This is a genomic window from Chloroflexus sp., from assembly GCF_034434295.1.
Taxonomy (GTDB): Bacteria; Chloroflexota; Chloroflexia; order Chloroflexales; family Chloroflexaceae; genus Chloroflexus.
This window is the reverse complement of sequence record NZ_DAOTZQ010000041.1, coordinates 1-53,037: the sequence shown is the minus strand read 5'-3', so window position 1 is coordinate 53,037 and position 53,037 is coordinate 1. Positions and strand designations below refer to the sequence as shown.

Annotated in this window: 42 protein-coding genes and 1 tRNA gene; 22 read left to right on the top strand and 21 right to left on the bottom strand. The window is 55.3% G+C overall.

Translation table 11 applies throughout. The features are described 5' to 3' along the window. Window positions 1–463 precede the first annotated feature (463 nt). Entirely contained in the window at window positions 464–1,039 is a 576-nt protein-coding gene (locus VAE57_RS06330; protein ID WP_322821044.1) for a DinB family protein, read from the bottom strand. Between the two features lie 187 nt (window positions 1,040–1,226). Beyond that, a complete protein-coding gene (locus tag VAE57_RS06325; protein WP_322821043.1) occupies window positions 1,227–2,594 on the bottom strand; it encodes a dipeptidase in 1,368 nt (455 codons plus the stop codon). Window positions 2,595–2,674: 80 nt separating this feature from the next. Here VAE57_RS06325 and VAE57_RS06320 point away from each other — a divergent pair, with 80 nt between their 5' ends. Then, window positions 2,675–3,445, top strand: coding sequence for a TspO/MBR family protein (locus VAE57_RS06320; protein ID WP_322821042.1), 771 nt, complete (start codon window positions 2,675–2,677; stop codon window positions 3,443–3,445). A 367-nt stretch (window positions 3,446–3,812) separates the two neighbouring features. Here the strand turns inward: VAE57_RS06320 and VAE57_RS06315 are convergent, their stop codons facing one another. Continuing rightward, window positions 3,813–4,376: a helix-turn-helix domain-containing protein gene (locus tag VAE57_RS06315; RefSeq protein WP_322821041.1), complete on the bottom strand. Its 564-nt coding sequence runs from the start codon at window positions 4,374–4,376 to the stop codon at window positions 3,813–3,815. Window positions 4,377–4,628: 252 nt separating this feature from the next. On the opposite strand from VAE57_RS06315, the gene VAE57_RS06310 reads away from it, so the two are divergent. From VAE57_RS06310 to VAE57_RS06300, 3 genes are all read left to right on the top strand, one after another. Continuing rightward, window positions 4,629–4,769, top strand: coding sequence for a hypothetical protein (locus VAE57_RS06310; protein WP_322821040.1), 141 nt, complete (start codon window positions 4,629–4,631; stop codon window positions 4,767–4,769). 149 nt (window positions 4,770–4,918) lie between these two features. Next, window positions 4,919–5,905, top strand: coding sequence for a hypothetical protein (locus VAE57_RS06305; RefSeq protein ID WP_322821039.1), 987 nt, complete (start codon window positions 4,919–4,921; stop codon window positions 5,903–5,905). 147 nt (window positions 5,906–6,052) lie between these two features. Beyond that, complete coding sequence (locus VAE57_RS06300; protein ID WP_322821038.1) at window positions 6,053–6,760, top strand: PHP-associated domain-containing protein; 708 nt, start codon at window positions 6,053–6,055, stop codon at window positions 6,758–6,760. A 498-nt stretch (window positions 6,761–7,258) separates the two neighbouring features. Here VAE57_RS06300 and VAE57_RS06295 read toward each other — a convergent pair whose 3' ends face one another. The 8 genes from VAE57_RS06295 to VAE57_RS06260 all read right to left on the bottom strand — a co-directional run bounded on the left by VAE57_RS06295 (window position 7,259) and on the right by VAE57_RS06260 (window position 17,055). Beyond that, entirely contained in the window at window positions 7,259–9,139 is a 1,881-nt protein-coding gene (locus tag VAE57_RS06295) for a hypothetical protein (RefSeq protein WP_322821037.1), read from the bottom strand. A gap of 492 nt (window positions 9,140–9,631) precedes the next feature. Continuing rightward, the gene (locus VAE57_RS06290; RefSeq protein ID WP_322821036.1) at window positions 9,632–10,456 is read right to left on the bottom strand and encodes an SDH family Clp fold serine proteinase; all 825 of its coding nucleotides are present in this window, start codon (window positions 10,454–10,456) and stop codon (window positions 9,632–9,634) included. Window positions 10,457–10,477: 21 nt separating this feature from the next. Further along, a complete protein-coding gene (locus VAE57_RS06285; RefSeq protein ID WP_322821035.1) occupies window positions 10,478–11,176 on the bottom strand; it encodes a rhomboid family intramembrane serine protease in 699 nt (232 codons plus the stop codon). A gap of 586 nt (window positions 11,177–11,762) precedes the next feature. Beyond that, window positions 11,763–13,391, bottom strand: coding sequence for a H(+)/Cl(-) exchange transporter ClcA (gene clcA / locus VAE57_RS06280; RefSeq protein ID WP_322821034.1), 1,629 nt, complete (start codon window positions 13,389–13,391; stop codon window positions 11,763–11,765). A gap of 62 nt (window positions 13,392–13,453) precedes the next feature. Beyond that, the gene (locus VAE57_RS06275) at window positions 13,454–13,930 is read right to left on the bottom strand and encodes an SRPBCC family protein (RefSeq protein WP_322821033.1); all 477 of its coding nucleotides are present in this window, start codon (window positions 13,928–13,930) and stop codon (window positions 13,454–13,456) included. Between the two features lie 11 nt (window positions 13,931–13,941). Then, on the bottom strand, window positions 13,942–14,832 hold the full coding sequence (locus VAE57_RS06270; RefSeq protein WP_322821032.1) for a hypothetical protein: 891 nt from the start codon (window positions 14,830–14,832) through the stop codon (window positions 13,942–13,944). 162 nt (window positions 14,833–14,994) lie between these two features. After that, window positions 14,995–16,293, bottom strand: a complete 1,299-nt coding sequence (locus VAE57_RS06265) for a hypothetical protein (protein ID WP_322821031.1) — start codon at window positions 16,291–16,293, stop codon at window positions 14,995–14,997. A 12-nt stretch (window positions 16,294–16,305) separates the two neighbouring features. After that, window positions 16,306–17,055 (bottom strand): VOC family protein, encoded by a 750-nt coding sequence (locus tag VAE57_RS06260; protein WP_322821030.1) that lies wholly within the window; start codon window positions 17,053–17,055, stop codon window positions 16,306–16,308. Between the two features lie 138 nt (window positions 17,056–17,193). Here VAE57_RS06260 and VAE57_RS06255 point away from each other — a divergent pair, with 138 nt between their 5' ends. From VAE57_RS06255 to VAE57_RS06215, 9 genes are all read left to right on the top strand, one after another. Then, a complete protein-coding gene (locus VAE57_RS06255) occupies window positions 17,194–18,186 on the top strand; it encodes an MDR family oxidoreductase (protein ID WP_322821029.1) in 993 nt (330 codons plus the stop codon). A 342-nt stretch (window positions 18,187–18,528) separates the two neighbouring features. Next, complete coding sequence (locus VAE57_RS06250; protein ID WP_322821028.1) at window positions 18,529–18,810, top strand: GxxExxY protein; 282 nt, start codon at window positions 18,529–18,531, stop codon at window positions 18,808–18,810. Between the two features lie 400 nt (window positions 18,811–19,210). Continuing rightward, the gene (locus VAE57_RS06245) at window positions 19,211–20,098 is read left to right on the top strand and encodes a hypothetical protein (protein ID WP_322821027.1); all 888 of its coding nucleotides are present in this window, start codon (window positions 19,211–19,213) and stop codon (window positions 20,096–20,098) included. 47 nt (window positions 20,099–20,145) lie between these two features. Next, complete coding sequence (locus VAE57_RS06240; RefSeq protein ID WP_322821026.1) at window positions 20,146–20,931, top strand: hypothetical protein; 786 nt, start codon at window positions 20,146–20,148, stop codon at window positions 20,929–20,931. Between the two features lie 48 nt (window positions 20,932–20,979). Next, on the top strand, window positions 20,980–21,999 hold the full coding sequence (locus VAE57_RS06235; protein WP_322821025.1) for an AAA family ATPase: 1,020 nt from the start codon (window positions 20,980–20,982) through the stop codon (window positions 21,997–21,999). Window positions 22,000–22,001: 2 nt separating this feature from the next. Further along, complete coding sequence (locus tag VAE57_RS06230; protein WP_322821024.1) at window positions 22,002–23,174, top strand: RNA-binding domain-containing protein; 1,173 nt, start codon at window positions 22,002–22,004, stop codon at window positions 23,172–23,174. A 180-nt stretch (window positions 23,175–23,354) separates the two neighbouring features. After that, window positions 23,355–24,605, top strand: a complete 1,251-nt coding sequence (mads3, locus tag VAE57_RS06225; protein WP_322821023.1) for a methylation-associated defense system AAA family ATPase MAD3 — start codon at window positions 23,355–23,357, stop codon at window positions 24,603–24,605. 197 nt (window positions 24,606–24,802) lie between these two features. Further along, the gene (locus tag VAE57_RS06220) at window positions 24,803–25,225 is read left to right on the top strand and encodes a hypothetical protein (RefSeq protein ID WP_322821022.1); all 423 of its coding nucleotides are present in this window, start codon (window positions 24,803–24,805) and stop codon (window positions 25,223–25,225) included. Window positions 25,226–25,686: 461 nt separating this feature from the next. After that, the gene (locus VAE57_RS06215) at window positions 25,687–26,187 is read left to right on the top strand and encodes an arsinothricin resistance N-acetyltransferase ArsN1 family A (protein WP_322821021.1); all 501 of its coding nucleotides are present in this window, start codon (window positions 25,687–25,689) and stop codon (window positions 26,185–26,187) included. Between the two features lie 242 nt (window positions 26,188–26,429). Here the strand turns inward: VAE57_RS06215 and VAE57_RS06210 are convergent, their stop codons facing one another. After that, complete coding sequence (locus VAE57_RS06210) at window positions 26,430–26,942, bottom strand: hypothetical protein (RefSeq protein WP_322821020.1); 513 nt, start codon at window positions 26,940–26,942, stop codon at window positions 26,430–26,432. 261 nt (window positions 26,943–27,203) lie between these two features. Between VAE57_RS06210 and VAE57_RS06205 the strand changes: the two genes are divergently transcribed. Continuing rightward, window positions 27,204–27,623, top strand: a complete 420-nt coding sequence (locus tag VAE57_RS06205; protein WP_322821019.1) for a hypothetical protein — start codon at window positions 27,204–27,206, stop codon at window positions 27,621–27,623. 165 nt (window positions 27,624–27,788) lie between these two features. Continuing rightward, a complete protein-coding gene (locus VAE57_RS06200; protein WP_322821018.1) occupies window positions 27,789–31,088 on the top strand; it encodes an EAL and GGDEF domain-containing protein in 3,300 nt (1,099 codons plus the stop codon). Window positions 31,089–31,503: 415 nt separating this feature from the next. Here the strand turns inward: VAE57_RS06200 and VAE57_RS06195 are convergent, their stop codons facing one another. After that, the gene (locus VAE57_RS06195; protein WP_322821017.1) at window positions 31,504–32,484 is read right to left on the bottom strand and encodes a MoxR family ATPase; all 981 of its coding nucleotides are present in this window, start codon (window positions 32,482–32,484) and stop codon (window positions 31,504–31,506) included. A 92-nt stretch (window positions 32,485–32,576) separates the two neighbouring features. Continuing rightward, window positions 32,577–33,956 (bottom strand): hypothetical protein, encoded by a 1,380-nt coding sequence (locus tag VAE57_RS06190; protein WP_322821016.1) that lies wholly within the window; start codon window positions 33,954–33,956, stop codon window positions 32,577–32,579. A 439-nt stretch (window positions 33,957–34,395) separates the two neighbouring features. On the opposite strand from VAE57_RS06190, the gene dps reads away from it, so the two are divergent. From dps to VAE57_RS06175, 3 genes are all read left to right on the top strand, one after another. Continuing rightward, window positions 34,396–34,887: a DNA starvation/stationary phase protection protein Dps gene (gene dps, locus VAE57_RS06185; RefSeq protein WP_322821015.1), complete on the top strand. Its 492-nt coding sequence runs from the start codon at window positions 34,396–34,398 to the stop codon at window positions 34,885–34,887. Window positions 34,888–34,915: 28 nt separating this feature from the next. Further along, window positions 34,916–36,208 carry a sugar ABC transporter substrate-binding protein gene (locus VAE57_RS06180; protein WP_322821014.1) on the top strand — a complete coding sequence of 431 codons (1,293 nt, stop codon included), beginning with the start codon at window positions 34,916–34,918 and terminating at the stop codon, window positions 36,206–36,208. A 148-nt stretch (window positions 36,209–36,356) separates the two neighbouring features. Next, a complete protein-coding gene (locus VAE57_RS06175; RefSeq protein WP_322821013.1) occupies window positions 36,357–36,923 on the top strand; it encodes a zinc ribbon domain-containing protein in 567 nt (188 codons plus the stop codon). Between the two features lie 590 nt (window positions 36,924–37,513). Here the strand turns inward: VAE57_RS06175 and VAE57_RS06170 are convergent. The 4 genes from VAE57_RS06170 to VAE57_RS06155 all read right to left on the bottom strand — a co-directional run bounded on the left by VAE57_RS06170 (window position 37,514) and on the right by VAE57_RS06155 (window position 41,188). Beyond that, a tRNA-Leu gene (locus VAE57_RS06170) sits at window positions 37,514–37,599 on the bottom strand. 41 nt (window positions 37,600–37,640) lie between these two features. Then, on the bottom strand, window positions 37,641–38,696 hold the full coding sequence (locus VAE57_RS06165) for an SH3 domain-containing protein (RefSeq protein ID WP_322821012.1): 1,056 nt from the start codon (window positions 38,694–38,696) through the stop codon (window positions 37,641–37,643). Further along, window positions 38,693–40,147 (bottom strand): Asp-tRNA(Asn)/Glu-tRNA(Gln) amidotransferase subunit GatB, encoded by a 1,455-nt coding sequence (gatB, locus tag VAE57_RS06160; protein ID WP_322821011.1) that lies wholly within the window; start codon window positions 40,145–40,147, stop codon window positions 38,693–38,695. Before gatB ends, VAE57_RS06165 begins: the two co-directional genes overlap by 4 nt. A 372-nt stretch (window positions 40,148–40,519) precedes the next feature. Beyond that, window positions 40,520–41,188 carry a Uma2 family endonuclease gene (locus VAE57_RS06155; RefSeq protein WP_416208435.1) on the bottom strand — a complete coding sequence of 223 codons (669 nt, stop codon included), beginning with the start codon at window positions 41,186–41,188 and terminating at the stop codon, window positions 40,520–40,522. Window positions 41,189–41,965: 777 nt separating this feature from the next. On the opposite strand from VAE57_RS06155, the gene aceB reads away from it, so the two are divergent. Next, a complete protein-coding gene (aceB, locus tag VAE57_RS06150) occupies window positions 41,966–43,564 on the top strand; it encodes a malate synthase A (RefSeq protein WP_322821009.1) in 1,599 nt (532 codons plus the stop codon). Between the two features lie 788 nt (window positions 43,565–44,352). After that, entirely contained in the window at window positions 44,353–45,276 is a 924-nt protein-coding gene (locus tag VAE57_RS06145) for an NAD-dependent epimerase/dehydratase family protein (protein ID WP_322821008.1), read from the top strand. A 138-nt stretch (window positions 45,277–45,414) separates the two neighbouring features. Here the strand turns inward: VAE57_RS06145 and VAE57_RS06140 are convergent, their stop codons facing one another. After that, window positions 45,415–45,840, bottom strand: a complete 426-nt coding sequence (locus tag VAE57_RS06140) for a DUF3054 domain-containing protein (protein WP_322821007.1) — start codon at window positions 45,838–45,840, stop codon at window positions 45,415–45,417. Between the two features lie 24 nt (window positions 45,841–45,864). Then, window positions 45,865–47,226: an alpha/beta fold hydrolase gene (locus VAE57_RS06135; RefSeq protein ID WP_322821006.1), complete on the bottom strand. Its 1,362-nt coding sequence runs from the start codon at window positions 47,224–47,226 to the stop codon at window positions 45,865–45,867. 118 nt (window positions 47,227–47,344) lie between these two features. Here VAE57_RS06135 and VAE57_RS06130 point away from each other — a divergent pair, with 118 nt between their 5' ends. Beyond that, on the top strand, window positions 47,345–48,184 hold the full coding sequence (locus VAE57_RS06130; protein ID WP_322821005.1) for a pyruvate, water dikinase regulatory protein: 840 nt from the start codon (window positions 47,345–47,347) through the stop codon (window positions 48,182–48,184). A 93-nt stretch (window positions 48,185–48,277) separates the two neighbouring features. Here VAE57_RS06130 and VAE57_RS06125 read toward each other — a convergent pair whose 3' ends face one another. Then, on the bottom strand, window positions 48,278–49,336 hold the full coding sequence (locus tag VAE57_RS06125) for a proline racemase family protein (RefSeq protein ID WP_322821004.1): 1,059 nt from the start codon (window positions 49,334–49,336) through the stop codon (window positions 48,278–48,280). Between the two features lie 769 nt (window positions 49,337–50,105). On the opposite strand from VAE57_RS06125, the gene ppdK reads away from it, so the two are divergent. Beyond that, window positions 50,106–52,736, top strand: coding sequence for a pyruvate, phosphate dikinase (gene ppdK, locus VAE57_RS06120; protein ID WP_322821003.1), 2,631 nt, complete (start codon window positions 50,106–50,108; stop codon window positions 52,734–52,736). The last annotated feature ends 301 nt before the right edge of the window (window positions 52,737–53,037 follow it).

The following is a 53,037-nucleotide window of genomic DNA, read 5'->3' as shown; positions in this document are numbered from 1 at the left end:
ATCACCGCCGGGGCAGCAGCGCTCGCCAATGCGATTCGCGATGCTACCGGTGCCCGTATCTACGAACTGCCTATGCGCGATGAAGTGGTGTGGCGGGTAATACAGAGCAAAAGGGAGTCAACAAGCAATAGTTACTGAATCTACAAGTAACAAATGATCGGGTATGGTTGTTCACCATATCCCGATCATCATTCACGACTCGTGGTAATACCCCTATAGAATCGCCTGGCCTACACAAGATATACCACCGTATGCATTGACACAGTCCACACCTGTGAGTATACAGCTCACACGAGTGCCCATGCGTTGTACGCTGTAGATCGCTCTGCTACTGAACGCGCATGGTATTGCGCCCCAGGCCGTGCCCAGGCGGATGAATTGTCGGCGCTGTTGGAACTATTCTTATCCCAACACATTAGAAGCGTTCTCAAGGCAGCAGGCGTGTGCTATGGCGAAAAACCGATCAGGAATGGGCGGCTGCCTTTGCCTGACGCACAATCTCGGCAATCTGGCCGAGATGATCGTAGGCGTGGGCCAGCCCCAAGGCAAATCGTCCACGCGCATCAACCGGCGGCGCACCCCGCCAAGGTTCGACAATGTAGTCGAGATGCGGATGGTCGGGCCACATATTCAACGACGCATGGAGCATGCGGCGACTCTCGGCGAGACGCTGACGTACCTGGGACATTGTCGTGACGGTCTCCCAGGGCACTTCATAGCGCGAACGGCCATGAAATGGCACGCCACGTGCCATTTCGGCGGCTAGAAACGCCGACTCCTCGCACGAAGCAGTGAGATGAACGATCACATGGCCGAGTGTCCATGCCTGGTTAACTGCATTCGGATCACTGGCAAATGGATCGTGCGCGTTGGGATCAACCGGCTGAAATGTCACATCCGCATCGGTACAGTCGGTAATCAGCCGTTCGACCGTGTCGTACATCTCGTCGGTCTCGGCATGTAAATCGGCTACGGTTAAACCATCTACCAGTTGCTGAATGGTACGCTCACGACGATACACAGCAGCGTAGTCGAGCATATCCTCTCTCCTTTTGGACTCACCTCGGGTTACGTATCAGACATCAACTTGATCACCTGACAATCTCGATCCGCAGATTATGAGTGCGGACGTGCAGGTTCCGCACTCATGCGATACAGTCCACATACGACTGATAAGACCAACAGAATCGCAAGTTACTGGACAAGTGCTGATAGCCGGTCTATCCTCACTGTCCCAACCGCTCAAGCAGCATACAATAGGCGGTTTGTCCCTTGCGGAAACTGCTCAAGCGGAAGAATTCATCGGGCGCATGGAAGCGTTCATCGTCCAGGCCAAAGGCAAAGTTGCTGGTATACGCACCGAGCTGGCGCTGGAAGAGGGTACATACCGGGATCGAACCACCACTCCGCACGTAATACGGCTCACGGCCGTACAGCTCAATCAGGACTTCACGCACGGCGACATTGCCCGGATCGTCTTCGGGAATGAGGTAGGGGAAGGCCTGAAAGGCAAGTGGTGTCACGGTCACGGTTACGCCGGGTGGGGTATGTCGCTTGATGTGCGCCTGCAATAGATCGAGGATGACCTGGGGTTCCTGATCGGGCACCAGCCGACAGGTTATTTTGGCGTGGGCTTCAGACGGCAAGACAGTCTTGATACCTTCCTGTTGGAAGCCGCCCCAGATACCGTTAACTTCAAGTGTTGGCCGCACCCACTCACGCTCACGCGGGGTAAAACCGGCTTCACCGAAGAGGGCCGGCACGCCGAGGGATGATTTCAGCTTCTCTTCATCGAAGGGAATGGCCGCAATCCGCTCGCGGTCGGCAGGGGTCAGTGGTCGCACCTGATCGTAGAAGCCGGGAACGGTGATCATACCATCGTCCGAGCGCATCGAGGCGAGGATGTGCACCAGCGCATGTATCGGGTTCTGCACGACACCACCGTACATGCCCGAATGCAAGTCCATATTTGCGGCACGCACGTCGATCTGTAATCCACAGCCGCCGCGCAGACCAACCAGAATCTGAGGCTGATCCTCGCTCCACTGTCCACCATCGGCGCTTAAGACGAGATCGCACGCAAACCGTTCACGCTCGTGCTGCAGGAACGCCGGAATCTGCGGACTACCAATCTCTTCCTGGCCCTCGAAGAAGAACTTGATATTGACCGGTAGCGATCCGCTGCTGCGCAGCAGCGCCTCCACTGCCAGGATTGGAATGAGCATGTTGCCTTTATCATCGCTCGCACCACGAGCATAGATGCGGTCATGTTCGATATGCGGCTCGAAGGGCGGGTGTGTCCATAGATCGAGAGGATCAACCGGCTGCACATCAAAATGGCCGTAGATCAACACTGTTGGCTTTCCCGGCGCGTGCAGCCAATCGGCATAGACGACCGGATGACCACCGGTAGGCAGGATCGCGACATGTTCCATGCCGGCCTGAGTCAGGCGATTTGCTACCCATTCGGCAGCACGTAGCACATCCCCGGCGTGGGCTGAGATGGCCGAGATGCTGGGAATGCGCAGAAAATCAACTAACTCGGCAAGAAAATGTTCCTGATGTTCGGCAAGATAGCTCTTCCAGTCTGGCATGGCGACCATTCTCCTCTTACAATACAGGCAGGCGAGTCTACGCACTTCGCCTCGGTATCATCATTATAACGGAGATTACGATGAACACATCACTTGCTCGTCCAATATTTCATTTGCAACAGATGGGGGTAGTGATTGGGTTGCTGGCAACTATTGTGACCAACATTCTGGCGAATACGTTGCCACTCAACGGGCAGACCACCGGCGAGATTTCAGACCGCTACCCTCTTTTTATCACACCGCCCGGCTATGTGTTTTCGATTTGGGGCTTGATTTATATCGGTCTTATCGGTTATGCAACCTATCAGCTTCTTCCGACGCAGGCAACCAATCCCCGCCTGCGAGCCGCCGCGCTCTGGTTCGGACTGAGCTGTGTCGGCAATATAGCGTGGCTCATCTTCTGGCACTACAATCTGCCCCTGCTCTCACTACCGGCAATGCTGATTGTGCTGGTGGGGCTGATTGGCGTCTATCTGGCACTGCGTGGCCCCGGCCCAGCGGAGGTTGGTGAGCAGTGGCTGGTACGGCCAACGTTCAGCCTGTACCTGGGCTGGATTTGTGTCGCCACCCTGGTCAATGGTGGTGTCCTGCTGTACGAGCTGGGCTGGCGCGATACCGGCAGTGGTGGGATTGTGAGTGCAATGGTTCTGCTGGGACTGGCTGCCGGTTTGAGCTGGTGGTTTGTCTACCGCTGGCAAGACGGGGTATTGCCACTGGTGGTCGTCTGGGCGTCCAGTGGAATCGCGCTCAAACAAGCGGCTGTCGTGCCGCTCGCCACGATGGCGTGGGTGGTAGCGCTACTTACTGCGGGGATGGCGGTCATGGTGGGAGTGAAGGCGATCAGGAAATGAGGATTGGCATGGCAGGCGGTAGCTGCTTGCCGGCCAGCAGCGATTGCCCTTCACCGATTTGCACCCTCTCTGACCACCAAAGCACGCAGGCGACCGACACGTGCCCTATTACCGGCAGAGTATGCAAACCCTTGACTCAACTCGTCACAGACCAGCAGAAAAAAAAACAGGCATCGCTAATCTGCATATTTGGACGGCGGGGAACACCAGGTAAGGAAAGACAGAACATATGAGTGCAGGCAAGAGATAGGTACCGACAATAGCGTAGAAGTCTGCATCGGGGACTCCTGATGCGGTAGACGTTGTGTCAGCTCATTAATACCGGCCACCGGGAGAGGTATGCTATGGCAACCTCCTGACGTAAGGCTTACTCTGCATCCGACGAATTTGCCTGGTCTACCAGCAGTGCTGTCCGCAATGGATGGCCCATCATAAAAATGCGACGTTTGATGCGTCCTTCAGCCGGGAGGTTCTTTTGCAGAGCCTCTAACAGATCGTAGATCGCCCGACGTACTTCCACGAACTCCTGCTCTGTAGCATAGAACGTGTATTCGCGGGCAATGATGTTATTCAGATCAGGTTCGCCACGCTCCAGTACATAATGCGCCAGGTCTTGTGCTACCGACGAGCCGTATAACTGAACATGGTCGGCGAACTGCTCTAACCCGCCAGGCTGAAAAACATCTATTGGGCCAATCAACCCTTCCTCGGCGATGAAGAAGCGCTCTTCGATCCCGTGAATATGACGTACACGGGCAACACGCACCACGCCTGCTTCCAGCATTTTGTGTACGTGTCGGTACAGCGACGGTTTAGGAATGTCGGGCAGGACACGTGACAATTGATTGATGGAGAGTTCAACCCCGGTGAGCGCCTGAAAGATGCGCATGCGCGCCGGGTGATTCACAACGGCAAAGTTTTTGAGTGGCATAAGCAGAACCTTTCAGGTATATCAACTTCAAAATCGTTATCAAAAACGATAACATAAAGAATGCCAACATGCAATACCCTTTATCTGGCTGATAGACGCCAGACGATATGACGCAGGTTACGAACCGGAACGAGAGTCCGCTGGGAGCTGCGTCTGATCGTAAGCACGGTGGATGCGGCAGCATGGCGGCCGCACGCCAAACTTCGCGATATGGGCAATGCTGGCTGGTAAGCGCATAATGGAGGCGGCAGTTTGGCTGCCGCAGGCCACGCGACACCGATCACGACCGGCACGGGAGTCCGCTGGGAGCTGCGTCTGATCGTGAGCACGGTGGATGCGGCAGCATGGCTGCCGCACGCCAAACTGCGCGATATAGGCAATGCTGGCTGGTAATGGTATCCTCGCCAAAACGTAAGACTACTGCTTGTGGTGATGCGTCTAATAGTTGTTCAACTCCCTGTAATCTTTCGGTGGTGAGAACGCTAACCGTCATCGTTCGTAGGGATGAAACCGTTTTGTCGGTGACCCGTAAGGAGACTCCTATGACGATGATTAACCGTTCACGCCTTACCATCTTCGCGCTGTTGCTTACCGGTATCCTGGGGAGCATTGTCGCTATTTGGAGCTGGTCGGCCAATGCCCAAACCGCCAGCCTCACTGTTTCACCAACTGTTGCCCGACAAAACACGACGGTGACGCTGTACGGCAGTGGTTTTGTGCCCGGCGAGAAGGTGAGTATTTGGATTACCTATCCCGACTATACAGTCTACGGGGTGACGGTGCTCACCATCGATGAGCGTGGTCAATTCAGTCACCCGTACCTTCCCGATTTTCTCGGCGCAACGTTTACCCCAACCGGGCGCTACACTTACACCGCTCGCGGCTGGCAGAGTGGTCGTGAAGCCTACGCCAGTATCGAGGTTGACATTGCGCCCGCACCCGGCACTACGGCCGGTGTTCAATTGACGGTTGATCGGGCCGTACAAACGCAGGGGAATACCTTCAGCTTCAGCGGTAGTGGGTATAAACCCGGCGAGCGCGTTGCCCTCTGGCTACGGTATCCGAACAATGCAGTTGCCGATCTCGGTGTCCAGATTGCCGATGGTCAGGGACGGATTGGGCTGGCTATAGACAGTAACGGTGTGCCGGTCGGTCGATATGCGCTGACAGCACGTGGCTTGCAGAGTGGCGGTAATGGTATCGTTGAGTTTGAGGTGCAGGTTGGTGATGCTCTCCGTCCACGCGGTACTGCCGGGTTAGAGGTCGGACTGGGCAGCAGTCAGCAACGCAGTGCAGTGTCATTACGCGGCACCGGTTTTCTCCCCGGCGAGGTGATTACGATTTGGACTACCCGACCTGACTACTCGACCGAGTGGCTCGCTGATGTGACGGCGGCAGCCGATGGCTCGTTTACAACTGAACTGTACCTGAGTGAGCAGAATCCGGCCGGGCGCTACGCTTTCAGTGCGTATGGTAATCGCAGCGAGCGACGGGCAGTGGCTGAGTATACGTTGCTTCCCGGTCGCTAATTGTTTACCTGTTGTTTATCTGCGCTTGATCCATTCATCACAAGTTCTTGAACAAAGCGGGCTACACTAAGTACGGCAAAGATATCCTGATCATATGATCAGGATTGAAATGTGTGCCGTATTACAGAACAAAAGGGAGTGTAGCCCGTGGACTCACTACTCACCGCTGCCGATCTCCACATTCATACTACAGCCAGTGATGGTACCGCCTCACCAGAGGCGGTTTTATCGTATGTAGCAACCGAAACCGATTTGCGCGTGATTGCGATTACCGACCACGATACGCTGCGCGGAGCACTCCACGCCCGTGAACAAGCATCGCATTATGGTATTGACGTGATCGTTGGCTGTGAAATCTCGACGCGCAGCGGTCATCTGCTAGCACTGTTCATTGAGCAGCCAGTTCCGGCGGGTCTGAGTGTTGCAGAAACCGTCGCTCGGATCCATGATCAGGGTGGCATGGCTTTCGCGGCCCATCCCTTCGGCATGCTGGTGCCTTCTATCGGACGACGGCACCTGCTTGGCCCAGAGCGGACTGATGTTGATTGGATGCAGCTTGACGGCATCGAGGTCTTCAACGCCAGTCTATGGAATCCGATGAACAATGAGCGAGCGGCTCGATGTGCTCAGCGATGGGGGTTGATACATATCGGCGGCAGTGATGCCCACAATCTTACAATGATCGGTGCCGGGCGCACGCTCTTTGCTGGCACCAGCGCAGCCGATCTGCGGCGGGCGTTACAGCGACGCGCTACACTGGTGCACGGAAAGTATTGGGGATGGCGCGGGGTTGCCGGTGTGGTGCGCGAGCGTGTATGGCGACAGTTCGGGCGACCGGTCGAGTCTGTATCATAAATCCAGGTTGCAATCTTATATCACCACAGAGACACGGAGGACACAGAGGATGGACACTATCCAGGTTGCCACCTCAGAGCATGACGGAGCGCATCTACGGGAACTGGCTGCCACCTACATAGTTTACACAGGTACGTTCGACGATGTTGTGCGCAGCGTCGTGCTGTTCACATAGCAGTCAGTCTTACGTGGCCGGCTCACAGCGTAGGCGGCAACTTGGGTTATCATAATCCAAGTTGCTACCTTTATCACCACAGAGACACAGAGGGCACAGCGAATAGGTACAAGCCGGGTTGCTACCGTAAGGCGTGGCCTAACCCATCCATAGGAATTGGCTACTACCCACATCATTCACGCGGTTGCGCCACACGGTGTTGCGTGTAACGTCACGTTATTCATCCTGACAGTCAGCCTCTATAGCCTGCTCATAGCATAGGTGGCAATTTGAGTTATCATAACTGTGTAACCATGGCTCGGCCTGGACGCAGACGCCGTTCTTTAGTGCGCCCATTCGCCAATCGCTGGCCCGGTCTCAAAAAAGATTGCAGGTAGCAGGTTCAGCCGTCGGCTCAGCCAGGGTAAGGTAGTTTGCAGCAAGTGACGACGCACCTGCGGCGGGAGCAACGCGCCGGTCATTGGGCCAATGCGCACTACCCCAGCGCTTCGACGGCGAAGCAACGTGACAATCCAGGCTGCTAGCTTTGCCCGGTGCCAGATCAGGGCGGGTGAATGTTGCCAGGTGGCAAGGAAATCGGTCAGTTCATCAAGTTCGAGCGGTGGAAAGTCGGTGCGCTTACCCCAGTGTTCCCTGTGGTGCTGGATGGTCGCGGCCAGTGCCTGCGCCGCAGCATCGAGTACAGGACGCCGGCGTGATTTCACTGCTGCCGCCAACGGCAACAGGAACGCCCGTGTGCGCCAAGCGATTGTCAGCACATCATGCAAATATTCGAGACTAGTCACAATCTGTTGGGCCAGAGGGTCTGACGAGGGAGCTGTAGCAGTGACGTGATCGCGAAGACGCTGCGCCTGCTGCACTGCCTGTTCAGCCCGGTTTATCACCGGCTCGATGGCAGTCAGTGATTCGGCAAGGTATATCCAGACCGGCAGCGCGGCGGTGGGATGCATCCACCAGACCCAAAGCAACGAAGGGGTTACCATCCCTTTGACGTTTGTCAATGCCGGCAAACGTCCGAAATACCACCCCTCTTCGATCAACTGCTCAGAAATAAGGTAAGCAGTCGCAACAGCTTCGGCAAATGGTGGACTGTAGTTCGCCAGTCGCTGCGCAAACCAGGTGCGCACGAAAGCTTCAGCATCAATATCGGGCTGACGGGCAAGCGCTGCAGTCACCGCACTGCTGGCTTCAGTCCAGAGGTTCCAGCCGTTTGGTCCGAGCGTCGCGCCCCCGCCACCCCAACCACCGGTGCTGTTCCATGCCCAGATACCCACGCACTGCGGACTGGTTGCTGCCCGGCGAATCGCAGCGCTGTGCAAATGAACCACGCCGGCAGGAACCAATCCAAATAACTCATATTCGCGGCGATTCTGCACTTCGACCAGTTGACGAGGGCCAGGCAAGCCCAGGGTTGGATTGGGCGGCAAGAAACGAAAGAAATCAGCCGGTGTATGTTTGATCAAAACCAGGAGGTGTGGATCATGCTGATCGGCAAATACTGCCGCATAGCGGGCCGGTGATGAGATGAGATCACCCGCCTCACCGATTCCCAATGTCCAGGTGCGGATGACCAGATGGCGATCAAAGGTTACGCACACCGGAAGCAGGGTCGCAATCAGGTGACGGATCGTCGCTACATCGTGATACAGCAGGTGTCCGGTATAACCGGGGATGTCATGCGCACCACCGGTCTCACCGATCCGGATTATTACCCCCTGCACCATTGGCAGGGCCGAAAAGAGATCGATGAATGCAGCCTGATTGATCGCTGTCAGACGAGGATTATCGGCGGTGAGCGCACCGGCAACCTTGCGCAACTCAGACGTCATCCACTGCATATCAGTGGTAACGTAGACCTGCATCCCACGCTTCGCCGCCTCAGTGAGAAGTGGCCACAAAGCCTGTTGGTAGGCCAGTGCCCGTAGACGAAAAGGGCTATCGGGTGCATAGTATTGCCGGGGTGCCTGATCGAAGGTCACCAGGTGCGCCAGGTTGTCAATCACTATACCGGTGTAGCCCTGAGCCTGTACCGCATCCAGATACGCCAGGGCGTGCTCAACACCACGTTGCAGGCGAGCCTGATCAACGTAAGGCGGAGAGGGAATATCTATCTGATTGAACGGAAATGACGACCAGTTCCGCACCGGCGCAGACTGATCGACGAATGGACCACTAATGTCTACCAGACGAAGAGAGAGCGGCATTGTCAATCACCGTTAGGTCGTAGTTAAGATGTTGTTAACGGAGTATTATATCGGGTCGAGACCAGATTTCAAGGGGAGATTGCTTATTGAACATTCACAGTTTGTTAGCGGTGTGTTAATGAAGGCAGATGCGACTGTTCACGGCTGAGGTGGTGCCATTCCACAGCGACGAGCAGTACAGGAACGGACGGCAACGCCGGTGCAACGATGCGAGTCGTTCAGGGGGTGTTTGCGTGTATGCTACCGGGTGAGCGTAATACGCTGGTGCCAGGTCCGGTAGTGATCGGCGACACGCCCCCTCCCCCTCCCGCTGGGGGCGGGTGTCGCCGGGGTGAGGTGCTGTGGCCAGCAGGGTTCGCCGACACGCCCCCTCCCCCTCCCGCCCCCGCTGGGGGCGGGTGTCGCCGGGGCGAGGTGCTGTGGCCAGCGGTGAAGAGCGATTAGCGTCTCGCCCTTCACCCAATACGCAGATGAAACCATCACTGATGTACGTCAAACGCTAGACTGGCGTGAGCGTGGTGCTGGAATATACTCAACCGATGGTCGGCGCTGAGCCGTTTGTGGGTAGAGCGCCATGATCTGATAAATCTCTTCTGGCATCTCAGTGCTGATCGGCAAACCCAATTCGCGGGCTTCGCTGACCGTAATCGGATAGTCGTGAGTCCATACCCCACTGGCCAGGGTATGGGCTACCTCTTCGGCCCGTTCAACCGGCATCTTATCACGCAGTAACTCACAAACGGTGCGCTTAACCTGGCGAATAGCCTTTTCGGCAATATCGGCCATCATCAACGTCTCGTCATCAATCTCGCTCAGGGGTTTGCGCTCAAGAACACTCAAGATCGAAGCGGCTGGGTGCTGGCCCAACTGTGGATCAACCGGCCCCAACACGGCATTCTCGTCCATCACAATCTCATCGGCAGCCAGCGCAATCAAGGTTCCGCCAGACATTGCATAATGCGGAACGAAGACAGTTACCTTCGCAGCGTGTTTGGTGAGGGCACGGGCAATCTGTTCGGCAGCCAGTACCAACCCGCCCGGCGTATGCAGGATTAGATCAATCGGAATATCGCGATCCGTCATCTTAATCGCCCGCAACACCGCTTCAGAATCTTCGATGTTGATATAGCGCACCAGCGGAAAACCGAGCAGACTCATAGTCTCCTGACGGTGAATCAGGACGATCGCCCGACTCTTACGCTTTCGTTCCAACTGTTCGAGCAGACGTTGACGCGCAGCATCGAGCATACGCTGCCTGATCACCGGCTGCAACGATGAGATGATGAAGAACAACCACAGCAGTGAAAAGAAATCCATACAACGCTCCTCACATCACACTCACCAGGGATAATACTCATCGAGATAGTAGCGTCGTACATAACGCCGCTGCCGAAATAACGGAGCCAGCACCAGGCCGGCCACAAACCCACCAATATGCGCCCACCACGCTACACCACCCATCTCCTGAACATCGATGATAATGGAGAAGAGACCATTTGCCAGTTGCGAAATAAACCAGAGACCCAGGTAGATAATAGCCGGTATCTCGACCAGCCATGGCAAGAAAAAGATCGGTATCAGCGTAACTACCCGTGCTGTTGGAAAGAACAGCAGATACGCTGCCAGTACACCACTCAACGCACCACTGGCACCAACGGTAGGAATCGGTGAGGTCGGATTGAAGAGGATGTGCGCAAATGCGGCAGCCACGCCACACAGCAGGTAGAAGATCAGATAACGCTGACTCCCCATCCGATCTTCAACATTGTCGCCGAAGATGTACAGTGCCAGCATATTGCTGAAGAGGTGAAACCAGCCGCCGTGCATAAACATCGAGGTGAAAATGGTGAGCAGTTGGGTAGGATCAAGCGGATTGGCAAGCAAGCGTGCCGGTACGAGGGCCAGGGTCGCGACCCAGGCTTCGGTAAGCCGGTCATTCCCAACCATCAACAGGAAGACGATAACATTCGCTACCAGCAATGCCCAGTTTACCACCGGAAATGTACGGGAAGGGATGGTGTCTGTAAGGGGAAGCATACGATTCCTTTCTGCCAGTCTTGCCCTGGATTGGAGGTTCACATATGACGGTTCAGAACCTATTTCAAAAACGTCTGCTAGCTGTTATCTCATTCATTACTAGCCGACTTTATGATTGTGACAAGCACACCCAGCATCGTGTGACGGGCAGGGTCAATGGTGTGACGCACACTGGATCGTGAGCACGACTGCTGTGGCAGCCATGCTACCGCACGCCAAACGGTGCGACACACGGGTATGACAGGCGGGCAAGGCAACCAATCCAGCTTATGCCAGCATGACCGGAGCTGTGCTCTGCCAACGGGCCAGGAGCAGGGTGAATGTCGTTGGTGATTGGCAAGCGTTCATAAGTCTGCATAATGCTCGGAGAGCACAACAGTACACCTTCTATGAGATACGTTCTTGTAAGGTAACTACCTTTGCGATAGTATTGGCATCGCGACTACATTCACATCGTCTAACTACGAGGATTGTCGGCTGTGTATCTTGATATCAATATCCGGTAGAGTTCACTTCTCTATCTTCAATATCCCGGTAATGATGATCAGGGCACCAGACGACAATGTGTGCGCTACGCTTGCTGTGCTTACATCTTCTCGGATACCAATACTTCCGATGGCGAACATCCTTTCTCCAGGATAGAGAGAGCATTGACAGCCGTTGGTGCAATTAATACCGTTAGATGCATATGTGGTTCCAGACGGGTGTAAGCAGTAGCAATCCATTCCCGGCTGCCATCACGACAGCGAACAATAATGCAGCCTGGTGGTAGTCCCAACTCCCGAATCGTCTTGCCCGCAAAGGGTGCACCGGGTGCCACAGTAAATTCGCGCACGACCGGTTCGTCAAGCTGGTGTTCAGTTTTGGTGCGCTGCAAGTCACGGCGGAGCAATGCCTCGTAGATCGGGCGATCCCGAAACACCTCAGTTACAACATATGCCAGAAAGCAGGCGATCAACAATGGCAGTAACTGATTGTAATTACCAGTCATTTCAGCAATCAGCACAATGCCGGTGAGGGGGGCACGTACAATAGCAGTAAACAGAGCCGCCATGCCAACGACACCAAACACTGTTGGATCAGGAACGAATGCCGGCGTCATTTGGTGTGCCGTAGCACCAACACCATAACCGATCATACTCCCTAATACCAGCAACGGCGCAAAGATTCCTCCAGGCGCCCCTGTTGCGTAACTGCTCATCGTCAGGGTAAAGCGGGTCAAAAGCAGAACTGGTATGACAGCAAGACTGATCTGACCAAGCAATACCTGCTCGGTAAGGTAATGGCCACCACCGATCACATCGGGCATCCACCACCCGACGAGGGCAACCACAGCACCCACTATAGCAGCATAAAGAAGTTTATGACGATAGTGTAACCTATCGGTATATGCCAATGTTCGCATCAAGACGTTATTAAATACTATTCCTGCCAAACCACACACGATACCGAGTAGCGCAAAGACCGGTAAGGTAGACAGCGGCTGGATCGGATGATCAGGAATGGTAAACACCGGTAATTGTCCGGTGAAAAATCTGGTAAAGACATTTGCAACCACCGCGGCAACAAATGCCGCACCAAAGACGGTTGGTCGAAAATCGCGCTGCAACTCTTCGAGCACGAAAATCAGACCGGACAGCGGTGCATTGAAGGCCGCGGCTAGCCCGGCACCAGAGCCAGCAGCGATCAGCGTAAGGCGTTCACGCGGTCCGCTGTGTAACAGATCGGCCACCCCACCACCAACTGCACCACCAATCTGGACACTTGGACCTTCCCGCCCTAACGTCAGCCCGCCACCAATTGCCAGCGTCCCACCGATCAGCTTTACCGGAATGATTCGCTGCCAGCGCAGATCGCGCAAACGATGCAACACTGCTTCAATATGAGGGATGCCGCTCCCACCGGCTTCTGGCGCATAACGCTGCGTTAACCAAACCGCCAGGGTCGCTCCGCTAACCGTCCATAAAACCGGTATCAGCCAGCCAATAAGCGGTAGTTGATGGCTCCATTCAATAAGCATTGTTCGCGTATTATCACCAATGCTAAGCATCCAGCGAAAGAGGGTTGTACAGACTCCAGCCAACAAGCCAACCAGCATTGCCAGCGGTAACAACCGCCGTCGTTGACTTCGCCGATCAAAGTATTCGGCTAGCTCACCGGCAACTGTTCCGGTATCCACAACTGGATTGTTGTCTGAAGCAGATGAAGCTCGCATGCGCGTTTCCAATCTGTAGAGAACGACGATGATAGATCAACACGACTAAATTTTGTAGCATATTATGAGTAGCGAGACACCTCTTGCTGTTCACACACCTGACGCAACCGCACCATTTGTGCCTGTGCGTCCAGCTTCATCAATGGAGCAACGGTCAACGGCCAGATCAGATCAAGCCCAGGTACCCGTAATCGATATTCAACCCGGTTATGAATCAGCGTTTGATCGGATCGCTTTTGCCAGGGCAGCCACTGCCAGGCATCGAATCCCTCCCAGAAACCATCGAATGCCCAGAGTATCAGTCCAGGGCGACGTTCTATAACTACATAACCGGCTTCGAGCAGCGGCCCAACCCCGGTAAGGCGCAGCCGCCAGCGCACTCCACGTTCAAATTGCCAGCCGTCGAGCGGTGTGAACTGAACTGCTGGCGACATCCAGCGTTGCATCAACGCCTCGTCAGTCATCACTCGCTCAACCCGATCAATCGGGGCAGTAACAACGACAAACTCCTCAAGCAGATGGGGAAAAGGCGATTGCATCGGTCAACCCTTCATGAACCTGACGCCAGCGACCAGATACCGAAATTGTCGAAATGGACTTCGACCCCACCTTCGGCATTGTAGCAGGCCGTTGAGACACCTACCCGCCCAGCACCCAGGGTATTGTCGCGCAGATCGGCAGCCAGTGCATCGTTGATAAACAGCCGGATACGCTCACCCTGTCTGATCACCCGTAAGCGATTTTGATCAGCCACCGTCGTGATACGGCGCGGATCACCTTCTGCCAGGATAACCGGCTCACCTTCGGTAAGGATGATGGAGAGACGATAATAGTCGATAAAAAATTCAAACTTGTAGAAACCAACGTTGCGTTGTTGGGCAAAGATCAGGCCGCAACTCCCGTCACCACCGCCACGAGCAATCCGGCAATCAACTTCACCGATAAAGTCGGTGAATGAACTCAATTCGTACACTTCGTATGACGTATCCTTACCTGACCATAATACCTTGAAAACCCCGTCTTCGATCAGATTAAGCTCAATATCCTGGAAGACACCGGTAAACCAGGCATTGCGGTTATCAACGAATTCATCGTAAAAGACGCGCTGAGCATTGGCAAAGAGTGCCGTTAATTCAGTCTGGAGTGCCGTCGCTGTTTGGGTAGCGGCCATCTGCACCAGCGCCTGCGCTGTGCGCGCCTGAGCCGTCTGCGTCATGCCTACAGCGTCGGACGAGGTAGATTGACTGTTCGCACTCCTGATAGCGGTAGGCGATGGCGGGAGTGATGTACCAGACGCTGTAGGTACCACCAACGGGGCAACTATGGGGCGACGATTCATCCAGGTGACGAGAGCAGCGCTACCGATAATGATCAGCACCAGTACGCTAACCATAAGCAGGATCGGTGTTTGCCTGCCGGTGCGGATAAAGGACGGTATCATTGATGACAGCATCGCGCCAGTTGAGGTCACGGCTGTTTCCGATAGTTGCGTGCCACAGTGAGGGCATGCCTGTGCACCAGATGGCACTGCTGAACTACATTGTGGGCAAGAACGTTCCTGTGACATGTTTTATGTATACTTGCATCGCACGTGGGTGCTCTTCTACCCGCTGCGCACACCACCCATACTGACACCTGCCAGGCTGCCACCGATAACCGTTACCGGTACGCCAGCCATTGCCTCATATTCCACAGCAATCCGTCTGACATCAGCTTCGGCATCACTACGCGCAAAAACGACCAGTATCGCCTGCGATGCAGCCACCGGTTGGCGCACACCGAAAATGGTCGAACTGCTCATCCGGGTGGCAAGGGCATCGGCGTGGGGGTCGGTCAAGCCAAGGGCAGCCTGCTCCCAGTGGCTCTGCGTCAGCAATTCACCGATCAACCGCAGATCATCTTCACGCTGGGTCCGATTGGCCGCTGCCCGCAGCAGGGCCAGCATAAGGCGTGTACGCTGCTGCTCGGCAAGGGCAAAAGCCGCTAGTGCCGGCAAAGAGTAGCCTGCGTGCTGTTCGCCGATCACATCGGAATGTGCATTCATCGCAGCGAGCAGACGTAGACGGCCATCGCGCACAAAATCGGTTAGTTTCAGATTAGCCAGTCTGGTCCCTGGTTCACTGTCGACAATGCCCCCTTCGCCGATGATCTGATCGAGGAACGCCAGCGCTGCTCGCAACCGTGATGGCAGTTGACGCGACTCCTCGCCAACGCGCAGCGTCCAGATCGCACAACCTGGCGGAAGATGGACACTCCCACTAATTGATGCTGTGTGTGGGTGGACCATCATCACTTCGTTTGCCGGAGCACAGACGGTGGTCAGCGTACCGATGAGGTCAAAACTGCGACTGTCGATCTGCTGCAAGCCCTCGGCACAGGTTATCGCCAGTTCGCGTGGCGCGAGATGAACCTGATACGCCGTGACCAGCGCCTGCGCGAAGGCGGCAATGACGGTTGCAGAGCTACCCGGCGACGCCTGTGGCTGTAACAGGATTCGCGCCCCGCCACCGAAGCAAACAAATTCTTCCCGCATCAAGGCCACCCAGGCTATCAAAGCCGGTTCCCACCACGGACTGCGTGGCGGGCAGTGACGGTCGATCTCACTTACCGCATCGGCATATTCACGTGGTCCACCTGGGAGAAACAGAGCGGTGCATGGAATCGAATCAGTGCGCTGACCAACCCGAATCCGAATGATCGGTTCGGGGTCAGGCTGAAGGGCCACCAGCACGCCACCACCGGTTGGCCAGAGCAAGGTTGGGATGCCGGCTTCAGCGACGATCCCCCCCGATAGATCAACCCACCCCGGTGCCCGCACCAGCGTAATCGAGCGGTCGCGGTCGAAAAATCCACCTCTCTCGGCGCGCACCCGTTGGCCGAAACGTTCAAACTCGGCAGCCACGAATGTACTATCCTACACTACACGGGCAGCCATAATCGCTGCCCCAAGCGTCGTCGTGAGATCGGGAAAGTGTAACCCCTTCAGCGTCACGGCACAAATGCCTTCACCGCGACGAGCCAATCGATCAAGCACGTGCTGATCGCCTGAATCGGGACCGCGCAGCACAATCTCGCTCTCACCCAGCGGAATCCGTACTTCAGCCGGGGCCGCCTGCGGCGTGATTCCTAACAGCATCGCATAGCGACCGGCACTTGCCACCGGATCAACCACCGCCACTACCACCTCGGCAATCCCCCGTGCGCCATTTGTATGCCCCCAGAAATCGGCATCGGGTACGCGCAACGAACGGTCGGTCACATCACCGCACAAAAACGGCAAATCAGGGCTGGGTGGCCAGGCCGTCTCCCAGGCCAGACTTAACCCATCAGGGCGGATACGTCCACCAGCTACCGGGCCATTCATCATCAGTCCACGGTCGGCTGCCGCAGCGACGGCAATTGTGGTATTGACCGGCAATAGAGCAAAATCGATCAACCCCGGTCCGGCAGCTACGTGTCGCCACCAGCGGTGCTCAGGGGCAGGCCGGCGAAATGCGATCAGTTCGAGGTATGTACCGTCGGGGAAGCTGATCAGAGCATTGTGGGTCGCACCATCGGCGTGTTCGCCACCCGGCGCAACGACGAATCCGGCAGCAGTGTATGCAGCTACCGCCGATGACAACTGATCAACCAAAACGACCACGTGATCAAGCGCATGGATCATACGAACTCCGTGACGGGTGATAAAGCGGTTCCAGTTGGCAAAGATTCCTTCCTTCATTATAATCGACAGTACAGCATGCAGATTAGGGTTCAAACCAGAGAGTGACTCTCTCCGATGAGGAGCAAAGGAGCTGGCGAGATGAGTGAAGAACGCTTTACAGCACTGGTCGTAGAAGAGGGAGGCGATGGTCGGCGGGTGGAGTTTCGCGAACTACCGCTCAGTGCCTTACCTGCCGGCGACGTTCTGGTCAAAGTTGCCTACTCGACCCTCAACTACAAAGATGGCCTGGCAATCACCGGTAAAGGCAAAATCTTGCGCAGCAGCCCATTAGCACCCGGCATCGATTTTGCCGGTACCGTTGTTGAGTCTGCCGATCCGCGATACCGTCCTGGTGATCCGGTTGTGCTGACCGGTTGGGGTGTTGGTGAGCGACACTGGGGTGGCTACAGCCAGTACACCCGTGTCAAAGGCGAATGGCTGGTGCCATTGCCAGAGGGTATGAGTCTCAAACATGCAATGACCATCGGCACAGCGGGATTCACGGCAATGCTGTGCGTGCTGGCGCTAGAGCGGCATGGCTTCATCCCTGGGCGGGAAGTCCTCGTAACCGGAGCGTCCGGTGGGGTGGGCAGCGTTGCCGTTGCCTTACTGGCCAAAGCCGGGCATCAGGTTGTTGCTGCAACCGGTCGTCCTCACGAAGAAGCCTATCTGCGTGAACTGGGAGCAAGTGCCATTCTCGACCGCAGTGTGCTCAGTGGCCCTGGCCGACCCCTCGAAAGCGAACGCTGGGGCGGTGCAATAGACACGGTGGGTGGCGCCGTGCTTGCCGGCGTCTTGCGCGCCATGGCGATGCGCAGTGCGGTTGCCATTTGTGGGAATGCCGGTGGTGCCGAGTTTACGACGAGCGTCTACCCCTTCATCCTGCGCGGCGTGACCATGATCGGCGTTGAATCGGTGATGGTGCCGCGTGAAGAACGCCTCGCGGCCTGGGCGCGACTGGCGCGTGACCTCTCACCCGATCTCCTGGAACGGATGACAACTGTTATCCCCTTCGCCGACTTGCCGGCGTATGCCGAACAGATTACCAACGCCCAGACCCGTGGGCGGGTGGTGGTGGATGTGAATCGATGAAGCGGGTTTCGTAAGGACACGGATACACGCGGATTGGGCGAATGGGCGCGGATGTGCTTGCGATAGGATTTGCGGGCATCGGTGAGCACGGGGAGATGGGACGCGGATGGGCGCGGATGGGTGTAGAGGCTGTATCCGCACCCATCCGCGAGTATCTCTGGGCAGAGGGGGATAGGACACGGATACACGCGGATTGGGCGGGTGGACGCGGATGTGGTGAAGGCTGTATTCGTGGGTATTGGTGGTAATCGGGATCAATACTAGCGAGAATTAACATGCTGCATCAGGAAATTACTCAGGCGATTATCAAAGCATTCTATACTGTCTACAACACGTTGGGCTATGGTTTTTCTGGAAAAAGTCTATGAAAATGCCATAGTTTATGAACTGACTCGTGCCGGGTTTGCTGTTCAGCAACAGACACCTGTTCGAGTTTACTATCATGGAGAACTTGTAGGATACTACTTCGCCGATCTGATGGTTGGCGGCAAGGTCATTGTAGAACTGAAATCCGGCAAAGCCTTATCTCCAGAACACAAAGCACAATTACTCAACTATCTCAAAGCAACTGACATCGAGATCGGCTTATTGCTCAATTTTGGCCTACGGTACGCACGCCAATAATCCGCGTGCATCCGCCAAACCCGCGTACATCCGTGTTCCGCTAGTGATCCGCAGGCACTCGTGGAGAAATTGGACACCCGCAGATAACTTATCACTGGCACAATGATGCATAACTCGTGGGCAGATGGTAGTGAATGTGAAGCAATGAAGCGGGTTGTGCATCTACGGAAGTCCGTGTCGTCGTCGTAAAAATACCGCGTACAGCGGAAATACTGTTTTCCATATCCGCACTCAGATCGCCGCCAACGTGATGGTGCGGTTACGAGCAACGACTTGCAGTAAACCAAATGTGATATGAGTAGTGAAATGAAGCATATTCTGTGGTACATTGTCAATCATTCCGCCTGTTAGACCGGTTGTCATTGAGACGTAGCAAAACTGTCACAAAGGTTATATGAAGATGAATCAGCCTTCCTATCGTGGTGCCCGTTGGGTACGTGTCGATTTACACTTACATTCACCAGGTGTGCACTCTTTCAAAATGCCCACTGGTCTTTCAACAGATGACCAACAAGAGTTGATTCGCCGTTATATAGCACAGTTACAAAATCAGGGTATTGAAGTTGCTGCGATTACCGATTATCAGCAAATTCGGGAAGAGTGGTTCATACCAATTCGCGCTGCTGCTAGAGAAGAGGGCATTTATATCTATCCGGGAGTAGAACTCTCATTTGGTGGTGGTATAGCAGGAAAACAGGGTCTCCACATTCTGGCGATCTTTCCCTATGATGCCGATCCAGAGGCGATTAACCGTGCTATTGATAAACTCCTGGACTATGATACGACCCTACCACTTCTGACCAATGGCAAACATCGTGATTTGAAACCGAAGACTGCTCTGGCCGAATGTCTAAACCGTCTGCGCCAGGAGCAAGGTTGTCTGTTCATCTTTGCCCATCCTAATGATAGTAACGGTTTGTTCAAGACTTACACAACAGGTGAAGCGGCAGAGTTGATCGCTGCTGTATCACCGGAAGCCATCGAGTCGTTCACGGAAAATGACCGCCAGCGCCTGCAGAGTACTGCCAAAATCTCGAAAGAGATTCTGGACAGAATTGCCACCGTTGAGAACAGTGACAACCATAGTGTAGAAGAGATTGGAACGAAGGCGTGCAACGGACAGGTGCGCTGTATGTATCTCAAACTCAGTGCCCTCGATGATTTGCGTGCTATCCGTCTGGCACTGCGTGATAACGCCCTACTCGTGCGAGTAGGGGAACCACCACGTGCGGCGTATACACACATAGAACAATTTATCATTGAAGGAAATGGTTTTTTGGTAGGCTAGAACTGGCTTTCAGCCCTGAACTTAACGTCGTGATCGGAGGGCGTGGAGTGGGCAAATCGACTTTGCTGGAAACACTGCGCTTTCTGTTCAATCAAGAGTCTTTTGCGCCTACCGAGTACCGGGAAGGGTTAGTACACTATGCCTTGGGCAGCGGCGGCAAAGCGATCCTGACTCTACGGCAAGTTATTAGTACCGGTGTGGAACGGGTATATCGCATTGAGCGCGTCTGGGGTGAAGCGCCACAAGTGTTCGAGAACGAACGATTGGTACAACTGTCTCCTCACGAAGTGCTGGGTGAGCGGGAAACGCCACTCTTTTTCGGTCAACGCGAGATGTACGAAGTTTCTCAATCACCGAGGCTACGTCGTCGTCTACTGGACGAGATTACTGGACGTCATGCAGACAGGCAATTGCGCCAGGTCAGAAAACTTGAAGAGGAATTGCGGCGTAACGCACGCGCTATTTTGGAGCGTCAGGAACGACTCGCTCAGCGGGAAGATCTGGAAAAACGTCTGCAAGAAATAGAGCATAAGATAGAGCTGTATCGACAACATGGGATTGCGCAAAAACTCCATCAGGCCACAGCACTGACAAACGATACTGAGCGACTCAAGCTTGCCCATGAAGAAATTGGTCGATTACAACAGGACTGGCGCGAGCTGCAAACACGGCTACAGGAACGTCTGAAAGATTCTCAGGCAAGACTGAAGCAAGCCGAGAGTGCACAGAAACATTTACTTCAAATGGCCGCAGACCTGTTGGAGCACCTGCAAACAACACTCGCAAGGTATCAACAGCAAGGTGAAGTGAGTATTACGCAGACGCCTCTGTGATTGTGTCTAGCACCGTGTCGACCGACAACGTATCAACAGCAAGGTGAAGTGAGTATTACGCAGACGCTAGATGAATTTGATCAGTTGTTACAGCGTTGGGACAGCGAACGAGAACCGCTCGACCTGGAAATTCAGCGGATCAAGCAGCAACTGGGAACGCAATCGCTTGATCCCGACGATCTGATTCGTCTGACACAAGAGCAGGCAACACTCAGCCCTCAGCTTGAGTTACTCAAGCGCGAGGAAGCGGCTCTTATCAACTTGCAACAAGAGCGACAGCAGAAACTAGCCGAACTACGCGAGCAACGTCGGCAGGTATTTTTGCTACGTCAGCAACAGGCAAAGACTATTTCGGAGGCTCTGAAGGATCGGGTTTCGGTGGAAGTAACATATCGCAGTCAACGAAAAGAGTTTAGTGACATGCTGATCAGCTTCTTCAGCGGTTCCGGGCTGGACAAGAACACCTTGCGCCAGGTAGCTGAGAAAGCTACCGATGGCATTGATTTGGCCGAATGGGTTCGTCAGGGTGAACAGGTACTCTGTGCAAAAGCCGGTCTCACCAATGCCCGCGCCCAACAAATGATCCGTTTCCTCGATCCTCACCGACTCTACGATCTGGAGCTGTTGACACCAGAAGACGACGTTGAAGTGCGACTCAAGGTAAACGATGTCTGGATTCCGCTGGAGAAGCTTTCTGCCGGACAGCGGGCAACTGCATTACTACTGATCCTGCTCACACAACATGATCGGCTTCTGCTGATCGACCAGCCAGAGGACGATCTGGACAATCGCTTCATCTTCGATGACGTGGTACCATTGTTGCGTGAGCAGAAGGGGAAACGCCAGATTATCGTCGCTACCCACAACCCGAATATTCCTGTTTTAGGCCATGCTGAGCTGATCGTGGCACTTGAAGTACGCGAAGGCCAATCATCGCCGCTCATACAGGGGGCGATTGACAACCATAACGTTCAGGATATTGTCCGTCGCGTCATGGAGGGTGGTGACGAAGCGTTCCGCCGACGAGCCGAGAAGTATGGCCTGAACGTTGGGAACGGGAGGGCATAACAATGGATTTGTGGGAGCTACAACAGCGCATCATCCGCTGGGAAGACATCCATACCGAATTTAAGGAGCAGGGCGTTCATCCTGACGACATTGCGGCAGCATTGGTGGCATTCGCTAATACTGATGGTGGGCAATTGATATTTGGTGTAAGCAATGATCGCACTATTACAGGTGTAGACGATCCTGACCGTCTGATGCAGCGAGTCGAACAGATCGCATACCAAAACTGCGAGCCACCATTGACCGTCTTGCCAGAAACTGTCCGTACTGATGATGGCCGTGTGGTAGTGGTGGTCAATATTCCGAAGGGTGACCAGCGTCCCTACCGTACAAACAGAGGAGACTACTTCATCCGTACCACTACGGGCCGCCAACGTGCCTCGCACCAGGAACTCCTCCGTCTGTTTCAGTCAGCGGAGAGCCTCTATTACGATGAGACGGTCGTTCGGCGGGCTACGTTGCGCGATCTGGACGAGCAACGATTTGCCGACTTTTTTCGGCGGGCTTATCAGCGTGAAATTGGTTCAGAGCAAAAGATTGAACATTTGTTAAAAAACATGCGTCTACTGGAAGAGCGTGACGGTGAACGCCACCCGACGCTAGCCGGTCTGCTCTGCTTCGGTCGCGACCCTCAGCGCTTCTTCCCGTATGCCCGGATTAGCGCCGCTCGTATCGACGGTACAAGCCTGGTCACACCTCCTTCTGATGCCAAGAGTATTGGCGGAACGTTATTTGACATACTGGAAGATACAGCTCGCTTCCTCCGTATTCATCTACGCAGCCCACATGTGATTCACGGATTTGAACCTGAAGAACAACCGGAGATTCCTGAAGAGGCACTGCGTGAACTGATCGTGAATGCGCTGGTTCATCGTGACTACACGCTGGCTGCACCAGTTCGCGTCTTGATCTTCGATGACCGACTGGAAATACGGACGCCAGGTGGATTACCGAATTCGGTTACTATCGACGCCATTCTGTTGGGTGCCGCTCATGTACTGCGCAATCCAACCCTCTACACCATGTTCAGCCGCGCCGGGCTGGTCACCGGCCTGGGCAGCGGGGTGCTACGGGCCAGGGAGCTGATTGAGCAACATCCCAATACAAAGCTACACCTGGCAGTAGTTGAGAATGAGTTTGTGGCTACAGTGTTGCGTGCAGGGAGAGGGGCTTAGACCAAATGCTGACATGAGTGTTACTTTTATGCAGTGATGAATGCCGCAAGTGATCATCCTGAACTACCTGTGGTGCAACATCCTGCAGCCCGATTTCATCCTGAAGAGACGTATGAGATACGATATTGGTATAGATGTAGCAGGAGCGCAGGATAAAACCTATGCTCCACGAGGAAGTATATGTTCCAAAAGGTCGAAATAGCCCGGTATAAGTGCATTAAGTATGCCAGTATCTCGCTCTCACCGTTCAACATTCTGATCGGGCCGAATGCCTCCGGTAAAAGTACTTTCCTGGACAGTCTGGCCTTTATCCGGGATGCGCTGGAAACTGATGTTGAGCGAGCCATCCGCAGACGTGCCAGCAGTTTGCGAGAGCTGGTATGGCTTAATGAGGCCGATCAAGGTTTCGAGGTTGCCGTCGAGGTGCAATTACCTGACGATCTCAAGTCTAACGGTTACGACCGTATGCGATATGAGGTTGGGATTGGCCTTGATGTCAGTGGTGCTATCGCTGTCGCGGGGGAAAATTTGTGGATGGTCAACACACAGATGTCACCACCCGCTCCCCCAAAAGCACCTGTCTTGTTCCCAACAGAACCGACGGGAAACGGGATAGTGGTTCGACCGGCCCGCAAGAAACCCCCTGCCGGGTACCGCCTGATCGTCCGTAAGGTTGTCGAGAGCGGTAATGATTATTTCCGATCTGAAAAAACCGACTGGAACTTTATGCTGCGCTTTTCGCCACAGCGTCTGGCGCTCAGCGGTATTCCCGAAGATCAGGATCGTTTCCCAACGGCGTTGTGGTTCAGGCAGGCGATGCTACGTAACATCCAGGTTTTACAGCTCAATAGCGCGTTGATGCGCCGTGTCTGTCCATCGGATGCCCCGCGCACATTTCAAGCTGATGGATCCAATCTGCCGGTTATGGTCAAATTGTTGCAGGCTGATGCCCAACGCTTTAGCTGGTGGACGAACCATTTACAAACAATCCTTGAAGACCTGGAAGCGGTTGGCGTTACTGAGAGACCCGAAGACCGCTCATTCTATCTGGTTCTCACCTATCGCAATGGCGTCGCGGTACCGGCCTGGCTACTTTCAGATGGAACACTACGCCTGCTGGCACTGACTCTGCTGGCTTACCTGCCCAATCAACATCAGGTCTTCATCATTGAGGAGCCAGAGAACGGTATCCATCCGAAAGCGGTTGAAGCGGTCTTCAATGCCTTACGTTCGGTCTACGACGGACAGGTTTTTCTGGCGACGCATTCGCCGCTCGTATTGGCCCTGGCCCGGCCAGAGGATTTGCTTGTCTTCGGCAAGACACCTTCTGGGGCGACAGATATTGTTAATGGACCGTTCCATCCCGTTTTGCGCGAATGGCAGCGCGAAACGTCACTGGATACTTTGTTTGCTGCCGGGGTGTTGGGATGATCGATCTGGTGGTGATTGTGGCTGATGCTGACGCTGAAGCAGCAGTACGCACGCTGCTAGAAAGGCGTTATCAGTCTCTTCATATCCGGCGTATTACCAATAGCGTTATCCGTTATCCTGGACGAAACCCCCGCGTCTATCGATAGGCGCAGGATATTCTTAAGCCGTACCTCAAGATAGCTCGTTATGCCCTGGTCATGCTGGATCTGGAAGGTTCTGGTCAGGAACGACATCAAACCGCCGTGCAGATGGAGGCAGATCTGGAAACACGTTTACAGCGCAACGGCTGGATCGCAGACGCAGGAGCAAGTCGTTGTGCGGCTGTTGTTTTCGATCCAGAGCTAGAGGTCTGGGTCTGGTCACGTTCGCCTCACGTTCCCGGCGTACTGGGGTTAAGTCAGGAACATTTGGAGAGAGTGCTGGTGGATTTTGAATGTACTCCTACCGGCAAGCCTCTGCGCCCCAAAGAAGCGTTGGAAGCCGCGCTGTACCGTGCCCGACGGCCTTTTTCTCCATCTGTCTTTCGCGAGCTGGCCGAACGGGTAAGCCTGCAAGTCAATGAACGGGCATTCAACAAGTTTCGTTCGGTATTACAACAATGGTTTCCAGTAGTATCGTAGTGTAAACCTTTCCTAATGCTGCCGGATACCCCCGCCAGCCTCATTACCGAAGTTGTTAGACAGGCTTAGCAGCAAACTGCTTTTTTACCTGCACCAGAAAGATGGTCGATTCCACTCTTGCAGACAAAGTGCAGGAAACGTTCTGCCAGATTGGGACTGATGTTGCGATCAAGTAATACCAAATCTGATTAGGATGCAGTGCATAGGTCTGCACTCTAATAATCCGCGTCCATCCGCGTTCCGCAGGTGATCCATGAGCACTCGTGGAGGGAGCGGGTACCTGCGGATCACGTCACCGCTGGTGCTATATTAATGATGCGCAGTATCACCCAAGATTTGATATAACATGCATTTTAGTCGTCACAAATTGTCTGTCAGGACCTTTTAGCCGACCTGCCGGCGTATGCCGAACAGATTACCAACGCCCAGACCCATGGGCGGGTGGTGGTGGATGTGAATCGATGAATAGTGTTTTTACTCGCATGGCCAACCCACACGATGCGGCAGCGATTGCTGAAATCTACAACCAGGGCATCGCCGACCGCATCGCCACCTTCGAGACCAATGCCCGCACTGCGCAAGACGTGGCAGCATGGTTCAACGACCGCTTTCCAATTGTGGTGACAATTGTTAACGATCATGTGGTGGCCTTCGCCGCTACCTTTCCGTACCGGGCACGTGAGTGTTATGCCGGTGTCGCCGAGTTTTCGGTGTACGTGGCCCGTGAGTGGCGCGGGCGAGGTATCGGTCGGCTGACGATGCTGGCCTTACTCGAAGCGGCAAGCCGGGCCGGTTTCTGGAAATTGCTTTCACGGGTCTTCGTGGAAAATACGGCCAGTCGGGCGATGCTGGCTTCCGTTGGTTTCCGCGAGGTCGGTATCTACGAGAAGCATGCCCGTCTTGATGGGCGCTGGCGCGATGTGGTGATTGTTGAGCGGTTGATCGAAGAGAATATTACGTAACCCAAGTTGCTACCTTTATCACCATAGAGGATGGGCATAACCCGAGTTGCTACCTTAAGGCGTGACGTAGCGCGTCGATGGGAATTGGCTACTACCCACATGGTTCATACAGTTCAGTTACACGGCACGGTGTTGTGCGCAGCGCCGTGCTGTTCATCACGGCAGTCAGTCTCACGTAGCCTGCTCACAGTGTAAGTGGCAACTTGGGTTTCGTAGGAGTGAGTATTGTACAGTAACCCTCCTTACCCTTTTCCCACCACCACCGGCCTGACAAACCACTGCCGCCACCAGGCCCAAACCTGTAACAAGGCCCAACGAATAAGCCCTTCAGGAGCGAATGCACACAACAACGCAACCGGAATGCCACTGAGCCAGCGCCCCCACTCCGGCGGTGGCATGCCATCTATCGCTAACATTCCAGTGTAGCGAATGCTATAGCCGTTGAAGACACCGATAGCCTCGATCCCAGCCAGGGCCAGCCAGAAGATCAGCGCCGAGATACCCCAGCGACGGGCCAGCGTACCGGTTGGCCACAAGATCATTTCAAGCAGGCTGATGAGAACATACCCTACACCGAGCAAAATGATAGTGACGTAACCGCTACTCTGTAAGGTAGAAATGAGCCAAATGACGAAGCGCTGAAAACCTTCACTGTGACCGAGCAGCCATTCGGTTATCAAGACATTGCTTCCGAACCACCATAATCCGGCTAGTGGTAGCAGCAGGACGACCAGAAACGGTTTGAGATAACGCATAGACGTGTGTACACGGTATCAAAAGCATGCATCTGGTATCAGTATACTGCAATACCGGTGTGCGATGATGAGCGTATCGTAAACAGAGCGGCGATCAGACAGATGAGCACGAAGCGAGGGCTTTCCACGCTTACCTATCATCTGGATCATCGCGTAGTTCAACTTTCCAATCTACTTCCATTACCCTGCACTGCATTGCAGGAAAACGCAGTATAATGCATAGTAGAGTGTAGTTCATAGTTTGTCCACGTAACAATGCCTATGTCAGCTTTTACCGATACCCTTGACCGAGTATTTGACCGGTTACTCTTCCTCTCACCGCCACCGGCATCAACCGAAGTATCGCTGAACGATGAGGTGAGTGACGAGGAAGCGGAAGCGGTGCCGGCAACGCCGGGCGAACGAGCCTTTAGTTTCTCACTCTTCATCTCGGCGACCCGCTGCACACTTCAGTATGTGCTGCTACCGGTGGTATTACCGCTTATCGGGTTGACAACTGATATTTCACTCCCCCTCGTTATTGTACTGGATCTGCTGGCAATAACCATGCTCGTGCGCAGTTTACGCTACTTCTGGCAAACCCGTCACCCACGCCGGTTTGATATGCTGCCACTCTCCAGCGTTATTCTGTTCATTATTCTCTTCTCATTGGGATTCGATTTGTGGCAACTACTGACCTGATCGCCAGATATGTAGCTGAGTGCACCGATGACTGCTCCTGCTTGAGTAAATAATTTTTCATGCAGGAGTAGGTATCTATTTCTGTATACACTATTGTGACACAACGTAGTAAAAGCGGTATACTCGTGAGGTCGGTAAAGAAATCAGCATATTATCACTGCCAGTATGACTGACAACACTATCTCGTCTCAATTCGCTTACGATGATATCTCAACGACCTGGAGAGGTTTGTTGGAATGTATCGCTGAAATCATTGTTATTCTTGATATTGATCATACTATTCGTTTTGTCAATCAATCTTTTATTACCCTGCTCGACTACGAACCGATTGCCATTCTCAACCACCACTTCTGCGAATTAGTCCATCCTGACGAATCCGCCATTGTTGAACAACATCTCGGTCAACTGATAGCCGGTCAATGTCAGACCCAGCCTCTCCGGGTGCGATTGCGGCATCACGACGGGAGCTGGCGTCTTTTTGAATTGCGATTGTGCAATCGTCAGCAGCACCCCGGCATCAGCGGCATTGTGCTAAGTGGCTACGACATAACCCCATTACTGGCTGCGAATTATGCATTGCGTAATCATCAGGTACGTTATCGCCAGCTTCTCGAACTAGCCCCGATGATGATCATCATCAGCAGCCTGCCCGACGGCATCATTCGCTATTGCAATCCCGCTGGCGCCCGCATTTTTGGTGTGACCACCCCTGAAGAGCTGTTGAACCGTCCAATTACCGAATTTTTGTCTGCCGACGAACACACCACTATGTGGCAACGCCGGCAGGCATTACGCAACGGTCAACCAATTCCTCCCATGCGCTATCACATCTATGCCCGTGATCATGTGGTGCGTACAGTAGAGGTACAGGGGGTTTTGATCGAAGGTGTCGGTGAGCCGCAAGTGCTGTCTTTTGGCTACGATGTTACCGACCGGCTTGAAGCCGAACGTCGTCTCCATTTGCAAGTCCACGTCTTGTCTCAAATCAGCGAGGCGGTGATCGTCACTGATCGCAGTGGGGCAATTGTCTATTTGAATGACATGGCCGGCTACCTTTACGGAGTCAATCCCGCCGAGGTGCTGGATCAACCGCTTTCACGCCTGTTTGTCGCCGAGCCATTGCCCGCGCAGACCGTCGAATGGAATCCGCTCAGCCATACGCCAGGGTGGCGCGGCGAACTGCTGCACCGCTTATCTGATGGTCGCACGATGATCGTCGATGTCAGCATCGATCCGCTTCACCACGATGAACTGGCCAACGGTGGTACGCTGATCGTTGTGCGTGACATTACCAGCCGCAAGCAAGTTGAGGAGCGCCTCCGTTTACTCGAATCGGTTGTGATCCATACCAATGATGCTGTACTGATCCTCGATGCAGAGCCACTGTATTCACCCGGACCATTTATTCGCTACGCGAACGCTGCCTGTAGCCGGCTGACCGGCTACGCTACCCATGAGTTGATCGGACGTAGCCTGCGCATTTTGCACGGCCCGGCTACCGATGTGATGAGCCTGCATACTCTATGGCAGGCCATGGAGGAGCGCAAACCGATTCGCCTTGAATTGCTCTACTACACGCGCATCGGTGAACCAATCTGGGTTGATCTGAGTTTGTCACCGGTTACCGATGACTACGGACAAACGACCCACTTCATCGCGTTACATCGTGATATTAGTGCGCAGAAACTGGCAACGTTCCTCGAACTTGACCGTTCAGAAATACTGTCACTCTTGCTTCAACATAGCCCGGTAACGACGGTGCTGACAAAACTGGTGGCATTGATCGAACGGCAGCGCCCGCACTGGCTGGTGTGGGTGGGCATTGACGGGCACGCAACGGCTTCGAGTGAACGACTGCTCGATGAAGCTGAACGACTTGAAGCACGCATTCGACAGTTACTTGCCCATCACCATCGCACCACAACCCCAATCTCGATTAATGTGCATACTCATTGGACTGAACTGAGCCAGTACGGTGTTACCGGCTGCTGGCTCTGGCCACTCGCCAGTGATGATGGTGCACTGGCTATCTTCCATACCCAGACCGACTGGATGCCAGAACGTGATCAGTCCCTGCTCCAAGTAATTACCGATCTGTTCAACCTGATCGACGATCATACCCGACTGAGTGCCCAACTCCACTATCAGGTGCGCTACGATCCCCTGACCGGTCTACCGAATCGCCATCTCCTTCAGGAGCGGATCGAGCTGGCTTTGCGTGATGCGCGTGAACGCCGACATACGGTTGCTTTACTCTTCATCGATCTCGATGGCTTTAAACAGGTGAATGACTCGTTGGGCCATCCAATTGGTGATCGTTTCTTGAAACACGTCAGTCAGGCATTTGCCGCCTGCGTCCGTCCACAAGACACCCTCGGTCGGATGGGAGGAGATGAGTTCCTGCTGTTGATGCCCGATCTACCCGATGCCCGGCTGGCCGATATTGCTGCCCAGCGCCTCCTCGATGCATTGCAGACACCGTATATCCATGAAGGACAGGAGCTGCGTTTGACCGCCAGTATCGGTATCAGTCTTTTTCCGCGCGATGGCGTCGATAGTGTGACGCTGCTCAAAAATGCCGACAGTGCAATGCATCGGGCAAAAGAATTCAAACGGAGCGGGTTTTTACACTACCGACCCGAACATAGTCGCCGCGCCCATACCCGGCTGGCACTGGAAGTCCAATTGCGGCGTGCCGTTGAACGTCAGCAACTGACGGTCTACTACCAGCCACAATACGATTTGGTCAGCGGGCAGGTTACTAGTGTCGAGGCGCTGGTGCGCTGGCATCATCCCCAACGCGGACTGATCCCACCAGGTGAATTTGTACCTATTGCTGAAGAGAGTGATCTGATCATCGAGATCGGTTCCTGGGTGTTGCGCGAGGCATGTCGTCAGGCAATGGCCTGGCACAAGGCCGGCTACCCTCTCTTGCGCATCAGTGTCAATGTATCGGCCCGTCAGTTATTACGGCCTGAGTTTGTCTCTGAAATCGCTGCGATCTTACATTCCAGTGGACTGCCAGCAAACTGGCTTGAGTTGGAGATCACCGAAGGGGTGATGCTCGATGACCCGATCTACGCCGCCCGCCAGATTGATCAATTACGTCAACTTGGCGTGCGTATCGCGCTCGATGACTTCGGTACCGGCTACTCTTCACTGGCCTATCTGCGCCAGCTTCGCCTTGATGCACTGAAAATTGATCAGGCGTTTGTGCGGGCTATCGACGAGCAAAGCAATATGGTCACTAACAGCCGTGCGCTTCTGCGCGCAATCATCAACCTGGCCCACAGTCTGGGTCTGGCAGTGATTGCCGAGGGAGTTGAGACACCTGAACAACGCTCGGCGCTGATCAGTATGGGTTGCGACATCCTGCAAGGCTATCTGTTTGCCCATCCACTCCCGGCAGATGAGGTCTGGCCTACCATTTTGCGCTTACAGAGCAGCCGCGTATCGGCAGATTAAGTTGTTTCAAATTACCACTGAGGCACAGAGAACACAGCGGTACTATCACGTCTGGTTTACCAGAACATCGCTCGTGATTACATCATCACGCTGACAGTAACCTGAGTGCAGAGACGAAGAACGGCGCTTCCACTGCGCACACCGTGGTATCACACGCCAGCGTGTCGTACAGTTTGGAGTGCGGCAGCATGGCTGCCGCGCCAGCCGTACTCTCGATCCGGCGCAGCTCACAGCGCGTACCCCTGCCGTTACGTACCTCTCGTCAAAGAGAACGCAGCCTGAAAAACCGTCCGCCCGATCAACCTCATACCCGGTGGCGGTCTTTCAGGCGCAGAGACACAACCACTCTGCCCCATGACCGACCGGCGATGCTTCCACATACCGGCCTGGACTGCCGACAAGCGATACACAACCATCACCCCGTCACTCCATCACCCTCTACCGGCACCGGCACCTGTGCCAGAATCTGTTCGAGAATGGCCGTCGCCGTCTGTCCCCGCAGACGCGCCTCGGCGGTCAGAATGAGTCGATGGTTAAGCGCCGGTACCACCATCGCCTTCACATCATCCGGCAACACAAAACTGCGTCCCGCCATCGCTGCTCGCGCCTGTGCCAGATGAGCGAGCGCCAGCGAACCACGTGGACTCGCGCCGAGTTCAATCTCGGCCCGCTCACGGGTAGCCCGCGTAATCGCCACTAGATACTGCCGTACCGGTGGACTGATCGCAACCCTCCGTACCGCTTCCTGCAACCCGCTGACTTGCTCTGCACTCACCATCGGCGCCAACGACAGATTACCGGCTGGTGTCAGCGACCGCTGCACAATCTCTTCTTCTTCAACCGCACTCGGATACCCCATCGCAACCTTGATCAAAAACCGATCAAGCTGCGCTTCCGGCAACGGGAAGGTACCCTCTAGCTCTATCGGATTCTGGGTCGCAATCACCAGGAAGGGACGCGGCAGCGGGCGCGTCTCACCATCAATCGACACCGTCCGCTCCTGCATCGCTTCGAGCAGCGCACTCTGGGTGCGCGGCGTGGCCCGGTTAATCTCATCGGTCAACACAATCTGGGCAAAGATCGGGCCGGGACGAAACTGAAACTCGCCGATCTTTTGGTTGAAGAACGATAGCCCGGTTACATCAGACGGCAACAAATCCGGTGTAAACTGAATACGCTGAAACGTACATCCCAACGTACCGGCCAGCGTGCGCGCCAGCGTCGTTTTGCCGGTACCCGGAACATCTTCAAGCAGCACGTGCCCTTCGCATAGCAAAGCGGCCAGTAACAAATCAATGATCGCTTCCTTACCGACAATAACGCGGCCAATTTGCTCACGGATCGCGGTCGTGACCCGATGAATCTCGGCAATGGCTATTTGAAAAACTGTTGACACAACGACTACCCCATTCCAAATCGCATGTACAGAGCATCGGCATTATACTCGCTCTTGCGCAATGTGTGCCTCGCGAGTGACAATGCCGTATGCTACCTTCCCCACGGCATCGTCACATAGTACCCATCAGCCCCTCCCAGACTGGTCGCAAATACCGGATAACCGGTTGTCACCAGCGCCCGTGAGCCGGCAGGAGTGAAATTCACCGCTACCGCAATCCGATCAGCGGTCATCGCTGCCGCAATCGCCGGCGAACTACCGGCAGTCGCACCTGGCGCTGCCAGCGCCGTCCATACGTAGCGTTGCATAAACGCAGGATGAACAATCAGCACAAACGGCTCACCACTCTCGTAACTTCCCAGCGTCTGACCAAACAGTTGCATGGTACTTCGCCCCTGCAAACAGCACGCTGCACTACCGACGACTGCCAGCGTACCATCGGCTGCCGCTGCCAGCCCCTGAATTGAGATCGAGTTCCCCTTCCCGTCACTGAGCCGGGTCAACAACCACTGCCCACGCAGCAGGGTACCACTGGCTGGATCAAAGCGACCATACCACGCCAGCGATTTGGCACCGCTGATGTTAAACGGATTGTTGTAACTATCGTATTTGATCAACTCGCTTGTGCTAAGAACACGATTAATGTCGGCAGGATCACGGCCAAAGATCGAATTCCCGCCATCGGTAAAGCCGGCAACATAGAGCATCCCGTCGCCACCCATTGCCAGTCGCCGCCCCTCACTGTCGGCTGCAAGCCCGGCGCCCTTCACCACACCAGCACTGAATCCATAGCGTTGCCACGCCAGCGTACCATCGTGCAGTCGATATGCCCGCAGAAAGGCAACTTTCAGATCAGAAGCCGCCTGCGTATAACCGGTAGCAAACACTAGTCCGGTCGTTGAGTCAATCGCTATATCACGCACGGCAGTGCCGCCCACGTTGACCGCTAGCGGCGAGCCACCATTCGCCGGGTATATCAACACGGTCGGCGTCGTCAACAACGCTGCGACTCGCCCATCCAGGGCAATCGCACAGCGCACGACCTCACCCGGCGTTGCCGCCCAGCGCACAGTAGTCAGGTCGGCGTCAAGCACAACCACCCCGTTTGGGCCGCAACCAACCGCAGCACCTTCACCGCCAAACGCCGCGTGATTGAGGGTTGCGGCTACCCGAATAACACGACTGATACGCCGGCCATCAGCCCCGATCTGAATGAACGCGCCGGCACCACCTCCCGGCAGCACGACTTCCGGCACACCGGCTAACGAGGGCAAATTACCGGCCAGAATCAACTCACCGGTAGATGTGATGCTAACGGCAACCAACACATCGTTTTGCCCACCACCCAGATAACCAGCGACTGTTGGCGGCGGGGTTTGCACCAGCGGAACAAAGATGGTCGTGGTCGACTGCGCCCGCCCCACCCCCAGACCAACGATGACCAGCAATAACAGGCTGAACATTCGTCCCATTAGTTCTTCTTTCCAGGTGTCGAGCCAGCATCATTCAGCACTAACACCGCAACGCGCTTCACACCAACATCTACCCCCAGCGCACCCGTCAGCGCGAGAGGGTTGCACCAGCGAATCGCATCTTTGCCACGGCGACACATTTCATAGATATTCTTCCCAGATGGTGAGCCAGCATCATCCAGCACTGGCACCGCAACGCGCTCAACACCAGCATCTGCCCCCAGCGCACCCGTCAGAGTTAGAGGGTTGCACCAGAGAATCGCATCTTTGCCATCACGACACGTTCCACACGTGTAGTATACCCCCCCTGACTGGCAAAACCACCCTTACTCTGGTATGATAAAAGTATCAGTGATGACACTCTTTCCCGTCGTCATCGCTACAACCAGCCGTCATCACTGCGGTTTTGGGTAAGACGAGAAGAGGAAGGAGGGAAGACATGGCACAGACTACGGAATTTGCTACCCGTATTGACATTCCCGTCGAGCACCGTCGCTCGCTGATTACTATGCTCAACCAACAACTGGCTGACACATTCGATCTAATGAGTCAGGCCAAACAGGCGCACTGGAATGTCAAAGGGCCGCAATTTCTGGAACTTCACGAACTCTTCGACGAGCTTGCCGCTCGACTCAATGGGTTTGTCGATCTGCTGGCCGAGCGGATCACCACATTGGGCGGAATGCCACTGGGCACCGCTCGCATGGCCGCTGCCTCATCGCGGATACCCGAATACCCCACCGATATTACCGATGGCATGAGCCATGTGGCCGCACTCGCCGACAGGTTTGCTGCATACGCCCAAACCACCCGCCAGGGGATCGATTTTGCAACTGAGCTGAGCGATCAGGCAACGGCTGACTTGATGACAGAGATTGCGCGTGCTATCGATAAGGATCTCTGGTTCCTTGAGGCACATCTGCAAGGATAACAGCGTACACTTACGGTCTATCAGTGCCATGGCGCTGTTATGCGTCGTGGCCCTGATCTGCTCTGGCTGTGCTGCTGCGCCGCCTGCGCCAACCGCCACCGTCGTGGCATCTCCTGTCGCGATCCGTTCCACGCCAACACCATTTCCAACCAACACCGCGATCCCAACGGCGACGCCGGTACCGACAGCAACACCCGCTCCCCGTCAACTCACTATCTGGGTAGCAGAACCGGTCACAGCACAAGCAGTAGTCACCGATGCATTGCAGCAGGCAGCCCAAATTGCCGGCATCGAAGTGCTGATCGTTTCGCGCGATCCAGACGGTCTCTTACTGAGTCTGGCCACCGACCGTTTGCTTGGTTTACCCCCACCTGATCTGATCTGGGCCAATCAAGAGGGACTGGTCGGTCTATTAGCCGATCAGTCACTGGCGCCATTAGACATCGAACTACCCGCCGATCTCTTACCCGGCCTGCGCCGCCTTGCCGGTGAATCCATAACAGTATGGGGAGCACCAATCACGGCACAAGATATGCTCCTCTTGCTGTATCAGCCAGATCGCGCATTACCGACAACAGCCGCCGATCTCGTTACGTCAGCCCAGGCCGCACGCACACCAGAGCAAGCTGGTTTTGTGCAGGGTTGGGGCGCAGCACGCTGGATGGCACCGTGGTTCTACGCTGCCGGCGGCTCCTTCACGACTCCCGATGGCACCGAACCGGCACTTGACACACCGGCAATGACGGTCACCCTGACCCTGCTGCGCGACCTGTACCGGGCAGCGCCCCGTAATGGAGACAGCTACGCTCGTGGTCAACACCTACTGGCGCAGGGAATGGCGGCTTATGCGATTGATGGCGACTGGGCCTGGCAGACCTATCAGACGATCAGTGACACCTTTCAGATTGGAGTTGCCCCGTTGCCAGCCTTTGCCGGCGCTCCGGCCCAACCTTTAATCGGTGGCAGTCTCCTGATGCGCCATCGCGCTGGTCAGGCCACAACTGCCGATATTACTGCCTTGCTCAAGACCCTCTATCAACCGGAGGTTCAATTGCGCCTGAGTGCAGCACTGGGCAGACTACCCGCCCTGAGCAGCCTGCTCACCGATACCAGCATTCAATCCGACCCACGACGTGCAGCGGCGGCAGTTCACGCCGCAAGTGCCCCCGGCCTGCCACCCACACCGGCAGCGCGTTGTGCTATCTTCGGTGTTGAGTCCTACCTGTACAGCGTCACCATCGGCGACATAGCCATCAACGAAGCTCCAGCCCTGATGCAACGGGAGGCGCTGGCCTGTTTACGGCGAATAGTGCAACCATAGCCGGGCAATGAGCGTCATACTGGCAGACGTACTGGACTTTTGCAGAGTGCAGAACGAGGCGAATCAAGCCGGACGCACGGGCTTTTAGCCCGCCTGATCTGACCGAGTCGTGACCTGCACTTCGCGGTAAGCATAGAAAGGGAAGGCTATGCATTGCCCCCGCTGCAACACAGTATTACCCGATGATGCTCGCTTCTGCATCGAATGTGGCACCGCAGTACGTGTAGCAACCGGCGAAACCGTTCAGTTACCACCGACACCTGATGCAGCCATTACCTGCCCGGTATGCAACACAGCCAATCCACCCTACGCACGCTTTTGCGTGCATTGCGGCGAAGCCATTCAGCACAGTACCAGACAATCAGCCAGTAGCGTGCCGCGTACCGTCTCCCCACCCCAACCACAACAGGCCCATCACGACGAGTTTGACATGGGGATTACCCTGCTGCTTATCGGTGCTGCGCTCCTGATCCCGATTATCTTCCGGCTGCCGCCAATGATCTGGCCCAACATTCTCATGATACTCGGCATCGCCCAGATGATCATTCACCTGCGGCGGGGAACGCTTGCATCGGGCCTCCGTAACGTTATCTGGCTGTTCGGGCTAGGAGTTCTGTTTCTCGTGCCACGGCTACTATTACCCGGCTTATTCTTACTCGTTGGCCTGACCCTTCTGCTGGAAAGCTGGCGCTGGACACGCAGGACTCCCTCGTGACAGGGGTGGTAGGGGCGGGTTTAGAACCCGCCCCTACCGCCCCCTATGCATTACCCATAACTATTTTGTCAACCTCTTCGCTCATCAGCAGCGCCTATCTCATCGTGCGCGATCCTGGGCACTATCGCGTTGTATCGCTGTCGCGTGGGTCTCGCGTCACGAACGGGGAGCGGTGTCTCAGCCCGTGACCGCAGGCTTCCAGTCTGCGCATTAGCGGCCACGGCTAGCACCTGACGGCGGTGGAGAGGATGCCTGCACGTGGGCTGGAAGCCCACGCTACGGGAAGCCCACACCGCAGAGAGCACGTGCAGCCCGGCCTAACGCAGCGCGACATGTGGGTAATGCATAGCCTATCGCACCCGCTCCTCTACAACTCGCTCCTCTACAACCCGCTCCTCTACAATCGGTTCTGCCGAGCGCTCTGCGCTCTGCGTAGACCCGATGGGACGAATATCATTAAGATTTGACATCACCATACGCTCAGAGTTACTCTGATGTCATCGCTCAATTGGATAACCGTGCCATCAGACTTCACCCCACTTTGAACAGAATCAGGAGAGCGACCATGATGGCCGCTCTCCATCGCACCATGGTGCCGGAGACGGGACTCGAACCCGTAAGGGGTTTCCCCCAGCGGTTTTTAAGACCGCAGCGTTTGCCTTTTCGCCACTCCGGCGCACCATTCCGTAGCTGTTCAGCTCCCCATTATACCACTATTTACGGCAACGGTTGTAACAACTCTCCGGCACACCATCCCTCGATACCGGCACTCCGCACCTGCCACCACGTTAAGCCATCGCGCTCAACTGGACCAGCGATAATCTCCACCTCGGTTCCAGGGCCGAGCGCAACACGGATCGCCGCATTGATCCCTGGCTCAACCCGAACATTGAGAGCAGGTATTTCACTACTGACGGTCGCTCTCCTGCCCACCGCCAGTCCTGTCGGAGCAGCAGTTGGTGGTGCTTCAGTGGTTGGCGTAACGTCTGCTAATGCAGGCGACGGCGTTTGTCCGGCGATCGGTGTTTCGCCTGGTGCTAATCCCGGAGCCTGACCGGTTGGCACCGGCGACAACCCGCCAACAGTGACGGTCGGCACCACCGATGGAGTTGGGTTTTGGAGGAAGAGGGCAACCGCCATACCAATCACAAAAATGCTCACAATAATCAAGGTGGGAGCAATCCAGCCCGGTACAACTGGCACACGCTCATCGCGAGCCATCGGGTTGGACAGACCCTGCTCACCGAGGGAGCGTATCCGCCGTGCATCATCGTATTGTGTATGACGATCACGGAGACGCACCCGCACCGGCTCATCGTCAGGTAATGTTGTCCGCGCCTGCAACGGTCGAGTTGGCCGGGGGCGATCCGGTTCAGCCGGCGGTACAACCTGCACTCCGTAGCGGGGCAACAGCATAACTGCCAGCCGCTGGTAGGCCGCCAGCGTCTCACCGGTCACAGCCAGATGTTCGCCACGGGCGATCCGACCACGCAGCCGATGCAGACGCTGGACAGCATCAATCTCCTCTGCACTAAGTGGAACCGGATCAAGCGTCTGCATCGCTGTCAGGACACCGGCAAAAGGGCCGAGCGCTGCCGATGATCCGATCCGCAACAGATGCGCACGCAACGCATCCTCAATCGCACCGTGTAGACTGAGCAGGGCCAGTTCCGGCACTTCACGACGTGCTCGCGCCAGTGTATATTTTTCCCGCGCCGACTCCATCAGCGTCAGGGGACTGACTGTAGCAGACTCATCACCGGCCAGCGTCATTGCAATTCTGCCTCTAACAATTCACGTACCCGCTGGGCGTTCGCCTGCCCCCTGGTTGACCGCATGACCATACCTACCAGAAACTGGATGGCGGTTGTCTTACCCTTGCGATACTCAGCAATCGCCTTTGCTGCTTTTTCATCGGCCAGCGCTGCACGTACTGCTTCCAGCAAGGCGCCATCGTCACTAATCTGCGTCAGGCCACGTTCAGCCACGAGAACTGCCGGATCGGCCCCGGTTGCAAATGTCTCCTCAAAAAGCTGCCGGGCTACGACACGGGTAATCGTACCCTTTTGAACCAGATCAATGAGTGTTGCCAACCGCTGCACGGGCATCCGTTCAATCAATGCCGTTGCCGGCTCGCCCCGATCGTTCAGCAAACGGAACCCTTCGTTCAACACCCAGTTCGCAACCTCTTTTGCGCCATCAGGCCGGTTAACCGTTGCGACTGCCGCTTCGTAATAATCAGCAATTGCCCGTTCCTGCGTCAACAAATCGGCATCTTGCCACGATAGGCCGTGGGTTGCCATCAGCCGCGCCCGGCGGGCATCGGGCAATTCAGGCAATTCCGCCTGGCGGGCAGCGATCCACTCCGGGGAAAGCACCAGTGGCGGAATATCAGGTTCGGGGAAATACCGGTAGTCGTGCGCATACTCTTTCGAGCGCTGCCCTTCAGTACGGCCAAGATCCTCTCGCCAGCCGCGTGTTTCTTGCTCGACAGTACCACCAGCTTCTAAAATGCGGATCTGGCGCTCGATCTCATACGCTAGTGCCCGCTCCACAAATCGGAACGAATTGATGTTCTTGATCTCAACCTTCGCCCCAAAACGTTCAGATTCAGCCGGACGAACACTCACGTTCGCGTCACAGCGCAATGCACCTTCTTCGAGATTACCGCTGTTGGCACCGATCCAGACCAGAATCTGCCGAATCTTCTCGAACGTCAGGCGTGCCTCTTCAGGAGTACGAATATCAGGTCGGGTGACAATCTCCATCAGCGGCATTCCGCTGCGGTTGTAGTCGATGAGTGATGCACCGTCAGGACTGTGGATCAGGCGACCGGTATCCTCTTCGATATGGAGCCGCTCGATACCGATGCGGCGTACCTCACCGGCAGCAGTCCGTATCTCGATAGCTCCATCGCTACAGAGTGGTTCATCGTATTGGGTTATTTGAAAGCCCTTCGGCAGATCGGGGTAGGGGTACGACTTGCGAGCGAAGATTGAGCGCTCGTTCACCCGACAGCCGAGCGCCAGCCCACACAGCGCGGCAAGCTCTACCGCACGGGCATTCAGTACCGGCAGTGCGCCGGGAAGACCGAGACTCACCACCGATACACGTGTGTTCGGCGGTGCACCTGCGTAATCAGTACTGCATCCATCGAACATCTTCGAGGCAGTTAATACGTGAGCATGAATCTCAAGACCAATCGTGGCGATATACTCTGGCATAGGCTTCCTCGTGTAATGGTACATCGCCTCTATTGTACCCGGTTTTTCGGCTTATGGCGCGACTCGTGGTATTTCGTCAATATAGGGATCAGAACGCATCTCATCCACCCGTGCTACAGTAATGCCTTATGGTAGCACAGGCGGATGAACGTTGAGTACCAGAACAAGGTGTGCTGCTACACCAGAACGGAAAGAAGACGATCCGTTACCCTTTCACGATGCAATCACGCGCTGGATTGGACACCGTTCACGTGCAATAATGTGCGTGACGCAGGGTTGAGAGTGCGAAAGCACAGCTTCCGCACCGAACGTGATCAACGCTATGCGCGTGTCGCACCGATCATTCTGCCGGTTACAGATCTGCAACAGCTTTTATTCGCTCTCTGGATCAACACCCAATGCGCGCAAGCGTGCAGCCAACCGCTCGGCACGCTGTCGCTCTTGTTCGGCACGCTGTCGCTCTTGCTCAGCCTGTGTCTGCAATTCCACAAAACTTAGAAACGGACGCCCGTCCGGCCAGTACAACTGCATACCACGATCCGTTCGCTTGAAGGTGACTCCCAACCGTGGGCTGACCCAGCCATCAAGCTCATTGATCACCCGCAGCCGACCATCAATCCGTTGCCAGCCACCCATATCGCCGTGCTCCGGATCATACAGGTAGTACTCTTCCACCCCATAGATGTCGTAAAACTCCAGCTTCGCCGCCAATTCAGTCAGCGTGTTACCTGGCGATATGACCTCGAACACGACCTGGGGTGCAATCCCGTTTTCTTCCCATTGGCGATACGACCCGCGATCTCCTTTGGGACGGCCAAACACCACCATGACATCAGGTGCACGGCGAATATCGGGGCGACCTTCGACCGGATACCAGAGCAGATCGCCCGCCACGAACACATCGTCCCGCTCACGGAAGATAGCATCGAGATTCCCCTGAATGGTGACGATTGCCCGGAATTGTCTGGTATTGTCAGCCATTGGCATGCCGTCACTATCGGAGTAGACGATGGCAGGCACAGCAACCGGCTGCTCGATCATCATCCACCTCCTTATATCGAACACTTGTACGATAAGTATACCGAAACTTCTGGTGTTTGTCCAGTGCTGTTCGACGCGGATCAGCCTGTGAGTCAGTATCTTTGCATCCTGACATAGTCCGTTTGTTAAGCCTGTTCAGCATCGATAGACGCGGATCAACCAGTTAGAGCCAGAACTTATTTCATCAAGCTGTGCGGTCGTGCTCCCAGACGGTCGTCCAGGCGCATGCACGCTTGCCAATCACTAACGCCAGCATATCCTGCTCCCAGGCTACCGGTATGGTAGCGAGGAGGGCTGACAACCATCTTCGGTGCCATCACGCGCTGGATTGGTTGCTTTACCCGCTCGCTATGCGAGTGTCACGATGTTTGGAGTGCGGCAGTCATGCTACCGCAGCAGCCGTGTTCACAATTCGGTGGGTGTCACGCTGTTGACCCTGCTGGTCACGGCAATGCTGTGTGTGCTCGTCGCGATCTTAGAGAATGAGATAACTTCTAGTAAATGTCTTTTGAAACAAGGCTCTAGTGTTCCAATCAGGCACAGCGTAAACCAGCACGACAGCACGGCCCTGCCCGGCAGTCATTGCAGAGGAGGGTTCTGGTATCCCCATCAGGCACAGCGTAAACCAGCACTCATAAATTCTGTCCAACCCTAAACCCACCAGCACACCTCACCGGCCTATCGGTAAACACAACCTTGCCGCTGCACAACGTAACAACCAATTTCTGGTATAATGACTGGCGAAAAAGTTTTTCACGATATGAAAGGAGGGCTTGCATGACCACCTCCCAATTACCGGCCGGCGTGGCGATTACTGCACCGATTCCTCCCGCATACGCCGAGATTCTCACTCCCGAAGCACTGGAATTTCTGGCCACGCTTCACCGCCGTTTCAATACCCGTCGCCTGGAACTGCTCGCCCGTCGTACCGAACGTCAACGCGCAATTGATGCAGGCGAGCGACCGGATTTTCTGCCTGAGACAGCCCATATCCGCGAGAGCGAGTGGACGATTGCTTCCATCCCACCCCAGATTCAGGATCGGCGCGTTGAAATTACCGGCCCAGTTGACCGTAAGATGATCATCAATGCGCTCAATTCAGGTGCAAAGGTGTTCATGGCCGATTTTGAAGATGCCAATACGCCAACCTGGCAGAATCAGGTTGAAGGTCAGATCAACCTGCGCGATGCTCTGCGTCGTACCATTACATACACCAGCCCTGAAGGTAAGCACTATGCACTGAACAACAATCCGGCCATCCTGTTTGTTCGCCCACGGGGCTGGCATCTCAACGAAAAGCATATGCTGGTTGACGGCGAGCCAATCTCTGGTGCCATCTTCGACTTCGGTCTCTACTTCTTCCACAATGCCCAGACTGCTATCGATGTACAGGGTGGCCCCTATTTCTACCTGCCCAAAATGGAGAGCCACCTTGAAGCACGGTTGTGGAATGACATCTTTGTGCTGGCCCAGGAGCTGCGCGGCATTCCACAGGGGACGATCAAGGCCACGGTCTTGATCGAAACGATTCTGGCGGCGTTCGAGATGGACGAAATTCTCTACGAACTGCGCAACCACTCGGCGGGCCTGAATTGTGGACGCTGGGACTATATCTTCTCGTGTATTAAAAAGTTCCGCAACGATCCCAACTTCTGCCTGGCCGACCGGGCCCTGGTCACAATGACTACTCACTTCATGCGTTCATATTCGCTGCTGGCGATCAAGACCTGTCACCGCCGTGGTGCCCACGCGATGGGTGGCATGGCGGCCCAGATTCCGATTAAGAATGATCCGGTCGCCAACGAAGCAGCGCTGGCGAAAGTGCGGGCCGACAAGGAGCGGGAAGCCTCTGACGGCCACGATGGAACCTGGGTAGCCCACCCCGGTCTGGTTCCGGTGGCGATGGAGGTGTTCGACCGACTGATGCCAGCGCCGAACCAGATTAACCGTCAACGTGATGATGTGCAGGTAACGGCTGCCGATCTGCTGGCATTTGGACCCGAAAAACCGATCACCGAGCAGGGGATGCGCCTGAATATCAACGTTGGGATTCAGTACCTCGGCGCCTGGCTGGCCGGCAACGGCTGTGTCCCGGTCTTCAACCTGATGGAAGATGCCGCCACCGCCGAGATTTCGCGTGCCCAGATCTGGCAATGGATTCGCAGCCCGAAGGGTGTATTGGAAGATGGTCGTAAAGTGACGGTGGAACTCTTCCGGCAGATGCTGCCAGAAGAGCTGCACAAAGTTCGCGAGATACTCGGTCCTGCCTACGAAGATGGTCGCTACGAAGAGGCTGCCGAACTGTTTGATGAGATTACGACCAATCCAGAATTTGTGGAATTCCTGACATTGCCGGCTTACGAACGGATCCCGTAGCCGGGGGCTAGAAACCGCGCAACAACGCCATTCAGGGGTAGACATTGATCTACCCCTACATTTACCGGATTTAGCGGCTGTTTAGTACTATTCAAGGCCAGCCGCCAGACCGATCCGGCGAAGGGGCATATCCTGTCCGGAGAGGAGAACATTTCACGGGAATAACCGCATCGTTGGTGTGGTATGCGGGAGCTATACCTGGCACCTGTCTGGACGCTGTCCCGGATGCAGGCGGCACGCGCTGATCCACCGATTTTGTTTGCTCCGTGCAACCCATAACGGGTTGGCCGGTTACGTCGCCACAGACGGTAAGCATTGACAAAGCATGAACTGACAGGGCACCCCATTCCGGGTACGCCGGTACAATGGCTTTTCAAGTTATATCATCCAACTTCGTGAGGGGAATACACAGCATCCCAGTGACCGGCAGGGTTAACGGCATGACACGCGCCAGCTTATGAGCACGGCCGGTGCAGCAGCGTGGTGCCGCACACCACACGATACGATACGTGCATAACAAGTGGTCAAGGCAACCAATCCAAGGCGTGATTGTCCCACCTCTCCTGTAATAACAACCTCCTGCCCGGACGTTCAAAACCTCTACAGTCCACCTATTGCCCAGCTTTTGTCAGGTAAATTTCCGCTAGCGACTGTGGGTATCACGTGCTACAATAATGAGCAACCTGCTGCACCTTCACAGACAAGCACCGCATCCACCGATGTGCAGCCTGCTATGTCAGTCGGGCGGTGTCAGTGAAGTCACCCGCCCCTACACGACGAGGTGACCTATGACTCATTACTTGATTGCCGGCGCGGCGGGATACATCGGTTCGCGACTGGCTATGCGTCTCTTGACCGCCGGCCATCGCGTGCGCGGTCTTGTCTACAGTGCCGAAGATCCAGTTGTTGAACGCCTTGCCGCTCGTGGGATGGCGGTCTGGATCGGTGATCTTACCCGCCCCGAAACCATCGATGGCATTACCGACGAGATTGACGTTGTTTTCAATCTCACGAACCGTATGCCCATCGATAATCCAGCATTGCTACGCGCCCTCTACATCGATGGCAATCAGCATCTGATTGCGATGTCGGTCCGCTCCCGCAAGGTGCGTACCTACTTATGGGCATCGAGTATTGCAGCCTACGGCGATCACGGCGAGAGCTGGGTTGACGAAGATAGCCCGGTTGCTCCCTCATATCCTCTCGGCGCCATCTTCGCCACCGCTGAACAAACGGTGTTGCAGGCAGTGCGCACCTATCGCTTCCCGGCTATCATCCTGCGCCTGGCTACTGTCTATGGCCCCGACCGAGATCCACTTGAAGCAATAGCCAGCGGCCAGTTAACAATTTATGGTAACGGACGTAACTTTGTCCCACATATTCACATTGACGATGCAATAGAGATATTACTGCGAGCTGCCGAAGTCGGTCAAATCGGTGCGATTTACAATGTCGGTGATGACGAGCCACTACGCCTGATCGATCTTGTCAGTGAAGTACGACGCCGGCTTGGGATGTTGCCACCACGCACGTTCGATCCCAATGTCGGGCTGCGCGCCGGTATCGACCGCTCGGTGATAGGGGCGTTAACCGCATCGGTTCGCCTGAGTAATGCCCGCATGCGTCACGATTTGGGGATTGAGTTGCGCTACCCGGGTCTGCGCTACTGGATCGAGGAGCGATTGCCGCTCGAGCTGGCGGTTGGTGTGTGATAGGTATACTCTGCCGGTACGGGCGGCTGATGCGCTGCCAGAGATGATGAACTTACCACCGCGTTTCGTGCTCTTGCGTTACGAAGCTGACCGGCGGGCAACAGCCAGGCTTGCCCGCCGGTTATGTTGCGTTGCTTATCATATCGTCCGTCGCATCATCCACCAACTATAACCACCCCGCCAGATGATCAAGAGGGCAGCCACCGTCAGGTAGGTCACCAACGCGAAACTAAACGGGCTAGACCGGCCAAGCTGAAACCATCGCAATACAAGACCAACCGGCAATGCGATCAACCATGTACCCGATGTCAGCCCAATCATCCGCAAGGGTGGGTGCTGGCGGAGTGCTCCCGTCCACGGTGCAACTAGCAGCCAGCCAACGAAGAAAGGCCAGGCCACACGCACCGCTGCGAGGAGCGGATGCTCATCGGACAAGCCATGTGAGCTACGCCCCAACAGCGCAAACACGATAAACACTAGCCCATCACCGCCAATCAGTAAGCCAAGCTGAGACCACGATAGGTCGCTGAAACGATGCTTTGTTGTTTCCAAAGGATGTTTCATAGGATGCTATTCTCGCTGCTAAGTCTACTGTCTGAGAGCCTGTAGCTGACGTACCAATCCCTGCTGTTGCCAGTTGGCTAACCGCAAACGCAGGGCCAGCGCACTGGCAATATTCCACAACACTGCATTTCCAAGCGCCGGATCGTCTTCGGCCAGTGCCCGTAACCGTTCGCGTCGCAAGGCCAGAATCGTCACCCCATCTTCACCGGCCCGCAGTTCGGCACTTCGCCTGCCCCTATCGAGAAGCGACATCTCGCCAGTAATTTGACCTGCGACAACCGTCATCAACAGGCGTTGACTATCCGGATCGCCCTCCAACGGCGGACTCCAGACCTCTAATGAACCTTCCTGCACCAGATAGAGATCGGTCGACTCCTGATTGGTACGATCCACCAGGGTACCGGGTGGATAGCGACGCCGCTCTAAATGGGCAGCCAGGCGGGTGCGCTGAGCCAGACTCAAACCGCTACCAATTTGCGAGTTTGCCAGAAATTCCGTAATTTGGTTCGTCACCTCGGCAGGCTGCACCAGCATGTCCGGTTCACCAACAATCGAGGGTAAACCCAGGTAACTGGCAATATAGCGCAACGTCACGTCTGGCGTTTCAAAGTGTGGCCAGTGCCCGGCTTTTGGCACAATCCGCAGATCGGCACTTCGCCATTCATCAGCGATCACCCCTGCATCACGCAACGGCACCGTATTGTCTTCTGCACCCCAAATAACCAGCGCCGGCGTCTCCAGTTCGCGCAATCGTCCGCTCAAATCCTGATTCCGCATCGCCACAAAACATTCGGCCCGCACCCGACCCTGGCCCGGTCGCCGGGCATCAGCCCGTAGCCGCAGGTAGTCGGCCTCGCTGATTGCCGAACGCTCGGCAAATGAAGCCGGTTTCATCAGACTGTCGGTAACATAGAGCATTGACGGCTCAAGCAGCGCGAGTAGCCGGCTGAAGAGCGGAAAACGCTCAAGCATTGTTATCGGTGAGACAAACGTGTTGATCCAGAATGATAATCGCCCGGAAATGGTCGGGCAGAGCAAGACCATCCGATCAACCAACTGGGGAATCTGCAACGCCAGTGTCGCACTAATCATCCCCCCCATCGAATGAGCGACCAGCACCGCCGGATGTTCGCTCAAGCCGGTTATCAGGCGACCGATGATCTGCGCATAGCGACCAATTGTCGCGCGTTCACGCAACGGTGGCGACTCACCGTAGCCAGGGAGATCGACGGCAATGCAGCGAAAACGCCGACTCAACAGTGGAATCAAAGGCGACATCGCGAACGATGAACTTGACCAGCCATGGATCAGGATCGCCAATTGGGCATTACGCGGCCCGGTATCAATGGCATGGATTTTCGCGCCGTCGATTGAAAAGATCTCCATAGGTTATACTCGCTGCGTTATGTTCGCTTTTAGTGGTATCATATCAGTATACGCATCACTTCGTCTACAGCAATTGTGCCGGGTTTTCAGCGCTGCACGCATTACAGGACGCTTGCAAATGAGTGACCAACCAGTCTCGCAAACCGCACCTTCACTCTACATTGTTTCCGGTGGTGCCGGTGCCGTCGGCGAGCAGGTCGCCCGACTAACCCTTTCTCAGTTTGAAGGGGCAGAGGTGCCCTTAATTATTATCCCCAATGTGCGCGATCTGAATCAGATTGCTGAGGTGGTTGAACGAGCAGCCCAGCAGAACGGGACGATTCTCCATACGCTGATGGAACCCTCGCTTCGTCGTGAACTGATGCGGCTGGCCCGTGAACGTGGTGTTGCCGAGATTGATCTGGTCGGTAGTGTATTGTCGCGCCTGGCCACCGTGTTGCGCAAAGAACCCCTCGGAAAACCCGGCCTGTACCAGCCTCGCCGCTCGGCCTACTTTGAACGGCTCGATGCGATTGAATACACCGTTGCGCATGACGACGGCAACAAACCCCACGAGCTCCATCAGGCTGATATTGTCCTGGTTGGCATTTCGCGCGTTGGCAAAACCCCGCTCAGTATGTATCTGGCCGTGTTGGGCTGGAAAGTTGCCAATGTTCCCCTGGTTCGCGAAGTACCCCTCCCGACTGAACTCTTTCAGGTCGATCCCCGGCGGGTGATTGGCTTAATCGTAGAAGCCGAGCAAATTACGGCCCGCCGCCGCTGGCGACAGCGCCGGATGGGGGTCAGCATTGGTGGCAATTATACCAATCTCGATGCAGCTTACGATGAAGTGGAATGGGCCAGAAGAACATTTCGGCAGCACGGCTGGACAACTATCAACGTTACCGACAAATCGATTGAAGAGAGTGCTGACGAGATTATCACTTTGATCTCACGTCGATTTAGCCAGCTTCCTTGAGGATACGCCAGGAGTGGTGATGGGTGTTGCTGCTACACCGACCACACCCACCACCACGAGCGCAGCCGGTGCGCTCGTCGCTATGATGCAATATCACGGCGATCCGATCTGCTCGACTAAAAAGCCACTCCCCAGCGGATCACGCGGATCGACAATAAATTCACTCCGACCGATCACAAATGCCCGTCCACTCACTTCAGGAATAATGGCGGAGTACGAACCGACCTGGATACAATCAACCACCCGCCCACTAAATGTGCTGTGTCGGCCCAAGATACTCTCGATCACCATCTCCTCACCAGCGGCTATGTCGCCTCTGGCATAGTGAATAGCCAGACGCGCCGAAACGCCCGTACCCGTTGGTGAACGATCCACTTCAGCATTGGCAAATACACAGATATTACGGCTATGATGACTGGCATCTTCAGGTTGATCGGTCAAGATCGTACCATAGAGAAAACCCAGGTCTGGATCATGAGGATGATGGAGCGGTAAAACGTCACTCACGGCCCGCTTGATTGCTTCACCGGCTGCAACAAGAGCTGCGGTCTGTGCTGGCTCCACACGCAGTCCTACCTGGGCTGCGGGCAGAACGGCATAAAACGCCCCTCCCCACGCTACATCGCACACCACCTGACCATAACCCGGGACAGTAACCTGGAGGTCGTGTGCATATACAAATGATGGGACGTTACGAAATGAGACCCGTATTACTCTTCCGCTATCAAGGTGCGCGGTTGCCTTCACCAGGCCGGCAGGTGTATCGAGAGTGACTGTCGCTTGATCACCTTCTGCTGTCACCACACCGCTCTCAACCAACACCGTAACGAGCGCAATAACGCCGTGACCGCACATCGTACTGTACCCTTCATTGTGCATAAAGAGGACGCCAACATCGGCTTCGGCACTCACCGGCGGCGTGAGCAAACAACCGTACATATTGAAATGACCTCGCGGCTCCCACATCAATGCCCGCCGAACATAATCGAGCTGATCGCGCATAAAACGACGTCGTTCGAGGATCGTTGTCCCGATAATGTCCGGTAGACCACCGGTCACAATGCGCAACGGCTCACCGGCAGCGTGGGTTTCGATGGTCGTTAACCGTAACGTATCTGACGGAAACTGTAACTTATCCCAATCTAACTTCATAGAACCTATCTCCCTTCTATCCCCTCAGCAGAGTCAACAGAAACAGCACGTTGCACCGGATAGTGCCCTGGTTATCTGTGGGTATGTGTGGTGGTGTGCGCATCGTTGCCAGGGGCGACAGACGAAAGCCTCTGCTAGCGCCGGGGTAATGGCACGGTAAGGTGTTGGCAATGAGTTGAACTCATCGCAAACATCAAGAAACAGCAAACCACGCTCCCACCCGATCTTGCCTGTGCGCCCGTCATATAGCATTCAGAAGCCATGCCCGAACACGCAACGGTTTGTCGATTTCCTTGACCATACGATTGGTTCATTGTATGATAACAGACACATTCTCGCTACCGGTAAAAGAGTCTTACAACACACCATTGCGCTGCGACGCACAGACAGATGGTCAGCACATCCATCTTTCGACGCCTGACAACGCATCACGAGGGGTAAAAAACCTGCGTGACGCTGGTTGAACCAGTTGGGTTGCAAGCAAACGGTCAGAAAGAGAATGGTTTGTGGATCACATCCACATTGCACGTTACAGAGCGTATCACAGTTGTGATACTGTACGGTACAGTTGCGTTATCTACGATTGTTTTCTCGTACTACTTCCCTACCATGGGGGCGAGGCGAAGTCGGCTCAACAATACTAACCCAGGCATTAGGTGGTGGAAGGTAGGTTTTTTGTGTTTTACGCACATCGCTTAGCCCGGCATCACTATCACTGCAAACTCACCAGGACTTCACAGAGCTACCTTGTTCAAGGAGGAAACAGGTTATGACGAAGAAGTGGGTCTACCTCTTCCGGGAAGGAAATGCGTCGATGCGCGATCTTCTCGGTGGGAAGGGGGCAGGTGTCGCTGAGATGACACGAACCGGGGTGCCAGTTCCACCCGGTTTTACGATCACAACCGAAGCGTGCAATGCCTATTACGAAAACGGACAGCAGTTCCCCGAAGGCATGTGGGAACAGGTACTGGAAGGCTTGAAAGATATCGAGTCGCAAACCGGCAAGCGGTTTGGCGATCCGTCCAACCCTCTCCTGGTCTCTGTCCGGTCAGGCGCCAAGTTCTCGATGCCGGGAATGATGGATACAGTGCTCAACCTCGGTCTCAACCAGCAGACTCGCGAAGGATTGGCACGCCTCACCGATAATCCCCGTTTCGCCGCCGATGCCTACCGTCGCTTTGTCCAGCTCTTCGGCAAGATTGTGTTGGGTGTTGATGGTGATCGCTTCGAGCACGAGATGGACGAAGCAAAAGGTCATGGTCAACGCCAGGACACCGATCTAACCACCGAAGAGTTGTTGACACTGGCCGATAAGTTCAAAGCGATCATCAAGGAAGATGTCGGTGTCGATTTTCCCGAAGACCCCTTCGAGCAGTTACGGGCGGCGATTGCCGCCGTGTTCCGCTCCTGGAATGGACGGCGCGCTGTCGATTACCGCCGCGTCAATAAGATTCCCGATAATCTCGGCACGGCAGTTAATGTCCAGGCTATGGTCTTCGGTAACATGGGGAATGACTCGGCAACCGGTGTTGCCTTCACCCGCAACCCCAGTACCGGCGAGCCAGAGATTTTCGGTGAATACCTGGTAAATGCCCAGGGTGAAGATGTCGTCGCCGGTATTCGCACACCACAACCGATCAGCAAGCTGGCTCAAGAGATGCCGGAAGTCTACGAGCAATTCCATCAGATTGCCAAGCAGCTCGAACGGCATTACAAAGACATGCAGGATGTCGAATTTACTATCGAGCGTGGCAAGCTATGGATGTTGCAAACCCGTACCGGCAAACGCACCGGCGCGGCTGCGGTGAAGATCGCCGTTGACATGGTCAACGAGGGCTTGATCGACCGGGCAACTGCTATTCAGCGGGTTGATCCACACGCGCTCGATCAACTGCTCCACCCCATGATCGATCCAGCGGCTCGCAAGGACGCTCATCCTCTGACTGTTGGACTACCGGCCTCACCCGGTGCTGCGTCCGGTAAAGCGGTTTTTGATCCCGACGAAGCCGAGGAGCTGGCCAAAACTGGTGAAAAGGTGATCCTGGTGCGCGTCGAGACTGCACCCGAAGATTTTCACGGCATGGTGGCCGCCCAGGCTATCCTGACCGCCCGCGGCGGCATGACGTCGCACGCCGCCGTGGTTGCCCGTGGCATGGGCAAACCGTGTGTTGCAGGTGCCGGTGATCTTCGCATTAGCTACACCGACCAGTTAATGACCGTGAATGGGACAACGATCCGCAAAGGCGACTGGATCACCCTCGACGGCGGTAGTGGTGAGGTCTTCGCCGGCAAGATGCCGACGGTGGAACCCGAACTTTCGGGCGATTTTGCCACCTTGATGTCGTGGGCCGATGAATTCCGCAAGCTCGGTGTGCGGGCCAATGCCGATATTCCGCGCGATGCCCGTGTTGCCCGTCAGTTCGGTGCCGAAGGGATCGGCCTCTGCCGGACTGAGCACATGTTCTTTGAAGGTGACCGGATCGATGCGATGCGCGAGATGATCCTGGCCGATACGGTCGAAGAGCGCCGGGCTGCGCTGGCCAAGATCGAACCGCTTCAGCAGGGCGACTTCGAGGGTCTGTTCCGCGAAATGGCCGGTCTACCGGTGACGATCCGCACCCTCGACCCACCGCTGCACGAATTCCTACCCCACGATGACGACGAGATCGAGGCGCTGGCCAGCAAGCTAGGCGTCGATCCGCGTAAGGTCAAGGCACGGGTAGAAAGCCTGCGCGAGGCCAACCCAATGCTGGGTTTCCGTGGTTGTCGGTTGGGCATTCTCTACCCCGAAATCACCGAAATGCAGGCACGGGCGATCTTCAAGGCGGCTGTCAAAGTCAAGGCGGAAGGAATCGATGTCCATCCCGAAGTCATGATCCCACTGGTCGGCCATGTGAGCGAGTTGAAGCTGCAAGAGGAGATCGTGCGTCGGGTTGCCGCCGAAGTCTTTGCCGAAGCCGGGATTGAAGTCCCCTACCTGGTTGGCACGATGATCGAGCTGCCACGGGCAGCGCTGGTGGCTGATGAAATCGCTCAGGTGGCAGAATTCTTCAGCTTTGGCACCAACGACCTGACCCAAACCACGCTCGGTCTATCACGAGACGATTCAGGGCGCTTTTTGCCGATCTATGTCGAAAAGAAGTTGATCCCCGATGATCCGTTCCAGACCATTGATCAGCGTGGAGTCGGGCAACTGGTGCAGATCGGTACTGAACGGGGCCGGTCAACCCGAGCTGATCTGAAGGTCGGTGTCTGTGGTGAGCACGGCGGCGATCCGGCCAGTGTTGAGTTCTTCCATCGAGTTGGCCTGAACTACGTCAGTTGTTCACCATATCGGGTGCCGATTGCGCGACTGGCGGCTGCCCAGGCTGCACTCGGTGAAGCAAAGCGCGACAAGTAACGAGACGTTTGCGCCCTCTTTACCTCCTCAGAACGGCGAGGCTCGCGAGAGCTTCGCCGTTCGTCGTGATCTTGTAACTCACGATGATGACTGCCCTCGCTATAATGCAATACAACAACAGCAAACGTACTCTTAAAGCTGACCCGCAACATTGGAATAGGGATAGGCAAACCCATCAAACAAACCCTTAGTTCGTGTTCGCCTGATACTGTGGAGTTACCCATGTCGTTATCACCGATTGTCGCTACCCTACTTCAACACGCTGAAACAACACCACATCGGCCATGTATCGTTTTCGACC

Coding starts and splice junctions, on each gene's coding strand:
- VAE57_RS06315 (WP_322821041.1), bottom strand. CDS start 4,376: ATGCCACTCAAAAACTTTGCCGTTGTGAATCACCCGGCGCGCATGCGC.
- VAE57_RS06215 (WP_322821021.1), top strand. CDS start 25,687: ATGAATAGTGTTTTTACTCGCATGGCCAACCCACACGATGCGGCAGCG.
- VAE57_RS06140 (WP_322821007.1), bottom strand. CDS start 45,840: ATGAAACATCCTTTGGAAACAACAAAGCATCGTTTCAGCGACCTATCG.
- VAE57_RS06320 (WP_322821042.1), top strand. CDS start 2,675: ATGAACACATCACTTGCTCGTCCAATATTTCATTTGCAACAGATGGGG.
- VAE57_RS06250 (WP_322821028.1), top strand. CDS start 18,529: ATGGTTTTTCTGGAAAAAGTCTATGAAAATGCCATAGTTTATGAACTG.
- VAE57_RS06190 (WP_322821016.1), bottom strand. CDS start 33,956: ATGGGACGAATGTTCAGCCTGTTATTGCTGGTCATCGTTGGTCTGGGG.
- VAE57_RS06325 (WP_322821043.1), bottom strand. CDS start 2,594: ATGCCAGACTGGAAGAGCTATCTTGCCGAACATCAGGAACATTTTCTT.
- VAE57_RS06145 (WP_322821008.1), top strand. CDS start 44,353: ATGACTCATTACTTGATTGCCGGCGCGGCGGGATACATCGGTTCGCGA.
- VAE57_RS06230 (WP_322821024.1), top strand. CDS start 22,002: ATGGATTTGTGGGAGCTACAACAGCGCATCATCCGCTGGGAAGACATC.
- VAE57_RS06305 (WP_322821039.1), top strand. CDS start 4,919: ATGACGATGATTAACCGTTCACGCCTTACCATCTTCGCGCTGTTGCTT.
- VAE57_RS06260 (WP_322821030.1), bottom strand. CDS start 17,055: ATGATCCATGCGCTTGATCACGTGGTCGTTTTGGTTGATCAGTTGTCA.
- VAE57_RS06285 (WP_322821035.1), bottom strand. CDS start 11,176: ATGCTTCCCCTTACAGACACCATCCCTTCCCGTACATTTCCGGTGGTA.
- VAE57_RS06165 (WP_322821012.1), bottom strand. CDS start 38,696: ATGACGCTGGCCGGTGATGAGTCTGCTACAGTCAGTCCCCTGACGCTG.
- VAE57_RS06275 (WP_322821033.1), bottom strand. CDS start 13,930: ATGCAATCGCCTTTTCCCCATCTGCTTGAGGAGTTTGTCGTTGTTACT.
- VAE57_RS06200 (WP_322821018.1), top strand. CDS start 27,789: ATGACTGACAACACTATCTCGTCTCAATTCGCTTACGATGATATCTCA.
- mads3 (WP_322821023.1), top strand. CDS start 23,355: ATGTTCCAAAAGGTCGAAATAGCCCGGTATAAGTGCATTAAGTATGCC.
- VAE57_RS06220 (WP_322821022.1), top strand. CDS start 24,803: ATGCTGGATCTGGAAGGTTCTGGTCAGGAACGACATCAAACCGCCGTG.
- dps (WP_322821015.1), top strand. CDS start 34,396: ATGGCACAGACTACGGAATTTGCTACCCGTATTGACATTCCCGTCGAG.
- VAE57_RS06205 (WP_322821019.1), top strand. CDS start 27,204: ATGTCAGCTTTTACCGATACCCTTGACCGAGTATTTGACCGGTTACTC.
- gatB (WP_322821011.1), bottom strand. CDS start 40,147: ATGCCAGAGTATATCGCCACGATTGGTCTTGAGATTCATGCTCACGTA.
- VAE57_RS06270 (WP_322821032.1), bottom strand. CDS start 14,832: ATGATACCGTCCTTTATCCGCACCGGCAGGCAAACACCGATCCTGCTT.
- VAE57_RS06175 (WP_322821013.1), top strand. CDS start 36,357: ATGCATTGCCCCCGCTGCAACACAGTATTACCCGATGATGCTCGCTTC.
- VAE57_RS06180 (WP_322821014.1), top strand. CDS start 34,916: ATGGCGCTGTTATGCGTCGTGGCCCTGATCTGCTCTGGCTGTGCTGCT.
- VAE57_RS06210 (WP_322821020.1), bottom strand. CDS start 26,942: ATGCGTTATCTCAAACCGTTTCTGGTCGTCCTGCTGCTACCACTAGCC.
- VAE57_RS06330 (WP_322821044.1), bottom strand. CDS start 1,039: ATGCTCGACTACGCTGCTGTGTATCGTCGTGAGCGTACCATTCAGCAA.
- VAE57_RS06245 (WP_322821027.1), top strand. CDS start 19,211: ATGAATCAGCCTTCCTATCGTGGTGCCCGTTGGGTACGTGTCGATTTA.
- VAE57_RS06255 (WP_322821029.1), top strand. CDS start 17,194: ATGAGTGAAGAACGCTTTACAGCACTGGTCGTAGAAGAGGGAGGCGAT.
- ppdK (WP_322821003.1), top strand. CDS start 50,106: ATGACGAAGAAGTGGGTCTACCTCTTCCGGGAAGGAAATGCGTCGATG.
- clcA (WP_322821034.1), bottom strand. CDS start 13,391: ATGCGAGCTTCATCTGCTTCAGACAACAATCCAGTTGTGGATACCGGA.
- VAE57_RS06295 (WP_322821037.1), bottom strand. CDS start 9,139: ATGCCGCTCTCTCTTCGTCTGGTAGACATTAGTGGTCCATTCGTCGAT.
- VAE57_RS06125 (WP_322821004.1), bottom strand. CDS start 49,336: ATGAAGTTAGATTGGGATAAGTTACAGTTTCCGTCAGATACGTTACGG.
- VAE57_RS06135 (WP_322821006.1), bottom strand. CDS start 47,226: ATGGAGATCTTTTCAATCGACGGCGCGAAAATCCATGCCATTGATACC.
- VAE57_RS06130 (WP_322821005.1), top strand. CDS start 47,345: ATGAGTGACCAACCAGTCTCGCAAACCGCACCTTCACTCTACATTGTT.
- VAE57_RS06290 (WP_322821036.1), bottom strand. CDS start 10,456: ATGGATTTCTTTTCACTGCTGTGGTTGTTCTTCATCATCTCATCGTTG.
- VAE57_RS06155 (WP_416208435.1), bottom strand. CDS start 41,188: ATGATCGAGCAGCCGGTTGCTGTGCCTGCCATCGTCTACTCCGATAGT.
- aceB (WP_322821009.1), top strand. CDS start 41,966: ATGACCACCTCCCAATTACCGGCCGGCGTGGCGATTACTGCACCGATT.